This window comes from Variovorax sp. P1_G12 (assembly GCF_056405555.1).
In genome coordinates, this window is sequence record NZ_JBFUBW010000003.1 from 224,336 (window position 1) to 282,006 (window position 57,671).

Genomic DNA, 57,671 nt, shown 5'->3' on the forward strand with positions numbered 1-57,671 from the left:
GATCGCTCGTCCGGGTTCCGGCCCGAGCCATACGCCCCCGACACGAATATTCATCGTTGGATGCAAGAGGGCGGAAGAATCTGCCGCATGGATCCAAGAGCCATCTGGATTTGTCATCGCGAACTTCAGCGCTTCGGTGCCATTGCCGTCGATGCCATAGCTATAGCGCCCGAAAGGGCCTGCAACGGCAAGTTGGAGGTAGAGGCCGCGGGCCGCTCCTCGACCGGCGTTCGTAATCTGCACCTGTACTTGATACGCGTCCGCGTGAATCGCGGTGACTTCAAGCCTCGGGCGGGCACGTCTGCCGAACATGTCGGCGATCTGGAACGGCTCCATGCGCATGAAGCTGAGGCCGATGCGCTGGTAGTAGCGGTCCTCCCCGAAGCGCGCCATGTGCGGCCCCCCGTCGCTTGGAGGGACAAAGGTGACGACGAAACCATGCGCTTGGCCGCGAGCAGTGAGCGCGCGGTGCACTACGCCGGGAACGCCAGGCGCCACGGCCTGCGGGGTCAACTCATCCAGTCTGCTTGCAAGCTTGCGTGCTTCCGGAACGCCGGGAAAGTCGGTAACGCAATCGATCCCGCGTGCATTTTTCTTCGCGGTGACTCCCCAGAGACAGACGCCGCCTGCCCCATTGGCGAAGCCAGAGAGGACCGTCGCAAGGTTTCGTTTGATGTCGCCTTCGTCTCCGACGCGCTTGCAATCGAAGACCTGCGACTCCACGTCGCCGGCCATTTTGAGAATCTTCGCGTGCGTCAGCGATGCAAACCAAGCGTGGAGGTCCATTTCCGCCTAGGGAAGTTGCGCTGCGGAATGATAGGGCCGCGATGGGGATGGGCCCGGCGCGAGTGGCGGCAGCTGCTTTTGTAGCTTTTGTAGCCCCTATCCCGCCCCTTTTGCAGATCTGGCGATGGCGCGGTCCAGGTCGGAGCCGGTATCTCACTGCACCGCCCAACTTGAAGTAGGGCAGGGTCACACGGTTCGTGCAACGCCAGACTGCCAAGGTAGAAACGGGAATCTGCAGGTACGCGGAAGCCTGCTGTGCCGTCAGGATTTCACCGGTGCACTCTGGAGGGGGAGGTGAGGGAACTGGGCGCGGGCGGCGCGACGGAGGTGCCATTTCCCCGATATTTCGAGTTGACGGCGACAGGAGGAGGCTTAGACATCGCCCAATGCTCGTCCCGGGGTGTCTTGGGACGACGGGAAATGGCTGTGAACGAGCGGCCCCCGCGATCAGCGGCGGTCGGCAATCGAGAGCGAGTTTTCGAGCCACAGGTTACCCCCGCGTCACCCGAGGAGCCGAGACCCCACCCGGGATCTCGGCTAACTCCTTGATTTCATTGGTCGGGGCGAAAGGATTCGAACCTTCGACCCTCTGGTCCCAAACCAGACACGCGACCTTGTGTCATATCCGGTGCCTTTCGCCCGTGTCGTTTTTCGCCCCCGTCAAATTTTGATTTGGTCCGGCCGCGGTTTATCTGCGTCCATCATTCGAGCCACCGCGCTGACCTGAGCGGCCCCCGCCCTGAAGTACCCCGCCACAGTGTCCGTGCTCCGATGCCCCGTCATCGCCATCGTCTCCTGGAGCGGCATGTTCTGCCGTCCCGCCTCAGTCACGAACCCCGACCGCAGCGAGTGCGCCGAAAAATCCTCTCCCACCCCCGCCAGCGCACACCGCGCCTTCACGATGTCCCGCACCGCCGTCCCCGAGAGCCCGTCGGTGCCGAGCTTCCCGTTCTTGAGGATCCGCCGGAAGAGGGGCCCTGAGCTGATGCCGCTCGCCTCGAGCCAGGCCTCCAGCGCGACGGCGGCCGACCCGACCACCGGCTTCACGTCTTCCGCGCGGATCTTCCCGTTGTGGTTCGTCTTCGAACTCGCCAGCGTGTACAGGTAGGCGCCTTCATCCCCGCGGTGCAGGTTCTCGAACACAGCCTCTGAGACTTCAGAGCGCCGGCGCCCGCCCGAGGCCCAGGCGAACAGGAGGAGGGCGCGGTCGCGCTTTCCCTTGAGCGAGTCGTCGCAGGTTTCCAACACCGCCTCCAGCGGCTCCTTGGTCAGCGCACGCTGCTTGTGGGGCAGGGCGTTGCGCTTCGCATAGGCTTTTCTCGTCTTGCTGAGCAGCGCCTTGACCGCCGGATCCACACACGGATTGGGCTGCTTGGAAACGTGGTGCGCCATCGAGAGCACGGAGATCCGGTGCATCAGGGTGTTCAGCGCCGGCGCACCGAGCTTTCCCTTGAACCCGGCTTCCACCAGCGCCTGGTCGATCTCGGGCGGCAGCTGGTGATCGAGGCCCGCCTTGCTCGAGCGCTCGGCGTGGTCGACGACAAACTGGATCACCACCGGCACCGGGACCGGCAGCGACATCTGTCGCCCGTAGCGCGCGCCGAACCAGGCGGCCCAGTAGCGCATGGCGGCGCGGTACGCCAGGCGGGTGTTGTCCGACTCGCCCTCGGCCATCAGGTCGTGCGCGGCTTCTTCGGCCATATCGGAAAGCTGGCTGGGATCGAGCAGCGCGTGGTCGCTTTTCAGAGGCACGAGGGCCTTGGAGACCTTGGGCACCTCGGACGGCGGCACTTTTTCAGCAGATTTCATGGACGACCTCCAGCGGCATTGGCTTCACGGACGGCGACGGCCGCAGTCCAACCAAAGCCGTCTTTCTGTTATTTATCACACATGCCATGTATGATGTCTAACGTATATGCTACATAGTTTACGATAATCTATTATTATCGCAAGTAAAAGACAGTGAGGAAAGCCGGCATGAATCCCAAAAGTTCGAGCGACAACATTCCCGCGGGGACAACGAGTTTCAGACACTTTGAGCGAACAAGTAGCAGACATCCCCACGTTCGCACCCGGCATCGGATTTACTCTCACGCGCACTGATAGACCCAGACCCGAAACGAAGCATCTCGCGAACGTCCAGCGCACCTCCAGCCTCAACTTCAGCGCGTCGAATTTCGGGTCAGTCGTTCTGAAGTTCTTGGCATTAGGACATCACCATGGTCAACAATAACTTTCCTCGTGCCGGTGGCCGCGGTGTCCAGGAAGCCCAGGTGTGGCAGGCGGCCGACGCGCTGATCCACGAGGGCCTGCGCCCGACGATCGAGCGCGTGCGCCAGAAGATTGGCAGCGGGTCGCCGAACACCGTGAGCCCCATGCTGGAGCGCTGGTTCGCCACGCTTGGCAAACGTCTGGACGGCCATGGCGCCAACCTGGCCGACGGCGAAGCACACCAACTCCCCTTGGCTATCGTCCAGGCCGCCAAGCAGTTCTGGGACGTCGCTCGACGTGAGGCCGACCAGGTGCAGGTCCAGAAGACGGAGGCCGCGCGGCGCGAGTTCGAACTACAGCGCGTCGACCTGGTCCAGAAGGAAGCTAGCCTCCAGCAGCGCGAGATCTCGTTCGAACAGGCACGCATCGCGCTCGACGAGGCCTTGGCCTCCTCGCGCCAAGCGGTCGCGGCCATGGAGACGCAGATGCAATCGCAGCAACAAGAGTCCTCCAGGCTCCTGAGCGAGTCAGAAGCCGAAGTGCGGCGCCTGCGTAGCGCGCTGAACGAGGCCGTGACCAGCAAGGAGGCTCTGCGCGAAAAGGCGGAGATGGCCCTTGGAGCCAAGCAGCGCGCCGCAGAGGACGCCGAAGAGCGCTACCTTGCCCAGCAGCGGCGCCTCCTTTCGGAGGTTGATAGGGGGCGCGTGACCACCAAGCAGGTCGTGGCGGAACTTGCCAAGGAGCAAAAGGCACGCGCCGCCGCTCATGACGCGTCCCGTCGGGCTCAGGATGCGGCAAAGCAGGCACTTGAGGACGAGAAGACTTCGCACCGTGAAGAAGCGTTGGCTTGGTCCACTCAACGCCAGGAACTGCGATTCGAGCTCGCGACATTCCGAGAGCGCGCTGCGGGCGCAGAGCAGCGGGCAACCGACCTCGCCTCACAGCTGAGGCGCCAAGAGGAGCGATCGCAACGGGAGCTCGCCCACCTGCGAGAGAACCAAGAAACCACAGCCGCGGCGCTGCGCCAGCTCGAGGTCCGCAGCGAGGAGATCAAGAAGTCACGAACTCCGACGAAATCAAGACAATGATGACTTCCCATGCCCCGGGTGCCTGGCGCGAACGGCACAACGTCCGGGACCTCGCGGCGCAGGCGATCTGATAACTTTGCTCGCAGTATTCGCGTAGTTCCTGAGTATGAAAATGCTTCAGTCGTCGTAGTGGAAGTACTGCTTCAAGAACCAAACCATCGGCCGCTCCGCGGAATGCGAAAAGTCCTTTTGCGTCAGCCACTTTGTCAAGGCCAAGTTCAGATGTCGCATCCCCAGCCAAGTAGAGATGTCGCATTTCCCTCTTCTTGAGAGAGCCCGGCGATCTCGGCGACCGCCTTGCTTTCGAGCTCTGGCGGCCTGCCAGCCGTAGGCCGGCGCGGTCGATTCAACGATTCTGGCCTGTTCGGATTGGCTGCTTGGCTGGTCTGCACACCGCCATCACGGCAAGTTCGAGGTCCTCGGACGTGAACTGCCTCGAGTGCTTCGTTCCCGGAATTGCCTTTGTGGGGGAGGGCGGCTTGCCTTGGTTCGTGCGCGATGGCGCGCCGAATCGCCGGTTGTCGCGTTGCTCCTGCATCAGCAAAGCGGCCTGCAAGGCATGGCCCAAGCGCTTGTTCTCCACAATGGCGGCAGTGTCCACCTGCGGCAGGCGGTCGTAGCGCTCGTAGGCTAGGCTCAATCCATCAGCGCGCAGTTCGATGCGGCCGTCCGGGTACTCGTAGACGTCGATGTATCGGTGGATCAGCTTGCGGCTGGCCAGCGTGTCCTTGAGCAGGTAGATCACTCGCTCGTGCTGCAGGGTCAGCGACAACGACACCTTGCGCTGCAGCCGCCAGGTAAAGATCATGTCCAGGTCCTCATCCGCACGCACTGGCCGATGGGCGTCGAAGTCTCGCAGCGCTGGCTTGGCGAAGCGGGCGTTGAAGTCGGCGATGAAGTGGGGCGCAAAGGCGTTGGCTGCCTCCCGGGTGCTGATCTCGCGCAGGCGCAGTTCCTTGACCAGGCGATCCTGCAGGGTCAGGTTGGCACGCTCCACGCGGCCCTTGGCTTGGCTGGTGTTGGCGCACATGATGTCGATGTTCAGCTCGAACAGCACCCGCGCGTACTGCGTGGTGGCACGGCCGAAGTCGCTCGAGGCGCGCACGGACCGGAAGATGCTGGCCTTGTCGCTGTAGAACGCAACCGGCTTGCCGTGCTGCTCAAGGTAGGAGCGTGTCGCCTCAAAGTAGGCGAACGATGATTCGGTGGGCACGAAATGTAGCTGCATCAGTTGGCTGGTCGCATCGTCGATGAACACCAGCAGCGTGCACGCCGGCGCCCGGCCTTCGAACCAGGCGTGGTCGCTGCCATCGATCTGGATCAGCTCGCCCAGACACGAGCGGCGGTTGCGAGGCTGGTGGATCTTGGCGGCGCGCTGCTTGCGCGGCGTCCATAGGCCCTCGGTCATCATCAGCGTACGCACCGTCTCGACGCCGAGCGCCAGACCATGGCGTTCGGCGAGCTTCTCGCAGGCCAGCGTCGGACCAAAGTCCGAATACCGTTCTCGGATCAAGCTGATGGCTCGGTCCGCGACCCCTGGTGCCAACTGGTGATTGCTTGGGCGGCCTCGCTTGCGAGAGATCAAGCCGGTGGGTCCGCCGTCCAGATAGCGGCTCACAAGCCGCTCGATCTGCCTTCGGCTTATGCCAAGCCGCTGCGCGGCCTGCCCAACCCGAAGCATTCGGTCGACCACCGCTTGAATCGTCTTGAGCCGATCGACCTCACGCATCGACATGGTGATAGTTGCCGCCGGTGTTGCCATCGCTGTGCCTCGGATCCAGGAACTGGACCGGGGCGACCATGCGACATTTCTATTCGGGCCAAACGCGACATTACTATTCGGGGCCTACACACTTGGGTGATGCAATCTATCTTATGTTAAATAATGGCATCATCGAACGCCTCTCGGCCACGATGATGCGCGTCTATTTGCAGAAATCTGTTCGCCGCTTTTGCACGAATGTGCTCGCGCCTTCACGTTGGCTCCCCTCTTTCCTTAGGTTTGCGTCGCAAGTCCGTGTCGGCACTTCGTGCGGCGGGCCCCGCTGTCATTCATGGCGACGCCTGGGCTACGATGCGCTGGCAATCAAGAGCCTCAAGTTTGGACACCCGACCAGCCGCTGAATACGGCAGGAGCTCCCATGAACCATGTCCTGATTCTCGGAGGCACAGGCTTCGTTGGTCAAAGCCTGTGTGCGTTGCTCGCCGAGCACGGTTGTGACATGACAGTGCCCACGCGCAACAAGTCGCCGGCGCTGAAACTGGGCCTGCCGGCATCGGTCGATCTCGTGAGCGCCGATGTTCATGATCTTGCACAACTCACGAAGCTTGTGGAGGGCAAGGACGCCGTGGTCAATCTCATCGCCATCCTCCACGGCAGCGAAGCACAGTTCGATCGAACTCACGTCGAGTTGCCTCGTACGCTGGTCTCGGCCTGCCGCACGGCCGGCGTGCGGCGGATCGTGCATGTCAGCGCGCTCGGGGTGAACGGCCCGCGGCCAAGCCGGTACCTCCGGTCCAAGGCGGAAGGCGAGAGGGTGTTGAAGGATGCGGATCTCGATACGACGCTGCTTCGTCCATCGGTGATCTATGGTGAAAAGGATCGCTTCCTGAACCTGTTCGCGCGCCTGATGGCGTTCGCTCCAGTGTTCCCGCTGGCGTGTGCGGGAGCCCGCTTCCAGCCCGTGTGGGTCGAGGACGTCGCCCGCGCGATTCTCGTGTGCCTCGAGCGACCAGAGACGTCGGGGCAAACCTTCGAGTGCGCAGGGCCCGACATTTACACGCTGGCGGAGCTGGTCAAGCTTGCCGGCCGGTGGTCAGGCCACGAAAGACCCGTGCTTTCACTTCCGCAGCTTGTCGGAACACTTCAGGCGCTCGTGATGGAACACTTGCCAGGCGAACCGCTGATGTCGCGCGACAACCTTCAGTCGATGCGCACCCCTAACGTTGCCACCGGAATGCTGCCGTCCCTGGGAGATCTGGGTATCCGCCCTGCCGCCCTGTCCAGCATCGGACCCCGCTATCTAGGCGCCGCTCGCACGCCAGGTAGGAGGAATTGAGTCCACGTCGACGCATTCAGGCGCTCGGCAGCAGTGCCTTGTCGATGAGTGCTTGGTTTGGGAATTCCAAGCGCCGGAGTCGGCCGACAACAATGTGCAAAACAAAATGCTCTATTACTGGGCAATGCCGACATGGCCGTGCCAAGCCGCACCAGGAACTGCCAAACCGGCGCCGGTGCTACTCCGGTGCACGTGCGGCAGTGATGCGCAGACAGTCCATCAGCTGCTCCGTCGCAGGGGGGCGAAGGCGTCCCTTCAAGGTGATCATTCCCACTGGCGGCAGCTCGATCGGCACCTTGAGATTCAGCACCCTGATAAGACCCTCTGCCTCGAAATGTCGCGCCACGCCGCGAGCAAGGAACCCCACTGCGGGGCGTTCGCGGACAAACGTCAAGGTCGCAAGGAACGAGGCCGTCTCGACGATGTCGGCAGGTGGCGCAAGCCTGTGCTTGTAGAACATCTGCTCGAGCTTGACGCGCGATGACGCCCACGGTGGCGGAACGACCCAGGGAACATCGACGAGTTTTGTCCAATCGATTCTCGCGTCACGGGCAAGTGCGTGGTCGGGACGCACAACGATGCACATCGGCTCGGTGTAGAGCGTCTCGGTGTCCAGATCGGGCGACGCGTAGCCGGGCTCCAGTCGACCGACGAAAAGATCCAGTTCGCCGACGCGCAGCCTCGGAAGGAGTCGCGTCAGATCGCCCTCTTCCACCAGCACCGTGGTGCGCGCCGAACGTTGTTTGAGCAATTCGACGGCACGCACAAGCAGGGAGGGTATCGCCACCACCATTGCTCCGACGCTGGTGCGGCCGGCCGCGCCGCCGGCCACGGCGGCGATCTCATCGCGCGTGCGACTGAAATCTGCCAGCACCGAACGGGCGAAGCGCACGACGGCCTGACCATAGGCCGTGGGTTCGGTGCCGCGCGTGGACCGCACGAACAGGTCGAGCTCGAACATGCGTTCGATTTCGACCAGCGTCTTGGACACTGCCGGCTGGCTCACCGAAAGAAACTCGGCGGCGCGGCCGAGGTGCCGGAATTCATCCAGCGCCACCAGCAGTTGCAGGTGCCGCAGCTTCAGGTTGGATCGCAGTACCCGGTCGATCTCGGCCATGTGGACTCCATAACCGAAAAGGAATGAAGAGAGTCTGTTTTCTGATTGGATTGTAATGATCAAAGGACGAACAATCCGGTCTCCACGCCGAATAACAGGAGACAAAACGATGAGATCCGATCGCCGCCAGTTCATGCTCGGCAGCCTCGCTGCCGCCGTGCTTCCGCTTTCCACTACCCGCGCTTTCGCGGCCGCTTACCCGGATCGTCCGGTGACATTCATCTGTCCGTGGCCGGCGGGCGGCACTGCGGACGTCACGATGCGCGCGCTCTGCTCGGCCGCCGCCAAGGAACTCGGCCAGTCGGTCGTCGTGGACAACAAGGCCGGGGCGTCCGGCATGATCGGTCTGAAGGCGCTGGCCTCCGCGAAGCCCGATGGCTACACCATCGGACAGATCCCGATCTCGGTGACGCGCTTCTCGCAACTGGGCACGGTCCAGATCGATCCGATGAAGGACCTCACCTACATCGCCCGCGTCTCGGGCCAGACCTTCGGCATCGCCGTGCGTGCCGAGGCCCCGTGGAAGACGCTCAAGGATCTGGTGGCGGACGCCAAGGCGAACCAGGACAAGATCACCTACGGCACCGCGGGCCTGGGCGGCGCGACGCATGTCGGCATGGAAGAGTTCGCCATGGCCGCAGGCGTCAAGTTCAATGCGATTCCCTTCAAGGGCGGGGCCGAGGCGCTGCAGGCTCTGATGGGCGGCCATGTCGACGTGCTTGCCGATTCGAGTTCCTGGGCACCGCACGTGAAGGCCGGCAAGCTGCGCCTCCTGGTGACTTGGGGGGAGCAGCGCACCACCGAGTTCAAGGACGTGCCCACGCTCAAGGAGTCGGGCTACAACGTCGTCGTCGATGCGCCCAACGGCATCGGCGCTCCCAAGGGCATACCGGCCGAAGTGCTGGCCAGCCTGCGCGCTGCGTTCAAGGTCGCAGCGTCAAGCCCCGCGTTCACGGCGGCCTGCGCCCGGATCGATGCGCCCTTGCTCTACCTCGACGCGCCGGACTACGAGAAGTACGTGGCCGCGAGCTATGCCAAGGAGAAATCACTGATCGAACGGCTCAAGCTCAAGGAACTGATGAGCAAGAACTGAACGCCGGAGATCGTCATGACTGCAACTCTCGCCCCTGCGACGCCGACGGTCGCCACCGCATCCGCGCTGATTCGGCTGCACGCCAGCGACAACGTGTTGATCGCGCGCTCGCCGATCGGCCTCGGGCAGGAGCTGCCCGAGTTCGGCTTGCGCATGCGCGCCCAGGTGCCGGCCGGCCACAAGATCGCAGCGCGACGCATCGCGGCGGGCGAGCCGGTGAAGAAGTACGACACCGTGATCGGTGCGGCCATGCGCGACATCGAGGCCGGCGAACACGTGCACACGCACAACCTGGAGCTGATCGACTTCGACCGCGACCCGGGCTTCTGTGAAGACGTGCGGCCCGTCGACTACGTGCCGGAAGCCGAGCGCGCCACCTTCATGGGCATCGTTCGCCCCGATGGCCGCGTCGCGACGCGCAACTTCATCGGCCTGATCTCGTCGGTGAACTGCTCGGCCACCGCCATTCACCACATTGCGGCGCACTTCACGCCCGAGCGGCTCGCGGCCTTTCCGAACGTCGATGGCGTGGTCGCCTTCGCGCAGACCAGCGGCTGCGGCATGTCATCTCCCAGCGAGCACTTCGATGTGTTGCGCCGGACCATCGCCGGCTACGCGCGCCATCCCAACCTGGCCGGCGTGCTGATCGTCGGGCTGGGCTGCGAACGCAACCAGGTGGCCGACCTCGTCGCCTCGCAGGGCCTGACGCTCGGCAGCCACGTGAAGACCTTCGTGATGCAGGACACGGGAGGTACCCGTGCAACGATCGCTGCAGGCATCGCCGCCATCGAAGCCATGCTGCCGGCCGCCAACGACATCCGGCGCCAGCCCGTCAGTGCGGCGCACCTGAAGATCGGACTCGAATGCGGGGGCTCCGACGGCTTCTCGGGCATCACCGCCAATCCGGCCCTCGGGGCGGCGATGGACATCCTGGTGCGCCATGGCGGCACCGCGATCCTTTCGGAGACGCCCGAGATCCACGGCGTGGAGTTCATGCTGACCCGCCGCGCGGTCAGCCCGGAGGTCGGGCAGAAACTGCTCGATCGGCTCGCCTGGTGGGAGGAATACACGCGCGGCCACAACGGCCAGTTCAATGGCGTCGTGGGCCCCGGCAACCAGGCCGGCGGCCTGGCCAACATCTTCGAGAAGTCGCTGGGCTCGGCCATGAAAGGCGGCACCACGCCGCTGCAGGCGGTGTACGAGTACGCCGAACCGATCGACAAGGCCGGCTTCGTCTTCATGGATTCCCCCGGCTATGACCCGGTCGCGTCCACCGGACAGATCGCCAGCGGCGCCAACCTGATCTGCTTCACGACCGGGCGCGGCTCGATGTTCGGCAGCAAGCCGGCACCGACGATCAAGCTCGCGAGCAACACGCCGATGTTCACGCGGCTGGAAGAGGACATGGACATCAACTGCGGCGCGGTGCTCGACGGCGAAGTCGACGTGCAGCAGATGGGGCAGCGCATCTTCGACCAGATCCTTCGCGCCGCCTCCGGAGACAAGACGAAAAGCGAACTTCTGGGCCTCGGCGACCACGAGTTCGTGCCCTGGCACATGGGCATCGTCAGCTAGTGCCGCTGGCGAACCAACCCCGGGCGACGCGCCGATGCGCGGCCTCCGACACCCGTTTTTTTCCTCCTGATTCAAGATCGACGAAACACACATGTCGCTGACCATTCAACGCACCGAGCTCTTGCGCAGTGCCAACTACATCGCAGGCCAATGGTGTGAAGCCACCGGCGGCAAGCTCGACGTCACCGACCCGGCCACCGGCGCGCTGATCGCGCAGGTGCCCGATTCGGGCGCCGCAGAAGCGCGCGCGGCCGCCGACGCTGCACACCAGGCCTTTGCCACGTGGCGCAAGGTCCCGGCCAAGCAACGCGCCCAGATCATCAAGCGCTGGAACGATCTGGTCATGGCGAACCTGGACGACCTGGGCACGCTCATCTCGCTCGAGCAGGGCAAGCCGCTGGCCGAAGGCAAGGGCGAGGTCGCCTATGCGGCAAGCTACATCGAATGGTTCGCCGAGGAAGCCACCCGCATGAACGGCGAGATCATCCCCGCGCCGGTGCCGGGTCGGCGCATGTTTGCCATGAAGGAGCCGGTGGGCGTGGTCGCGGCGATCACGCCATGGAACTTCCCGGCCGCGATGATCGCACGCAAGATTGCCCCCGCGCTCGCCGCCGGTTGCACCGTCGTCTGCAAGCCGGCCGAAGACACGCCGCTCACGTCGCTCGCGCTCGTGAGGCTGGCAGAGGAAGCCGGCGTGCCCGCAGGTGTCGTCAACATCGTCACGGCCTCGCGCGAGAAGACGCCGGAAGTGGTCGACGCCTGGCTCGACGACGCGCGGGTGCGCAAGATCACCTTCACCGGCTCGACACCGGTGGGCAAGCACCTGGCGAGGCGCTCCGCCGATACGCTCAAGAAGCTCTCGCTCGAACTCGGCGGCAACGCGCCCTTCATCGTGTTCGAGGACGCGGATCTCGATGCCGCCGTGGAGGGTCTCATGGCCTCCAAGTTCCGCAACGGCGGCCAGACCTGCGTCTGCCCGAACCGGATTTTCGTGCAGGGCAAGGTGCATGACGCCTTCGCCGACAAACTGGCAGCGCGCGTCGGCGCCCTCCAGGTCGGGCCGGCCAGTGACCCGGCCTCGCAGATCGGGCCGATGATCAATGCACGCGCGGTCGAGAAGATCGAGCGCCATGTTCAGGATGCGGTGTCTCGCGGGGCGAAGGTGCTGGCCGGCGGCGAGCGTCTGCCGCGGCTTGGCATGCACTACTTCGCACCCACCGTCCTGGTGGGCGCCGACTCGACCATGGCCTGCGCGCGCGAAGAGACCTTCGGTCCGGTGGCGGCCCTGACCCGCTTCGAGACCGAGAACGAAGTGGTCGCCGCGGCCAACGACACGCCATTCGGGCTGGCCGCCTACTTCTACTCGACCGACGCGCGTCGCATCTGGCGCGTCGCGGACGCGTTGGAATCGGGCATCGTCGGCATCAACGAGGGCGCGCTGGCGGCGGAGGCCGCTCCCTTCGGCGGCGTCAAGGAATCCGGCTATGGCCGCGAAGGTTCGGTGCACGGGATCGACGACTACCTGCACACCAAGTACGTGTGCCAGGGCCAGCTCGACTGAGCGGAGCACGACGCGATGAACAACCCATTCAAGCAGGCACTCGCCGCCAGGCGAGCGCAGGTCGGTCTTTGGCTTTCTCTGGCGCAGCCCTACGCGGCGGAGGCCTGCGCCACGGCCGGATTCCAGTGGCTGCTGATCGACGGCGAACATGCGCCCAACGACGTGCGCAGCACGCTCGCCCAACTGCAGGCAGTGGCCGCCTACCCGGCGCAGCCAGTGGTGCGCGCCGTGACCGGCGACACGGCGCTCATCAAGCAACTGCTCGACATCGGCGCGCAGAACCTGCTCGTCCCGATGGTGGACACGCCGGAGCAGGCGAAGGCACTGGTGGCCGCGACGCGCTATCCGCCCGAGGGGATACGCGGCGTCGGTGCCGCCGTGGCGCGCGCTTCGCGCTGGGGAGCACGGCGCGACTACCTCGGCGCCGCCAACGACGAGGTCTGCCTGCTGGTGCAGGCGGAGACAAGGACGGCGCTGGCCAATCTGCCATCCATCTGCGCGGTCGATGGCGTCGACGGTGTGTTCATCGGGCCCGCCGACCTCGCCGCCTCGATGGGCCATCGCGGTGCGCCCGGCCACCCCGAGGTGCAGGCGGCAATCGACCACGCCATCCGAACCATCGTCGCCAGCGGCAAGGCCGCCGGCACCCTCACCGGCGACGCCAAGCTGGCCCGCCACTACCTGGAACTCGGCGCCACCTTCGTCGCCGTCGGCATCGACGTGACGCTGATGGTCCAGGGCGCGCGCCGCCTGGCAGGCGATTTTGGGCTGGGTACCGAAAGCGCGATGAGCGCGGCCGGCGGCGCGGCTTACTGAACTTCAACCAGAGAAAGCATCATGGGCACGAGCCACAAGAAGACACTGAAGATCGCCAGCATTCCTGGCGACGGCATCGGCAAGGAGGTCATGCCCGAGGGCCATCGGGTGCTGGAGAAGGCCGCGAGCCGATTCGGCTTCGACCTGCAGTTCACGAACATCGAGTGGGCAAGTTGCGACTACTACCGGCAGCATGGAGACATGATGCCCACGGACTGGAAGTCACAGCTCCAAGCGCAGGATGCCATCTATTTCGGCGCGGTCGGCTGGCCCGACACCGTCCCCGATCATGTGTCGCTGTGGGGCTCGTTGCTGAAGTTTCGCCGCGAGTTCGACCAATACATCAACCTGCGCCCCGCGCGCCTGTTCGAAGGCGTGCCGTGTCCCCTCGCCGGGCGCAAGGCCGGTGACATCGACTTCTACATCGTGCGCGAGAACACCGAAGGCGAGTACACCAACCTCGGCGGGATCATGTACGAGGGTACCGAGCGTGAGATCGTCGTGCAGGAGACGGTGATGAGCCGCTTCGGCACCGACCGCGTGCTCAGGTACGCCTATGAGCTCGCGCAGTCACGCCCCCGCAAGCACCTGACCGTGGCAACGAAGAGCAACGGGATCGCCATCAGCATGCCCTGGTGGGACGGTCGCGCCGACGCCGTGGGCCAGGGCTTTCCCGATGTGAAGGTGGACAAGCAGCACATCGACATCCTCACGGCGCGCTTCGTGCTGCAACCCCAGCGCTTCGATGTGGTGGTGGCGAGCAACCTGTTCGGGGACATCCTGTCCGACCTGGGGCCGGCCTGCACCGGCACGATCGGACTGGCGCCGTCAGCCAACCTGAACCCGGAGCGGAAATTCCCGTCGCTGTTCGAACCCGTCCACGGTTCGGCGCCCGACATCTACGGCAAGGGCATCGCCAATCCGATCGCGATGATCTGGTCGGGCGCACTGATGCTGGATTTCCTCGGTGAGCGCGAGGCGCACGACGCGATTCTCGCGGCCATCGAGAAGGTGCTCAGGGACGGGCCGCGCACCGGCGATCTCGGTGGCAAGGCCACCACGCTGGAAATGGGAAAAGCAATCGCCGAGCTCATATAGGAGGCACGTCCGCGAACTGGTGCCCGCGGGCCGCCGCCGACGAAAGCGCAGCCTGCGGGACCGTGATTCGTTGCCGCTTACTCGGTCGGCTTGAAGTCCGCGAGCTTGACCCGCTCTGCCCATGCGGCTCGTTCCGCCTGGATCCGCTGGGTGTAGTCCTCGGATTGCTTCTCCGGCACCGAGTACCCCAGTTCTTTCATGGCCTCCCGATAGCCGCCCTCCACCTTCGCGCGGTTGGTGCATACGACCGGTGTCAACAAGGCGCTGCTGCATCGTTCCGCCCGTGGGCTCAAGCTTTTGATGGCCCATCGTTTCCTTTGTCATCGAGCCCTTCGTGGGGCAAGAACGCAAGGTCGCTTCGCATCGACCTTGCAAAGATGCGGCGAAGGCCGCGCATCGCGCAGTCGAAAGTTTTAACTTCTTCATTCGTCCGTCATGTCCGCGAGTCTGGCTGGGATGTTCATCGTTCAGCGTCTTCTCACGCCACTAGTTCGTTTGATAGATGCGCGATTCAAGCTGTCGACGGATGATGGGCGCGCTTCGTTGGATTCGCGGTGAATCGTGTCGGTGGGTCTGGTGCTGGATTCGGGATTGCAGCGAACACGATGCTGCACGGGGCAGTCAGCGCCGACGTGGTTCGCGCCACCGTGTGGGGTCACGCGGCGTTGGCGGGTCCTTGCGCTACCGAGGCCCGGGACCTTGCGCACCGGTCCGCCATGGCCATGCGAGGGAACATAGGCGTGTGCTGTCCAAAGTCATGACATGTGGCCGACCACTCGATCCGGGAGGACGCGAACACACCACAGGCTTGTCTTGGCCCGCGAAGGATTCCGCCAATCTGTGAGCGACTCCGGGATTGGCCAGGGCAACAGATGGAGGAGGGAAACCGAATGCACACCAACAACTCTTCATGCCCGGAGACGGTAGCTTGTTCGGAAGACGAGGGCTGCAACGACGCTGGCGCGGCGCTGGCGCAGAATCTTGTCGGCCACAGCCCTCGCTTTCGCGAAGCCATGGAGCTGGTGAAGCTGTACGCTGCATGGAACGCGCCGCTGCTCATCGCCGGCGAAACCGGCACCGGCAAGGAGTTGGTCGCGCGCGCCGTTCACTACCAGAGCCAGCGCCGGCACCGCCCTTTCATCCCGGTCAACTGCGCAACGCTGCCCGACACGCTGGTCGAGAGTGAGTTGTTCGGCCACACCCGCGGCGCCTTCACCGACGCCAGTCATGCGCGCCAAGGACTGGTACACCTCGCCGAGGGCGGGACGCTGTTCCTGGATGAGATGGAAGCGCTGTCGCCACGCGGACAGGGCGTGCTGCTGCGCTTCCTGCAGGACTCCAGCTACCGCGCGCTGGGCGGCAGCCAGTTGCACCACGCAGACGTGCGCATCGTCGCGGCCTCCAACGTCGACCTGCATGAGAAGGCGGCGGCACGCAGCTTCCGCGACGACCTGCTGTACCGGCTGGACGCCTTTCGCGTCAATCTGCCGCCGCTGCGCGAGCGGCTTGACGACCTGGCCCTGCTGGTGCCGCATCTGCTGGCCAAGGCGGCGCGGCAGACCAGTGGTTTGGCACGTCGTATCAGCGATCAGGGACTGGCATTGCTGCGTGCCTACGAATGGCCGGGCAATGTGCGCCAGCTGGAACACGTGCTGCTCAAGGCCCACGTGGTCTGCCAAGGGCTCGAGGTCGGGCTGGCCGACCTGCAGCGATGCGCGCCCGAACTGGCCCAGGTCGACGTCGCCGCCGTGCACGCCGCCGGCACGCTCGGGCATTCGCTGCGCGCGGCCAAGCGCGCGGCAGCCGACCTGGTCGAGCGCGAATTCATCGAGGACTGGCTGTCACGCACCGACGGCAACATCAGCGAGGCCGCGCGGCTGACTGGCATCGAACGAGCTTCGCTGAGCCGTCTTGTCAAGAAATACGGCGTCAAGGCACAAGCGCACTCGATCGGCAGCGCTTAGGCCCGCTTCCCCTCCCCTCCCCGCTCCCGCATCCATCCACCCACCGGTGGAAGGAGACTGCGTACCGCTCGCGCGCACCATGTCAACGCTCGCACACCCGTGTCGGCTCCGACACACCCCGCGATCGCTGCGGACGACGCTCGGGGAACGGGGCGCGCAGTGGCCCGAGGCGCGACGAAGCCTGTGCTTTCGAATGCACAGCGACGTCAAAGCCCTCGCAACAAAGCCCAATCAAATCAAGTACTTGCACTCGCGATGCGGATGGCACGCTTGCTGCAAGTAGCAGCGCGTGGGGGGTGCTCTCGGATGGCCCGGCGCGACGACATCGATGCGGTGACGGAAGCGATCGCAGACCTGCGCCGCTACATGCGTGCGCATCCGCGGGCCTGCGACACGATCGCGGGCATCGCAGCCTGGTGGTTGCAGCCGCGGATGGTGTGGTCTTCGCCCGATGTCGTCGGTGCGGCACTGGTCGCACTGGTGGGCAATGGTGAGGTCGAGTGCGTCTGCGGTCCGGACGGCCAGACGGTGTACCGCGCCGCCCGCCCGGCGGGCGGGCAGCGAGGGATTGCAGGTGGAGCCGCCAGGCTCTTGATCGTCAATTGATGATGAATTGGGGGATGTATGCCCAGTGCCCTGAGTTACCCAGGCGTCTACGTGGAGGAAGTGCCCAGCGGCGTGCGCACCCTGACCGGTGTGGCCACGTCGATCACGGCCTTCGTCGGCCGGGCCGCCTCCGGCCCTACCGGCGAACCCGTGATGCTGACGAGCTTCGCAGACTACGAGCGCCGGTTCGGCGGCCTGGTCGCGGACTGTCCCATGTCCTATGCGGTGCGCGACTTCTACATGAACGGCGGCGCGCTGGCGCTGGTGGTGCGGGTCGTCGGCACGGCGGCTCCGCCTGCGCCACCCGGGCCACCCGGGCCACCGCCCCCGCCCGCGCCCCCACCGGCGCCAGCCCCAGCACCAGCTGCGGCTGCTGCGGCTGCAACCCTCACGCTGCCCACGGGCCTGACGCTCACGGCCGCCAGCGTGGGCGCCTGGGGAAAGCGACTCTCGGCCAAGGTGGACTACGACACCGACAGCCTGTCTGGAACCGACACCACGCGCTTCAACCTGATCCTGCGCTTCCAGCCGCGGCAGGACCGCGACGAATACGTGTTCGAGACCATCGGCTCGGTCTCCACGACGCTCGTCAACCCGCGCTACCTGCCGCTGGTGCTGGAGCGCGAATCCACGCTGGTGCGGGCGCTGGGCGCGGTGCCGGCAGCGCGCCCGAGCCCCACGCCCAACTGGGTGGTTGCCACCGGCGGCGAAGACGGGCCGCCACTGCGCGCCGACGACGTGCTGGGCAGCGCTGCGAGCCGCACCGGCATCCACGCGCTGGCCAATGTCGACCTGTTCAACCTGCTGGTGATCCCGCCACTGGCGCGTGACACCTCTGCCCTGCCGTCCACTTACACCCCGGTGCCGGCCAACGTCTGGCAGGGCGCGCTCGCGATGTGCGTGGAACGCCGCGCGATGCTGATCGTCGACCCGGATCCCGCCTGGGGCGCCTCCGCGGCCAGCGCTGTTTCCAACGCACAGGCCGGCCGCAACGCGCTCGGCTTCAGCGGCACGGCCCCACGCAACGCGGCGCTGTACTACCCGTGCCTGCGCATGGTGGACCCGCTGCGCGACAACCGCGTCGACACCTTCATGCCCAGCGGCGCGGTGGCCGGCATCATGGCGCGCACCGACGTCGCACGCGGCGTCTGGAAGGCACCGGCCGGGCTCGACGCCGGGCTCAACGGCGTGCAGGACCTGCAGGTCAACCTGAACGACCTGCAGAACGGCCAGCTCAACCCGCTGGGCATCAACTGCCTGCGCTCCATGGGCGTGAACGGCCGCGTGGTGTGGGGCGCGCGCACCCTGCGCGGTGCCGATGCCAGCGCGGACGAATACAAGTACGTGCCGGTCCGGCGGCTCGCGCTCTTCCTCGAAGAAAGCCTGTACCGCGGCACGCAGTGGGTGGTGTTCGAGCCCAACGACGAGCCGCTGTGGGCGCAGGTGCGCCTGAACCTGGGCGCCTTCATGCAGGGCCTGTTCCGCCAGGGCGCCTTCCAGGGCAACTCGCCGCGCGACGCCTACTTCGTCAAGTGCGACAGCCAGACCACCACGCAAGCCGACATCAACCTGGGCGTGCTGAACGTGATCGTCGGCTTCGCGCCGCTCAAGCCGGCCGAGTTCGTCGTCATCAAGATCCAGCAGATGGCCGGCCAGATTCCAACCTGATCGAGGAAGAACGACATGGCACAGTTCAGCGTCAACGCCACCCGCTTCGACCCCTACAAGAACTTCAAATTCCGCGTCAAGTGGGACGGCCGCTACGTGGCCGGCATCTCCAAGGTCGGCGCGCTCAAGCGCAGCACCGAGCCGGTGGAGCACCGCGAGGGCGGCGACCCGTCGTCCACGCGCAAGTCGCCGGGCCGCACCAAGTTCGAGGCCATCACGCTGGAGCGCGGCGTCACCCACGACGTCGAGTTCGAACGCTGGGCCAACAAGGTCTGGAACTTCGGCTCCGGGCTGGGTGCCGAGGTGTCGTTGGCCAACTTCCGCAAGGACCTGATCATCGAGGTCTACAACGAGGCCGGTCAGCTCGCCATCGCCTACAAGGTGTTCCGCTGCTGGGTGTCGGAATACCAGGCGCTGCCGGACCTGGATGCCAACGCCAACGCCGTCGCGATCCAGACCCTGAAGCTCGAGAACGAGGGCTGGGAGCGTGACTACGACGTGGTCGAACCCTCCGAGCCCACCTTCAACGAGCCCGCCTGAACGACCCCGCACGGAAGGCGACGATGCGCGCGCTGGCCGGCTCCGAACTGCTGTCGCTGTGGGAGCGCGGCGTCAGCCGCCATGCCCTGGACCGCAGCGCGCTGCTGGCAGCCGCTGCCCGGCCCGACTGGCCTGCCGATGGCATCGTCGACCTGCCGTTGGGCGAGGTCAACGCCAGTTTGCTGGCGCTGCGTGCGGCCTGCTTCGGCCCGCAGATCGACGGACATGCAGACTGCCCGCGTTGCGGCCAACGGCTGGCGTTTGCGCTGGACGCGCGCGAGTTGCTTGCATCCGTCCCTGACAGCGATTCGACCTCGTGCGACGTCGAGGTCGCCGGCTTGCGCCTGCGTGCGCCCAGCCTGCGCGACCTGGCGGCCGTGGCGGCCGAGGCGGATGCCGAACGCGCAGCGCGCCAGTTGCTGGCGCGCTGCACCTTGGCCGGCGATGCCGCGCAGGTGGACGATGCGATGTTGCAGGCCGTCGAAGAACGGCTGGATGCGTTGGACCCGCAGGCCGACTTGGCGCTGGCCCTGCAGTGCGTGGCCTGCGGCCATGCGGACCTGGTGCAGGTGGACGCCGGCCAGCTGCTGTGGGACGAGATCGAGGTGCGCGCGCAGGTGCTGCTGCACGAGGTGCATCAGTTGGCCAGCGCCTACGGTTGGAGCGAGGCGCAGATCCTGGCGCTGACGCCGGCGCGACGGGCCGGTTACCTGGCCATGGCGGGGGCTGCATGACAGGCCTGCTGCACCGCCTGGCCGCACGCGCCGCCGGCACGGGCTGGACAGTGCGATCGGACGTGCGCCTGCCGTTCGGTGCGGCCGGCTTGGAACAGGCGCAGGACCAGGCACCCCCGCTGGTGGATGCGGCTGCGCCCGAAAGCCGCGCGCCAGGTCGGCTTCGACCCGAATCGGCCGTTTCCGCCGCAGCCGTCCCACGACAAGCCGTGGCGCCACGCGCGCAAATCCCGGTCGTCGCAGCTGAACCCGGGCGGCCGCAGCCCGCGGCCGCAGCTGCGATGCCGCAGCCGCAGTTGCCTCAGGCCCATCAGTCCCCGTCGCCGCTCATGCCGGCGGCCACGGCACCGCCGAGGCATGCGCCCGACGCGTCCGCTGTTGCGGGCAAGGCCTCGGGCATCCCGTCTCTCGCGCTCCTCCACACGCCCGCGCGCACGCAGTCACCGCCGCCCCGGTCCCACCACGAAGACCCTGCGCCGCTGTTGCCGACCCGGCCGAGCACCGGAGGCCACGCTGCGCCCCTGGCCCAGACCGTGCGGAGCCCGGCAGCCTTCGCCCTCCGGCCGGCACCGCAGTCCGTCGCCAACCAAGAGACCGAAGTCCACATCCACATCGGCCGCATCGACGTGACGGCTCTGCACGAAGCGCCCCGCCCCAAGGCCCGGCCGCGCGAGCGCACCCAGCCGGTGTCGCTCGACGCCTACCTCGCCGCGAGGAGCAAGCCATGAGCACGGCCCTGGCCATCGCCGGCGTCAGCGCCGTGCTGCGCGACCTGCTCAACGACGGGCTGGTCAACCGCAACGTCACCGGCGTGCTGGGCTCCAGCGTCACCGTCAGCCTGCTGGCGCCCGACCGCGTGGTGCCCACCGGTGGCACCGAGGCCTCGCAGCTCAACCTGTTCCTGTATGGCGTGGCGCCCAACAGCGGGTGGCGCAACGAAGCCCTGCCCTCGCGCGATGGCGCCGGCCGCGCACGGCTCACGAACCCACCGCTGGCGCTGGATCTGCACTACCTGCTCTCGGCCTACAGCGCGGGCGAGCTGCATGCCGAGATCCTGCTGGGCTATGCCATGCAGCTGCTGCACGAGACGCCGGTGCTCACGCGCGAGGCCATCCGCACGGCGCTCAACCCTTCGCCCGCCACCGGCGCCACCTTGCCGCCGGCGCTGCGCGCGCTGTCCGACTCGGGCCTGGCCGAACAGGTGGAACTCATCAAGATCGCGCCGCAGCACCTGAACAACGAAGAGATGTCCAAGCTCTGGACCGCGACACAAAGCCATCTGCGCCCCAGCATGGCCTACAGCGCCTCGGTGGTGCTGATCCAGGCCCAGCGCCCGGCGCGCACGCCGCTGCCAGTGCTCACGCGCGGCCGCATCGACGCGGGCACCGGACGCGAGACCGGCATCGCCGTGCAGTCGAGCCTGCGGCCCGGCGTGCCGGTGCTCGTGAGTGCCGTGCCGCCATTGGGCCAGCCGGTGGCGGCCATCGGCGACACCGTGGCGCTTTCGGGCAGCCTGCTGGACGGCAGCCAGCGCGAAGCCTGGCTGCGCAACGACCGCTTCGACATCACACGGATGCTGCCGGTGTTGGCCGAGGCGCCCGACCGCCCCGCCGCGACCGTGGCCGCCTTCTCGCTGGCCGGCCAGCAGGCCGAGCTGCCGGCCGGCGTGTACCGCGTGAGCGTGCGCCTGACCAGGCCCGATGCGCAGAACGAGGACCGGCTGCACGAGACCCACCCGCTGCTGCTGACACTGGCGCCGCGCATCACCAACCTGCCGCAGACCGTGGCGCGCGCGGGCAACGGCTCGGCCAGCGTCACGATCCAGTTCACGCCGGACCTGCACGCAGGCCAGCGCGCTGTCCTGGTGCTGGGCGCGGCCGAAGTCCCGCCGCAAACGGCCGGTGCCACACCGAATTCGCTGGTCTTCGTGATCCCCAACGCGGCCGTCGGCGTGCACCTGGCGCGGCTGCGCATCGACGACATCGACAGTCCCATCATCGACATGGACTTCGAGCCGCCGGAGTTGCCACGCTTTCTGGACCGCACCGTGGAGATCACGTGAACGCACCCGACCGCCTGTTCGACTGGAGCGGCGCCAACCAGCGCGTGCTGGTGGCGGAGTTCGCGCGGCTGGCTGCCCTGCTGGGCGAAGGCACACAGGATGCGGTCGAGGCCGAAGCCGCCGCGCTGCGCGCTGCCATGCCGGTACCGGCCGCGATCGACACGCTGTGCTCGCTGTTCGGGCTCAGCGCGTTCGAGCGCGACCTGCTGCTGCTGGTGGCCGGCGTCGAGATGGACGCGCGCATCGCCGCGCTGTGCGCCGATGCCAACGGCCAGACGCATCGTCCCTGGGCCAGCTTCGGGTTGGCGCTGGCCGTGCTGCCGCAGCCCCACTGGAGCGCCATCGCGCCGCACGAAGCGCTGCGCCGCTGGCGCCTGCTGGAGATCGACGAAACCACCGGCATCAGCGGCGGACGGCTTCGCATGGACGAGCGCGTGCTGCACTTCATCGCCGGGCTGAACGCGCTGGACCATCGTCTTCATGCGCTGCTTCAGCCGCAGCCGCCTGCAGGCGTCATGGGGCGGGACCAAAGGTCCGCGGTCGCGCAATTGCTGGCTCGGTTGCGCGGCACCGCCGGCCGCCTGCCCGCCGTCGTGCTCGACGGCGACGATGCCGCCGGCCAGCTTGACGTGGCCGTCGCCGTCGCCGCCGGACTGGGCGCCGGCCTGTACCGGCTGCGCACGGTGGACCTGCCCGTGGCCGCCGCCGAGCAGGCGGCCTTCGCCACGCTGTGGTCGCGCGAAGCCGCGCTGCTGGGCTGCGGCCTGTTGATCCACTGCGAGGAGCACGAGGCACTGGGGGCCGTGACGCGCCTGCTGGAACGGATGGACGGCCTCGTCTTCGTCATCGGACACGAGTTGGCGCTGGACGGCACGCCGCAGTGGCGCCAGCACATCGCGCGACCCGAGGCCCCTGAACGCCTGCAGCTATGGCAGACCGCACTGGCCGGCAAGGCTGCGGCGCTGGGAACGGTGGTCGACACGCTGGCCACCCAGTACCGGCTCGGCGCGCGCCGCATCGAGCAAATTGCCGCGCAGGCACGCGGCGACGATCCGGCTGCCGACGCCGCCGCGCTGCACGAGGCCAGCCGAGGCCCCGCCCATGGCATGCCCGGCCTCGCCCAGCGCATCGATGCGCGGGCGCGCGGTTCTGACCTGGTGCTGCCCGAGGCCCAGCAGGCCGTGCTGCGCCAGATCGCCAGCCACGCGCGCCACCGGCTCACGGTGCATCACCAATGGGGCTTCGCCGCCCAGAGCGCGCGCGGGCTGGGCATCGCCACGCTGTTCTGGGGCGACAGTGGCACCGGCAAGACGCTGGCCGCCGAAGTCATCGCCTCCGAACTCGGCCTGGCGCTCTACCGCATCGACCTGTCGGCCGTGGTCAGCAAGTACATCGGCGAGACCGAGAAGAACCTGCGCAAGGTCTTCGACGCCGCCGAGGAAGCCGGTGCCATCCTTCTGTTCGACGAGGCCGACGCGCTGTTCGGCAAGCGCAGCGAGGTGAAGGACAGCCATGACCGCTACGCCAACATCGAGGTCGGCTACCTGCTTCAGCGCATGGAGGCCTATGGCGGCCTGGCGATCCTGACGACCAACCACAAGGCGGCGCTGGACAGCGCGTTCCAGCGCCGACTGCGCTTCGTCGTGCACTTCCCCTTCCCGGACCAGGCGCAGCGCGAGGGCATCTGGCGGGCCGTGTTCCCGGCCGGCGCACCGCTGGACGCGGACATCGACTTCACCAAGCTGGCGCGGCTGAACGTGGCCGGCGGCACCATCCGGAACATCGCGCTGGCGGCTGCCTTCCTGGCCGCCGAGGCCGGCACGCCCATCGGCATGGCCACGCTGCTGCAGGCCGCGCAACTGGATGCGGCCAAGCGCGACAAGCCGTATTCGGATGCGGAAACGCGGGGGTGGGCATGAGAGCGTTCCCCCACCTGGGCAGCAGTCGACCGTCGGGCGGCACGGCCTGCAACCCCTGGGCAGCGCCCGAGGTGTGGCCATGAGGCGCATCGTGCTGCACATCGACCGGCTGGTGCTGCGCGGGGTGGACCGCGGCGACGCCGCCGCCGTCTCCGCCGCGCTGCAGGCCGAACTGCAGAGCCTGCTGGGTCCGGGCGGCGCCGGCACGCTGGCCACGCAGCGCAGCATGCACGCGCTGCAGGCCGGCCGGGTGCACCTGCCGCAGGGCGCGGATGCCCCTGCCCTGGGCCGGGCGGTCGCCGCGCGCGTCGCGGGCGTGCCCGGTCCGGCCAAGCCGCCGGGCGGAGGCCCCTCATGAACACGGCCCTCGCACTCGCCGCACCGCAGGCCCAGCCGCGCCGGCGCGCTGTGCTCCAGCGCAAGTGCGCCTGCGGCCAGGCGGCCTCCAACCTGGGGCCGAAGTGCGAGGACTGCCAGCGTCGCCAGTTGTTCGGCATCGGGCCCGCGGCCCTTCCCGACGCGGGCGCACCGGGCGATTTCGGGCCCGGGCAGCCGCTGGACGGCACGACGCGCCGCTTCTTCGAAAGCCGCTTCGGCCACGGCTTCGGCGACGTGCGCATTCATGCCGGCGACAGCGCCGCGGCCACGGCCCGCGCGCAGAACGCCCACGCCTTCGCCAGCGGGGGCGACATCGTGTTCGCGCGCGGCCGCTACGACCCGGCTTCGCCAGCCGGCCAACGCCTGCTGGCGCACGAGCTGACCCATGTGGTGCAGCAGCGCACGGCGTTGGCCGCGGCCACGCCATCAGGCGACGCGGACCCGGCCGAGCAGGAGGCCGAATACAACGCCGCGCGGCTGCACACGGCCCAGCCCCTGTTCGCCGTGCAGCGCGCGCCGGCGCTGGCGCGGCAGGCGGCCGGTGCAACCACCGTCACGGTGGACGCACCGACGGGGCCGCCCGGCTGCACGCTGGACCAGCACCATGCCATCGAACCCGCGGTGCATGGCGCTCAGAGCCGGCTGCAGCGCACGCTGAACCGGCTGGATGCCTACATCGCCGCTCCGGCCGATGCCGCCAACCAGGCGGTGGCCGCCGCGCTGACGCGGCATTTCCGACGCGCAGACCCCGCACTGGCGGGCACGGTGCGCCAACGCATCGCCGGCATCCGCACCGACATGGTCACGCGCGATCCCTTCCCGGTCGAATGCCACGACGCCGGCGACGCCTCCTGCGCCAACAGCGGCGCCTACGTGCGCAACGACAGCGAACTGGTGTTCTGCCCCGCGTTCTTCACCGGCAGTCTGCCCTGGCGCATCGAGGCGCTGACACACGAGATGGCGCATGCGCTGGCCGGACTGGACATCAGCGACCGCGCCTACCGCAACGACCGCCTGCTGCCGCAGCTGAGCACGGCCGAGGCGCTGGACAATGCCGAGTCCTACACGATGTTCGTGAGCGAAGTCGATAGCGGGCGCCCGGTGCAGGGCGCGCCACCGCAAGACCGGACGCAGGACTGCTCGAGCCGCAATGCGCCGCTGGTGCGCCAGGCCATCGCGCGCGCGCAGCGCTGGAACCGCGACGCCGAGGTCATCGCCAACGACCCGGACCAGGCCATGCTGAACGCCAGCGCGCCGTTCTTCACCACGCACCTGGGCAATGCCACGCCGGCCACGCGCAACACGGCGCGGCGCGTGCTCGGCAGCATGGTGGTGCGCCTGCGCTCCAGCCTGGACGTGCGCTGCGACAACACACCCGCGGCCGAATGCGGTGCCAGCCGGCATGCCTACAAGGGCGCGACCACCAGTGCCGGCGAAGGCGCGCTCACGGGCATGGGCATCGGCGCGGGGGTCGGCCTGGCCGGCGGCTTGGGCGGCGCCATCGGCCTGTGGGCCACCGGCGCGGGAGCCCTGGCCGGCCTCGGCGTGCTGGCGCTGGGTGGCCTGATCGGCATGGCCCTGGGCGCGGCGATCGGCGCCATCGTCGGCGCGGCGACCGCGCGCGACCAGATCCGCCTGTGCCCCAGTTGGGCCGGACTGCCCAGCATCGAGGACCGCACCGAGGCGCTGCTGGCCGCGGCCTACGAGACCTATGGCGGTCTGGACGCTGCCCAGGCGGCCCGCCACGCGGCGTTCGCGCGGGCCGTGCACCAGAACTGGTGGCCGGCGCCGCCGGCCATCTGAGACCCGCCATGGACACGCGCCGCCAACTCCTGCCCGCCAGCCGCACCGACGTGGCGCATGTGGCCGTGCGTCCGCAGGCTGCCCGCCCGCCCGAAGAGGCCGGAGTGGCCCTGCCGGCACCGCTGCGCGAAGGCGCGCAACGGCGCTTCGGCGCGGACTTCAGCGCCGTGCGCATCCATGCTGGCCCCGGCGCGGCCGCCTCGGCCCGGGCGATGGGTGCGGCCGCCTACACGCTCGGTCGCGACATCGTCTTCGGCGCCGGCCGCTGGCAACCGCAACACGCGGCCGGCCAGCGCCTGCTGGCACACGAACTGGCGCATGTGCTGCAGCAGTCGCGCGGCGGCTCCGCCACGGGCGACGCCGAGGCCCGCGCCGATGGCGCGGCCGACCAGTTGCTGCAGGGGCGCTCCGTGGCGGCCCACGGCCTGGGCGGCGCGCCGCCGGCGCCGCAGGCCCAACCCGAGGCCGCGGCCGACGCCTTCTCGCCGGTCGAGAGCGCGCCCTTGCCGCTGTTCGGCGTGCTGCCGCAGACGCTGACCGCCGTGGCGCTCGAGCCCGGCGAGCCCCTCACCAAGGACAACCCCAAGCTCGCGCAGATCGCCGCCGCCAGCCGCGCCCAGCCCGAGGCGCGCGTGCGGCTTTCGGCCAGCCTGACCGAGGGCAGCCAGAGCAGCAGCGCGCGCCAGGACAGCGAGCGCGCGCAATTGAACAGCCGCATGCGCCAGGTGCGCGACGCACTGCGCCAGTTGGGCGTGGACGCGGCCAGCGTGGACCTGGAGTCGGCCACCGCGTTCTCGGCCTCGGCCCATGGCCAGGTCGAGGTGGCGGTGCGCAAGAGCGGCGCGCAGCCCTTGCCCTTGCGGCCGCCCAACCCCGGCATCGGGCCCGAGCTGCCGCCCGAACAGCCGGCCGCCGGCCCGTCGCTGAACCTCGATTTCGAATTCGGCCCAGTCAAGGTGTCGCTGCCCAAGGAGGTGCGCGCCAAGCTGCCGTTCGCGCTGCGCAAGGGCTACAAGCTCACGCTCGACCTGTCGTACGAGGTGCCGGCCAAGTTCGGCCTGCAGATCATGCTGGACGGTCTGCCCCACGTTCGCGTGGGACTCAAGGGCGGGGCCGAGGTCGAACCCAAGAGCGGCGCGGCCGTGGCCTCTGGCGGCCTCGTGATCGAGACCACATCCACCATCTGCAACGCCGCAGATCCCGGCGAGACGCGCGAGAAGATCAAGACGGCCGGCGAGAAGCTCAACAAGGCCGCGCGCGAGTTCGAGACCGCGGTGCCGGACGACAAGCTGGGCAAGGCGATCGACATTGCCAGCGCCATCGGCGAGATCTACGGCGCTGTGGAGGAGGCCAAGGCCAAGTGCAAGCAGGTGCCGCGCGTGAGCGTGGAGTTCGGCGCCAGGAAGGTGCTGGCCCCGGGCGACGAGACCGACCCCACCAAGCGGCCGTCGGACTACGTCGGCGGCACCTTCACCTGGCATTTCTGAGCGCATCACCATGAAAGCCGTCAATGCCAAGTTCCCGCAGCCCGACGTGTTCTTCGGCGTCTCGGACGACCTGGCCGAGTCGGCCGGGTCCAAAGCCGAGGCGCTCAAGGTCGTCTCCGCCCTCAAGCCCTGAAAGGCGCGCCATGCCACTGCACCGCCCTGCCTCCCGCAAGCCAGCGTCCCGGTCCCCAGGACCGGCCCTGCGCCTGCAGCGAAAGTGCGCCTGCGGCGCCGCGGCCGGACTGGCCGGCAGCTGTCCGGACTGCGCGCGCAAGAAGATCCTGGGGCTGCAGACCCAGCTGGCCGTCGGCGCTGCCGACGATGTCTACGAGCGCGAGGCGGACCGCGTGGCGCAGCAGGTGCGGGTCGGCCCGGCCTCGCCTGGCGTGGACGGCCGGGCGACGCCGCGAATCCAGCGCCTGAGCGCGGCGCCCGACGCCGGTGCCATGGAGACACCGGTCAGTGTGGACGAGACGCTGGCCGCGCCCGGCAGCGCGCTGGAACCCGGCCTGCGCCAGGACATGGAAGGGCGCCTCGGCCACGACTTCTCGCAAGTGCGCGTGCATGCGGACGCACGTGCCGACGCCTCGGCGCGCGAGGTGCAGGCCAATGCCTACACCGCAGGCCGGCACATCGCGTTCGCGGCCGGGCGCTACGCGCCACAGACCGCCGAGGGACGGGGCCTGCTGGCGCACGAGCTGACCCACGTGGTGCAGCAGGCGGGCGGGCAGGCCCAGGGGCTGCAGCGCGACACGAAGGACAAGACGCCGCCACCGGCCAAGGTCGTGCCGCCAGTGGAGCCGAACAAGACGCAGAAGAAGCTGATCGACGACGCCCGCCGTGCTGCCGCGATCCGCACGCAGCGCGCCCTGTTCCGCGCCAGCGGCGTCGAGGGCACCGAGGCGCTCATGGAAGCCAAGGCGCTGGCGCGCATCAAGTTCGACTGGGCCGACCCCAACATGGAGCAGATCAGCGACGTGCTGCGCGGCATGGGCGGTGGCGTCGGCACGGCCGACATCAAGGTGGCCGGCCCGGGCGATCCGGAATGCGGCACCCGCGCGGGCTATGTGCGCGGCTTTCGCCAGCCCATCGTGCTGTGCGCGGCCTTCTCCGCCAAGGGCACCACGGACGAGAGCCGCATCCGCACCCTGATCCACGAGATGGCGCACTTGCAGCGCGTCGGCAACGCCGACGGCACGGAAAGCTACTTCCCCATCTTTGACTGCGAGTCGCCCGGCGTCTTCGAATCGGCCGACGCGTGGGCCAACTACGTCCATTGCCTGTCGGGCGAAAAGCCCGATGCCAATGTCGTGCCGCGCTCCAAGCCCGGCGGCGCCAAGCCTGGGAAGAAGAAATGACCGGCTTCTCCAACTCCCCCCAACTCATCAAGGGCGGCCTGGTCCTGATCGACCCCGAGTCGGCCAAGGTGCAGCGCGTGATCTCGCTGCAATACAACGCCGATTCGCTGACCCGCAAGCTGCAGGCCCAGACCACCGGCGGCGACGCTGCCGACCGCGCCGAGCCCACGCGCTTCAAGGGTCCGCCGGTGGAGACCATCAGCTTCGAAGCCGACATCGACGCCACCGACCAGCTCGAGTTCCCGGACCAGAACGCCAGCACCATTGCCCATGGCATCGCGCCCCAGCTCGCGGTGCTGGAGTCGCTGCTGTCTCCGGGCTCGACCCAGTTGCAGCGGGTGGACAGCCAGGCCAACTCCGGCACGCTGGAGATTGCGCCCATGCTGGCGCCGCTGATCCTCTTCGTCTGGGGCAAGAGCCGCATCGTGCCGGTGAAGTTGGCCGACTTCTCGATCACCGAGGAAGCCTTCGACCCCGCACTCAACCCGATCCGCGCCAAGGTCTCGTTCAGCCTGCGCGTGCTGTCGGTGGACGACCTGGGCTTCTCGTCCAAGGGCGGGTCGCTGTTCATGACCTATCTGCAGGGCAAGGAGAAGCTGGCGGCCAAGGTGCAGCCAGTGTCGTTCTCCACGCTCGGCATTGGAGGAATCTCGTGATGGTCGATCCGATCCAGGCCTTCATGCAGGCCAACGGCCTGGCGCAACCGGCCTTCGCGCCCGACAGCCGCTACCACGGCCTGCCGCTCGCGCAGGCCACCTTGCCGGATGGCCGCCAGGTGGTGTTCGTCACGCGGCGCTTCCTGCCGCCGACGGAGAACTTCGCGCGGCTCGCCACGGCCACCATCGTGGCCGGCGACCGGCTCGACACCCTGGCCGCGCAGCACCTGGGCGCGGCCGAGCAGAACTGGCGCCTGGCCGACGCCAATGGCGCGATGCTGCCCGAAGCGCTGGTGGCCGAGGTCGGCCGCCCACTGGCCATCACGCTGCCAGAGGGCGTGCCCGCCCCGCCCGGAGCAGGAGATGTTCGCTAAGGGCATCCAGCTCACATTGATGATCGGCCCCATCGTGCCGATCCCGGTGCCGCGCGTGGTGACCGACGCGCTCGAGAGTGTGGAAGTGCGAACCGCCACCGGCAGCGCGAGCGGATTCCAGCTCAAGTTCTCGATCAGCGCGCGCTCGGAACTCAACACCATCTTCCTCCTGGCCGGCGTCAACTCGACGCCCGTCACGCCGGCACTTCGCGTGCTGCTGGTGATGACGCTCAACGGCCAGCCGCAGCCGCTGTTCGACGGCGTGATGACCAACGTGCAGGTGCAGCCCGGCGGCCAGGGCCAGCCCGGCAGCCTGGTCGTGACCGGCGAGGACGTGACCAAGGCGATGGACAAGCAGGACTGGAGCGGCCTGCCCTTCCCCGCCGTGCCGGTGGAAGGGCGCGTGGCGCTGCTGTGCGCCAAATACGCGCCCTTCGGCCTCATCCCCATGATCATCCCGGTGCTGTTCCCGGACGTGCAGATCCCAGTCGACAAGATTCCGGCGCAGCAGGGCACCGACCTGGCCTACATCCAGGAACTGGCGCGCCAGGTGGGCTATGTGTTCTATGTCGAGCCGGGTTCGACGCCGGGCACCAACATCGCCTACTTCGGGCCCGAGTTGAAGGTGGGTGTGCCGCAGCCGGCGCTCAACGTCGACATGGACGCGCTGACGAATGTCGAGTCGCTCAGCTTCAGCTTCGAACCCGAGAAGGGCGTGCTGCCCATCGTGTTCATCCAGAACCAGCTCACCCGCGTCCCGATCCCGATTCCGATCCCCAACCTGAACCCGTTGCAGCCGCCGCTGGGCGCGCTGCCCACCTCGCTTTCCAACATCAAGTTCATGAAGGACACGGCCAAGATGAGCCCGATGCGGGCGATCTCGGCCGGCCTCGCGGAAGCCGCCAAGTCGCAGGACTCGGTGAGCGGCAGCGGCACGCTGGACGTGCTGCGCTACGGCCGGCCACTCAAGGCGCGCGGCCTGGTCGGCGTGCGCGGCGTGGGCATCGCCTACGACGGGCTGTACTACGTCAACAGCGTCACCAGCACCTTGAAGCGCGGCGAGTTCAAGCAGCGCTTCGAGCTCACGCGCAACGGGCTGGTGTCGATCACGCCCAAGGTCCCCGTCTGAAGGAGCAGCGAAAGTGCCCGAGAAGTTCTACGGCAAGTACCGCGGCATGGTGCTCAACAACATCGACCCGATGCAGATGGGCCGGCTGATGGTGCAGGTGCCCGACGTCGGCGGCGTGATGCCGTCCACCTGGGCCATGCCCTGCGTGCCGGTGGCCGGCATCCAGAACGGCATGTTCGCGCTGCCGATGATCGGCTCGGGCGTGTGGATCGAGTACGAGCAGGGCGACATCGACCACCCGATCTGGGTCGGCTGCTTCTGGGGTAGCGCAGCCGAGGTGCCGGCGCTGGCGCGGCTGACGCCACCGGCCGTGCAGGCCATCACCATGCAGACGCCGCTGCAGAACGGCCTGACCATCAGCGACCTGCCCGGCCCCAGCGGCGGGATCATGCTCAAGAGCGCGACCGGTGCCACCTTGATCGTCAACGACACCGGCATCTACATCCAGAACGGCAAGGGCGCGTCCATCGTGATGACCGGTCCCACGGTCACGATCAACGCCGGCGCCCTCACCATCGTCTAGGAGCGCCAAGCATGTCCGGCCCCCTCCTCCACCTCGGCGCTACCGTCCTGTGCGCGCATGGCGGCCAGGCCACGCCCAGCGCGCCGGTGCCGCGCGTGCTGGTTTCGGGACAGCCGGTGACGACGCAGGCCGCGCCCTACCTGGTGGCCGGCTGCGCCTTCTCGCCGCCGCAGGGCAACGGGCCCTGCGTGACGGCGCAATGGATCGTGGCGGCCACCCGGGTCTTCGCCGCCGGCCAGCCGGTGCTGCTGATGAGCAGCCAGGCCATCTGCGCGCCCACCGGCACGCCCTTGATGCCGGTGGCGGCGCAGACCCGTGTCATAGGGATGTGAACACCATGGACACCGACATCGGCTTTCCCCTGCGCATCGACGGCCGCGGCCGCAGCGCGACCGTCTCGCGCGAGGCGCACCTGCGCGACCTGATCGAGCAGCTCCTTTTCACCGTGCCGGGTGAGCGCGTGAACCGGCCGGACTTCGGCTGCGGCCTCATGCAGCTCGTGTTCGCGCCCAACAGCCCCGAGCTCGCCGCGACGGTGCAGGCACTGGTGCACGGCGCGCTGCAGCAGTGGCTCGGCCACCTGATGCGCATCGACGAGGTCAGCGCCGAGAGCGAGGACGCGACCCTGTCGGTGACGGTGCGCTACACGGTGCTGGAGACGCAGCAGAGCGGTCAGGCGCAGTTCAGGCGGGAGGCCCCATGAACAGCCAGTACCTGTGCAGCAACCCCGGCCGCATCGCCGCCCTGCGCGAGGCCGCGCTGGCGAACCCGCCGCGCGCCTTCAACGGCATCGAGTACCTGGAAGTGGTGCACGGCGAACCGCGGCTGATGCTGCACTTCGTGCACGACCTGGCCTTCGCGCCGGCCGCGCCGCTCGCGGCCACCAACATCGAGATCCGCGGCGGCGTGCGGGTGCGCAACCCGCAGGCGATCGGCGTGTCGGCCAGCGGCGACGTGCTGACGGTGGAGCTGGACGACATCGGCGACTTCTCGCGCTACCAGTTGCGGCTGGTCGCCTCGGCCGGCTCCGACGCGCCGCCGGCCGGCATCGACCCTGCCCTGGCGCAGATCGCCTTCGGCTTCAAGGTCGACTGCCCCAGCGACTTCGACTGCCGCGTGGAAGACGACTGCGCGCCGGTCCAGCAACGCGCACCCGACATCGACTACCTGGCACGCGACTACCAGAGCTTCCGCCGCCTGGTGCTGGACCGGCTTTCGGCGCTGATGCCCCACTGGAAGGAACGCAGCCCGGCCGACTTGATGGTCACGCTGTCCGAGGCGCTGGCCTTCCGCGCCGACGAGATCGCCTACTTCCAGGACGCGGTCGCCACCGAGGCCTACCTGGGCACCGCGCGCCAGCGCGTCTCGGTGCGGCGGCACGCGCGCCTGCTGGACTACGCGGTGCACGAGGGCTGCAATGCGCGCGCCTGGGTGGCCTTCGAGGTCGACATCGCTGCTGCTGCCGACGGCCAGACGCTCGCGGCCTGCGACAGCACCACCGGCCTGGACGGCACCCTGCTGCTGACCCGCGCGCAGGGCGCGCCCCGGCGGCTGGGTTCTCCCGCCAGCGCGCAGGCGCTGGTCGCGGCCGGTGCGCAAGCCTTCGAGCTGCTGACACCGCTGAGGCTGTTCAGCGCCCACAACGACCTGCGCTTCTACACCTGGAGCGACGAGGCCTGCTGCCTGCCGCGCGGCGCCACGCGCGCCTTCCTCATCGACGACCCGGCGAACCGGCTGCGCCTGCGCGCGGGCGACCTGCTGCTGCTGGAGGCACGCGCCGGCACCACCAACGGCCTGCCGCAGGATGCCGACGCGCAGCAGCGCCACGTGGTCCGCATCACGCGGGTCGACCCCGAGGCGGACAAGGATCGCGCTCCCTCTGCGCAGCCGCGGCACGACCCGGTCACCGAACAGCCGCTGGTCGAGGTGCACTGGCACGCCGAGGACGCATTGCCCTTCGACCTGTGCCTGTCGAAGGTCATCGATGGCGTGCTGGTGCGCGACATGGCGGGCGCCTGCGCCAACATCGCGCTGGCCGACCACGGCTACAGCGCAACACGCCCCGAGCCCCTGGTGCCGGTGCCCGGCGGCCGCGTGCCGCGCTATCGGCTGGCGCAGCCGACGCTGCTGCCGTGGACGCGCCAGGGCCTGGTGCGCAACGCCAGCGGCGAGGCGATGCTGGTGGACCCATCCACCAGCGCCACCGCCGCCCTGCGGCGCGACCTGGCGGACACGCGCGAGGCAGTGCTCGTGGCCAGCGACGGCGACGACCGCCGTTGGAACGCACGCCGCGACCTGCTGCAAAGCGGCTCCCATGCCCCGGAGTTCGTGGCCGAGACCGAGGCCGACGGCCAGGTGCTGCTGCGCTTCGGCGACGGCGTGAACGGCCTGCGCCCCGGCGCGGCCGAGGCCCTGTCGGCGCGGGTGCGCACCGGCAACGGCAGCGCCGGCAACGTGGGCGCCGATGCGATCGCCCATGTGCTGTGCCCCTTCGACGGCATCGCGCGGGTGCGCAACCCGCTGCCGGCCAGCGGCGGCGTGGACCCGGTGGCGCTGGCGCGCGCGCGCATGGACGCGCCGCAGGCCTTCCGGCGCCAGGAGCGCGCAGTGACGGCCGAGGACTATGCCGAGGTCGCCATGCGCGACGGCCGCGTGCAGCGCGCCGTCGCCACGCGCCGCTGGACCGGGAGCTGGCACACCATGTTCATCACCGTCGACCGGCGCGGCGCCGAGGGCATGGACCCCGCCTTCGAGGACAGCCTGAGCGCCTTCATCGACCGCTACCGCCTGGCCGGCCACGACGTGGAGATCGACGCCCCGGCCTACGTGGCGCTGGACATCGCGCTGCATGTCTGCACCCGGCCCGGCTACTTCCCGGCCGATGTGCAGCGCCGCCTGCTGCACGTGTTCGCCACCACGCCCGGTGGCTTCTTCCACCCCGACCGCTTCAGCTTCGGCGAGCCGGTCTACCTGAGCGCCGTGATCGCCGCGGCGATGGCGGTGCAGGGCGTCTCGCACGTGGAGCCGCTGCGCTTCCAGCGCCTGGGCCGGCTGCCGGACGGCGAGATCGACGCCGGCCGCATCGCGACGGCACGGCTGGAGATCGCGCGCCTGGACAACGACCCCAACGCGCCCGAGCACGGCCGCATCCAGTTCGAGGTGCATGCGGCGGAGGAAACAAGATGAGCAGCGAAGACCTCCCCCTCGACGGCTGCCACTGCTGCGAAGGCCAGGCCGAGCCCGGCACCATCTACAACGCGCCGGGACTGCCCGCGCTGGCCTGGCGCATCGACAGCCAGCCCGGCTTCTACCAGCGCATGCTGGCCCGCCTGCCGCTTTGGGGGCTGCCCGGTCAGCTGGCGACCGCGCCGCGGCCCCTGGGCCAGCTTCGCACCCGCGAGCCCGACGACGCGGCCATCGCGCTGGTCGATGCCTCGGCCTGCGTGGCCGACGTGCTGACCTTCTACCAGGAGCGCATCGCCAACGAGGGGTTCCTCCGCACCGCCACTGAACGCCGCTCGGTGCTGGAGCTCGCGCGAGCCGTCGGCTACGAGCTGCGGCCCGGCGTCGCCGCCAGCGTGCACCTGGTCTTCACGGTGGAAGACGCGCCCGGCGCGCCGGGCGTGTGCACCATCGCGGCCGGCGCGCCGGTGCAGAGCGTGCCGCCGCAGGGCAAGCTGCCGCAGGTCTTCGAGACCGGCGAGCCGATCGTCGCGCGCGCCGAATGGAACGCATTGCGCCCGCGCCAGACCCGGCCGGCCGACCTCGCCGTGTTGGGCCCCGACGGCGCGCTGCGCCTGGCCCTGCTCTACCCCGCCGGCAGCCTGCCGGCCGACACCGTCGGCCTGCATCCGGATCTCTCCAGCGGCAACCTGTACCGGCTCGACCCGGACCTGCCCGTGGAGCCGCGGGTGGACGCCCAGGAAGTGGCCCGCATCTACCTGTCCGACCAGGCCAGCGGCGTGCAGGCCGGCGAACTGCTGCTCTTCGTCGGCAAGAAGGGGCTGGAGCTGAAGCACCTGGCGCTGCGCGCGCTGGAGGTCGAGGACGAACCGGCCCTGCGCCGCGTACGCGTGGCGCTGGAGCCGCTGCCCGACCCGAAGACGCCCGCGGCGCCGCCGATGCTCGTCTGGCTGGTGCCCACCGTGTCGATGTTCTACGGCGGCTACGCGCAGGCGCAGGTCGAAACCGTGCCTTTCACCACCACCGACCTGGGCCCCGCCATCACCAGCAAGAGCTGGAAGGAGAACGAGCTGCAGGCCATGATCGCGATCCAGGGCTGGAGCACCACGCAGCTCGTCCAGACCATCACGGCCAGCGTCCAGCCCCCGGCCAAGCCGAAGTCGCCCGAGGCCGGCGCCTTCAGCTTTGCGCAGCGGCTGGGCTTCTTCGGGCACAACGCGCCCAAGTGGGGCTCGCTGCCGAAGATCAATCTCCGCGATCCGGACATCTACAAGGATGGCTGGGACGACCAGGATCCGATCACCTCCCCCACCGGCACGCTGGACGCCAGCCGCAGCATCTGGACCGACTCGCAGGGCAACCCCAACATGGAGAGCCTGGTCCTGCCGCCCTGTCACGCGCTGCTGGAGCGCCCGGTGCCCAAGCTCGCGCCCGGCAGCTGGATGATCTTCGACGCCCCCAGCGAGAAGGCCACGGCCTATGCCTTGTTCGATGCGCGCGAAGTCTCGCGCGCCGACTACGGCCTGTCGGCCCGCGCCACCGCGCTGCGGCTGGCCGACAGCAGCGGCCAGCCGATGGCGGAGGCGCCGGAAGAGGCCTTCCTGTTCCGCGACACCACGGCCCACGTCGTCAGCCGGCGCCAGCCCCTGGCCGAGTTGCCGATCGAGACCCCGGTGGAGCGCGACAGCAAGCGCATCGAGCTGTCGACCATGGTGCTGGGTCTGACGCGCGGCCAGCCCCTGGCCTTCGTCGGCCCGCGGGCCGACCTGCCCGGCGTGGAGGCGGCCGAGATCGCGCTGCTGGACGAAGTGGAGCACAGCGCCGGCCGCAGCACGCTGGTGCTGCAGAAGGCGCTGGCATACAGCTATCAGCGCGAGAGGCTGCAGATCCACGCCAACGTGGTCCGCGCCACGCACGGCGAGAGCGTGCAGGAGGTGCTGGGCAACGGCGACGCGAAGGAGAGCTTCCAGCGCTTCATGCTGCGCAAGCCGCCGACCACGCACTTGACGGCCGCCTCGGCCAGCGGCGTGAAGAGCACGCTGGAACTGCGCGTGAACGGCCTGCTGTGGACCGAACGCCCCTCGCTGTACGGTGCCGCGCCCGACGAGCATGTGTTCACCACGCGCATCGACAACGAGGCGCGCATGAAGGTCCTGTTCGGCGACGGCCGCAGCGGCGCGCGCCTGCCCAGCGGCCAGATGAACGTGCAGGCGCGCTACCGCAGCGGCATCGGCCCCGACGGCGAGGTGGCGGCGGGCACGCTGACCATGCTGCGCGCCATGCCGCTGGGCCTGCGCGGCGTGAGCAACCCGCTGCCGGCCAGCGGCGCCCAGGGGCCCGAGAAGCTGGAGGACGCACGCCGCAATGCGCCGCTGACGCTGCTGGCCTTCGAGCGCGTGGTCTCGCTGTCGGACTACCAGGACTTTGCGCGTGCCTTCCCGGGCATCGGCAAGGCGCGCGCCGACCTGGTGTGGGTCAACGGCAGCTCGCGCGTGCTGCTCTCGGTGGCCGGCGCCACCGGCGGCGTGCCGGGCGAGGAGGTGATGGACAACCTGCAGAAGGCCATTGCCAGCCTGTCCGACCCCTCGCAGGCCTTCGTGCTGGGCGCCTCGGTGCTGCGCTACTTCCGCTGCACCGCGCGCGTGGCGATCGACCCACGCCACGAGGCCGACACGGTGCTCGCGGCCTGCAGGGCGAAGCTGCAAGCCGCATTCGGCTTCGACGCGCGAGACCTGGCGCAATCGGTCACCGCCGCCGAGTTGCTCGCACTGCTGCACCAGGTCCCCGGCGTGGTGGCAGTGGACCTGGAGGTGCTGCAGCCCTACGGTGAAGCCGCGGCCGCCGCCGGCAACGGGCAGTTCGTGCCGGCCTTCGGCGCGCGCTGGGACCCGGTGGACATGGCGATGCGGCCGGCCGAACTGATGTTGCTGAACCCCGCGGCACTCGAACTCGTGAAGGCCACGCTATGAGTCTCCTCACCCCCGAACGGCTCTACCAGCTGCTGCCGGTCATCCACCGCCTGCGCGACACCGAGCGCGGTGCGCCGCTGCGGGCGCTGCTGGCCGTGATCGAAAGCGAACTCGAGGCGGTGGAGGCCGACACCGCGCGCCTGTACGACAACTGGTTCATCGAGACCTGCGACGAATGGACCGTGCCCTACATCGGCGACCTGCTGGGCGCGCGGCCGATCCGCCCGGTGCCCTCGGCCGGCGTCAGCACGCGCGCCTGGGTCGCCAACACCATCGCCTACCGCCGCCGCAAGGGCACGGCGCTGGTGCTGGAGCAACTGGCGCGCGATGTCACCGGCTGGCCCGCAGCGGCGGTGGAGTTCTTCCAGCGCCTGGGCACCACCCAGCACATGAACCACGTGCGCCGCGCGCCCACCGCCACGGCCTGCGTGCGCGACGCCGCGGCGGCCGAGCTGGCGCAGGCCTCGGCCGGCGCCTTCGACCCCTTTGCCCACACGCTGGAGGTGCGCAACGCCGACACGCGTGGCGGCCGCTTCAACATCCCCAACGTGGGCCTGTACCTGTGGCGGCTGCGCCCGCAGCCGCTGGGCAGCGGCGCGCCGGGCCCCGTCGCCGAAATGGCGACGGCCGACTTCATCAGCGCACGCGAGGCGCAATCAGGTGGCTGGTGGCACATGCACCCGGCGGGCGTGGACGCACCGGTGTTCAACCGCCCGCCCACCGAGACCGGCAGCGGCGCCATCACCCAGGCTGCGCGCGAGGAACACACCCCGGCCCCGCTGCGCCCGCTGGCACTGCATGCCGAGCTCGTGCGGCTGCGCGCCGACCAGGCCGAGCCGGCGCCGCGCTTCATGACCGAGCGCGACCCGGTGCTGCGCTGCTTCGTGCGGCTCGCCGGCGAGACGCTGCCGGTGGAGGTGCCGCGCGAGGACATCTGCATCTGCGAGATCCCCGACACCGTGGAACTGGCCCAGCCCACGCCGCGCGTGCCGGCGCTGGACCTGCTGCGCGGACGCATCGCGTTCCCGGCCGCGCTGGACGTGAAGCAAGTGTGGCTGCATGCGACCCATGCCAGCGTGGCCGACATCGGCGGCGGTCCCTACGATCGCGGCGCCGCACTGCGCGCGGCCAGCCGCGCGGCCGACGAAAGCCGAAGCGGCTTCTTCGACCCGCAGGTCTGGCAGGTGGGCGTGTCGCACCTGCTGCCCGCGGGCGGCATGCTGTTCCCCACCCTGCGTGCCGCCGTCCAGGCCTGGAATGACGAGCCGGCGGGGCGCACCGGCGTCATCGTGGTGATGGACAGCCTGACGGAGATCGACGACGACCCGCTGGAAATCCGGATCCCCGAAGCCTCGCAACTGCTGGTGGTCGCCGGCCAATGGCCGCTGCAGCCCATCCCCGACGCGCCGCCCGGCAGCATGGAGCGCGTGGCCGGCCGCTTCGAGGCCCGGCAGGTGCGCGCGCATTGGCAGGGCCTGCTGAAGGTGAGCGGTACCGCCGACGCCGACGCGTCCGACCCGGGCGCGCTGTTCCTGCACGGGCTGCTGCTGCAGGGGCCCCTGCAGGTGTCCGGCCGCCTGGGCCAGCTGGAGCTGGCGCACTGCACGCTGCTGCCCGACACGGTGCAGGGCACGCAGCACCTGCAGGTGGGCGTCGACAGCCCGCGCCTGCAATTGCGGCTGCTGCAAAGCCTTTGCGCACCGGTCACCGTGGCCGGCCCGGTGCGCGGGGTGGAGGTGGCCGACAGCATCGTCGGCCTGGGCCTCGCCGACGGCGCTTCGGCGCCGGCGCTGGACGCGCCCGAGGCCGCGCTGGACCTGCAACGCACCAGCTTCTTCGGCGGCGTCAACGCGCTGTCGCTCAATGCCAGCGACTGCATCTTCGACGCACCGGTGCTCGCCGAGCGTCGCCAGGTGGGCTGCGTGCGCTTTTGCTACGTGCCCCCTTCCTCGCAGGTGCCGCGGCGCTACCGCTGCCAGCCGCAGCTCGAGAGCGAGACGCGCATCGCCGACCTGCCAGCCAACGCCACGACCGCCGAAAAGGACGCGGTTCGCGCCGAGGTCGAGGCCACGGTGCGGCCGCTCTTCGTCTCGCGCCGCTACGGCGACCCGGCGCTGGGCCAACTGGAACTGCGCTGCGCGGCGCAGATTCGCACCGGCGCGGCCAGCGGCGCAGAGATGGGCGCCTACGAACACCTGCAGCAGCCGCAGCGCGAGGCCAACCTGCGCGATGCACTGACCGAGTACCTGCGCCTGGGCCTGGCCGCCAGCGTGCATTTCGCCAATTGAGGAGGACACCATGAAAGCCGATCTCTCCCGCGAGACCTTCGAGCCCGGCGCGCACTACACCGCCGTGCGCATGCAGCAAGGCCGCGTGATCATCGATGCGGATTTCAACGAGGAAGGCGACATCACCCGCCGCCGTGCCGAGGCTCTGGCCGAGGACGTCATCGGCCAGAGCGGCGCGCCGGCCGAGAACGCCGGCTTCGCGCTGTCGGCCGGCATGGTCGCGCTGGCGGTGCATGCAGCCGATGCCAACAGCGTGTGGATCGCCGGCGAAGACGGCGTGCTGCTGGTCAGCACCAATGGCGGCGCGGCCTGGACCGTGGCCGCCACCGGCAGCACGCGGCACCTGCGTGCCATTGCGCGCGCCGCCAACACCGGCTGGGCCGTGGGCGACGGCGGCACCGTGCTGCGCACCAGCAACGCGGGCAGCACCTGGACCGTGCAGAACGCCGGCAGCCTGCAGCATTTGCGCGGCGTCGCGGTCTTCGATGCCCAGCACGCCTGGGCCGTGGGCGACGGCGGCCTGGTGCTGCGCACCGTCGACGGCGGCGCCAACTGGACGCGCCACGCCAGCGGCGTTCAGCGCCTCTACGCCGCGGCCTTCGCCAACGCGCAGGAAGGCCTGGCCGTGGGGCCCGGCGGCGCGATCGTGCGCAGCAGCAACGGCGGCGCGGGATGGACCCGCGTGCAAAGCGGCAGCAGCGCCACCTTGCGCGCGGTGTCGCTCGCCGGTGGCCAGGCCTGGGCGGTGGGCGACGGCGGCACCGTGCTGCGCAGCGCCGACGGCGGCGCGACCTGGACGACCGCCACCAGCGGCAGCACCTCGCGGCTGCGCGCGGTGCGCTTTCGCGACGCCAACAATGGCTGGATCGCTGGCGAGGACGGCGCGCTGCTGGTCACCACCAATGGCGGCACCACCTGGACCGCGCAGACCGTGGCCGGCGGTCCGGCACTGGCGGGCCTGTCGGTGGCCGGCACGGAGCAGCCCTGGCTGGTCGGCGGTGGCCAGGCCTGGCGCGTGCAAGCCACCGGCGCCGGTGCGCCTGCGGCGCTGCCGGCGGCGAGCCTGCGCATCGGCGCGGGCCGCTACTACGTGCAGGGCCAGCTCTGCGAATGGGAGCAGGCCGCCTCGCTGGCCAACCAGCCCGACGGCGGCGTGCCGGCACGGCTGCCGGCCGGCACGCACCTGGTCTACCTGCGCGCCTGGCAACGCCATGTGAGTGCGCTGGAGGACCCGGGCATCCGCGAAGTGGCACTGGGCGGCCCCGACACCGCCACCCGCGCGCAGCAGGTGGCGCAAGTGCGCACGCTCGCCCTGCCGGCCGCGCCCGACAACACCGCCTGGCACTGCGGCGCCGACGTGGCCGCCTGGAACACCCTGACCGCCCCGCCGGGCGCCCGCATGGCCGCGCGCGCCGAGCCCGAACTGGCGTCCACCGGCGTCTGCGAGATCGCCGCCACGGCAGGCTACCGCCGGCTGGAGAACCAGCTCTACCGCGTGGAAATCCACTCGGTGGACGCGGCGGGCGCCGCCACATTCAAGTGGTCGCGCGAGAACGGCTCGGTCAGCTATGCGGTGCAGGAGATCAGCATCGACGCCAACCGCACCACGATTCGCCTGGCGGCACGCGGCCGCGATGCGAACCTGGACCTCACCCTGCACGACCGCGTGGAACTGGTCGACGACGAGGCCGAATTGCAGGGCCGCGCGGGCCAGCTCTTCGACTACCTGCAAGACGGCGACGATGCGCTGGAACTGGTGCTGGATGGCGTGCCCACCGGCACGCTGGGCCAGGACCCGGCGCGCCACCCCGTGCTGCGCCGCTGGGACCACACGCCCGCCGTGGCCGGCGAGCACGCGCTGGCGGTGGAGGAAGGCGACTGGATCACGCTGGAGGATGGCGTGCAGATCCGCTTCGCACCCGGCGGCAGCTACCGGCCGGGCGACTACTGGCAGATCCCGGCGCGCACCGTGACGGCCGACGTGGAATGGCCGCGCGACTGCGACGGCGAGCCCGTCGCCGAGCCGCCGGCCGGCGTGCGTGACGGCTGGGCGCGGCTCGGCCTGGTGACGGTGGACGCCAGCGGCCTGGTCACGGACATCACCGACTGCCGCGACCTGTTCCCGCCGCTCACGAAAATGACGCAACTGCTCTACGTAGGCGGCGACGGCCAGAACACCACGCCCGGCGGCGCGCTGCCCGAGCCGCTGCGTGTGCGCGTGATGCGCGGCGCGCTGCCCGTGCCCGGCGCGCGCGTGCGCTTCACGGTGGAGGCCGGGGCCGGCAGCGTGGGCAACCCGCCGGCCAGCGTCTTCGACGCCACCTGCAACGCCCAGGGCCTGGCCGAATGCCCCTGGCGGCTGGGCACGCCGCAGAACCAGCGCGTCCGTGCGCATCTGCTGACCAGCGGCGGCAGCCCGGTGGCCGAGCAGGTGCTGGTGTTCGCGGCCACCGCCACGACGCCGGCCACCGGCGGGGGCGGCGGCTGCGAGGTCACGATCGGCAAGGGGGGCGACTTCCCCGAACTCAGCAGCGAACTGCTGGAGAAGTTGCTGGCGGCGCGGCCCTCGCTGTGCATCTGCTTCCTGCCAGGCACGCACCGACTCGAGGCCGGCCTGACGCTGGATGCGCCCTCCACGCAGCCGGTGCGGCGCCTGTCGTTGCACGGCTGCGGCCCCACCGCGGTGATCGTGGTCGCCGCCCCGATCGCCCTGGCCGGCCTGGCCGCGCTGGAACTGCGCGATCTGCATTTGCAGCTCAGCGAGCGCGGCGTGATCGCGCTGACCAATAACACCCAGGTCGAGCTGGACGGCGTGAACGTGGCCGGCAGGAGCGACAGCCAACTGCCCTGGCTGGCCGTCGGCAGCACGCGCGTGCTGCGCATGCGCGGCTGCACATTACCGGCGGCGGTACGGGCGGCCGCAGTTTTCCAGGACATCACCGACCTGTGTGAGATCACGCACTGCCAGTTCGCGGGCGACGTGGCGTTCTACGGCATCCCCGACCCCGAGGTGCCGCGCGACGCGCTGCTGCGCGCGCTGCAGCCCGGTGATTTCGAGGTCCAGCCCGGCGTCGGCCAACTGGTGTTCGCGAGCAACCTGCTGACGCGGCTGACGATGGGCATCGAAACCATCAAGCTGCTCACCGCGAAGCGGGCCCGCGGCCTGTTCCAGACGGTGGTGCTGCAGGGCAACACCTTCACGGCCGACATGGTGCTGTGCGCCGGGAACTTCATGAGCGTCAGCGGCAACCACTTCACCGCCACCCAACCGCGCTCCAGCACCTACGGCATGCTGATCGCGCGCCGCGCCGCCGCAAGCAGCAACGTCGGCGAGCTGTTCGGCGACAACGCGACACTGTGGTTCCTGGTGACCAAGGGCGAGTTCCGCGGCGCGGCGAACATGGTGTTCACGATTCCGCAGTCGCTGTCTTAGGGGTCGGCAAGTCTTTGATCTTCTTGGGACTGCCGTTCGCTTTCACCCCTGCCAGGGCTCCTGCGTAATGCGCCAGGATTCGAGCGGATCTGGCATCAGCGGTGCACGCCGGCCGTGTCGTCGTTCGGGATGCCCCCGATCGGCGCCTCCGCGGTGCCGACGGTGCTGCGGGTAAAGGATTCGACCATCTCGCGCGTGCCCTGTGGATCGGCGATCCACTTGGCATAGAAGTCGTAGGGGCAGTCGGCCACGCCCTTGTCGCCTTCGCGGGAGTTGATCAAGCCGGTGTAGCCGCGGTGAACCAGCTTGAAGAGGTGGTTCTCCGACTGGCCGTGCTTGCGGAAGTCGCGGATCAGGCTCTTGCTGAGCGCCGCGTACTGGATGCCCATTTCCTCCTCGCCGCATTCGCCGAGCGTGCGGCCGTCGAAGCCGATGATCGCCGAGTGGCCGAAATACGAATAGACGCCGTCGAAGCCCGCCGCGTTGGCGACCGCCACATAGGTGTTGTTGGCGAAGGCCATTGCCTTGCTGATGAGGATCTGCTGCTCCTTCGCCGGGTACATGTAGCCCTGGCAGCGCACGATCAGCTCGGCGCCCTTCATCGCGCAGTCGCGCCAGATCTCGGGATAGTTGCCGTCGTCGCAGATGATGAGGCTGACCTTGAGCCCCTTCGGCCCGTCGCTCACATAGGTGCAGTTGCCCGGATACCAGCCCTCGATCGGCACCCAGGGCATGATCTTGCGGTACTTCTGCACGATCTCGCCCTGGTCGTTCATGAGGATGAGCGTGTTGTAGGGCGCCTTGTTCGGATGCTCCTCGTGGCGCTCGCCGGTGAGGGAGAACACGCCCCACACCTTCGCCTTGCGACAGGCCTCGGCGAAGATCTCGGTCTCGGCGCCGGGCACGGTGGCGGCGTTCTCGTACATCTCGGCGCTGTCGTACATGATGCCGTGGGTGCTGTACTCGGGAAAGATCACGAGGTCGAGGCCGGGAAGTCCGGACTTCATGCCGACCACCATCTTCGCGATCGCACGCGCGTTGTCGAGCACCTCGGCACGCGAGTGCAGGCGCGGCATCTTGTAGTTGACGACCGCGACACCTACGGTGTCCTTGCTGCTCGAGATATCTCCATGAATCATGGTGCTGCTCCTAGTGGCTGATCATCCAGGGCCGTTTGGTCGGAAAGGTCTTGGCACCGTTGGGCGCGGTCACCGTCGCGCCACGCTTGGCGCCACTGCAGCAGCCGCAGCCCGAGGGATGCCTGAGCCGCGCGTAGTCGCCCGAGCGCTTCGGCTCGTGCGCCGCACGCTCGTTGACCGCGATGGCGCGGCGCGTGCCGTCGGCCATGAGCGCCAGGCGTGGTGCGCCCGACATCACGCGCGGCGAGGCGCCGCCGCAATCCGGGCAGTCCGCCGGCAGGTCGCGTTGGCTCACGCTGCGCAGTGCATCGAAGCCGCCGCAGTCGTCGCACCGGTAGTCGTAGGTCGGCATGCTGCTCGCGCTCCGGTCAGGCAAGGTCGGGCGACAGCGGCATGTCGATCTTGCCGTCGATGAACCTGGTCGGCCCGTTGGCGTTCGGATTGATGTCGAAGTCGAAGATCTGCGTCGGCAGCCAGAGCGTGGCGCAGGCATTCGGGATGTCGACCACGCCACTGATGTGGCCCTGCACCGGTGCGGTGCCGAGGATCGAATAGGCCTGTGCGCCGGAATAGCCGAACTTCTTCAGGTACTCGATCGCGTTCAGGCATGCCTGGCGGTAGGCCACGTGCACGTCAAGGTAGTACTGCTTGCCCGCCTCATCCACCGAGATGCCCTCGAAGATGATGTAGTCGTTGTAGTGCGGCGTGATCGGGCTCGGCTTGAAGATCGGGTTCTTGATGCCGTACTTGGCCATGCCGCCCTTGATGAGCGTGACTTTCATGTGCACCCAGCCCGCCATCTCGATGGCGCCGCAGAAGGTGATCTCGCCATCGCCCTGGCTGAAGTGCAGGTCGCCCACCGACAGGCCGGCGCCGTCGACGTAGACCGGGAAGAAAACCTTGGAGCCGCGCGAGAGATCCTTGATGTCGCAGTTGCCGCCGTGCTCGCGCGGCGGCACGGTGCGTGCGCCCTCGGCGGCTGCCTTGGCCCTGGCCTCGCCGGTCATCTTTCCCATGTGGGCGGTGCCGGCCGAAGGCGGATTCGCCAGGCCGGGCACGCGATCCGGGTCGGTCGCGATGAAGTCGATCTCGCGCTTGTTCCACATGTCGAGCATCGCCCTGTCGGGCAGGCAGCCGATCAGGCCGGGATGGATCAGTCCCGCGAAGTTGACGCCCGGGATGTGGCGCGAACTGGTGAACATGCCCTTGAAGTCCCAGATCGATTTCTGCGCCTCCGGAAAATGATCGGTGAGGAAGCCGCCGCCGTTCTTCTTCGAGAAGAAGCCATTGAAGCCCCACAGGCTGTCCTGCTTGGCGCCGATGTCCAGCAGGTCGACCACCAGCAGGTCGCCGGGCTCGGCCCCCTTCACGCCGACCGGGCCCGACAGGTAGTGCACCGTGGTCAGGTCGATGTCGCGCACGTCGTCGGCGCTGTCGTTGTTCTTGATGAAGCCGCCGGTCCAGTCGAAGGTTTCGAGGATGAAGTCGTCGCCCGGGTTCACCCAGCAGGCCATCGGGATGTCCGGGTGCCAGCGGTTGTGGATCATCTCGTTCTCGGTCGGCGATTTGGTCAGGTCGACCTTGATCAGCGTGTCGGTCATTTGCAATGGCTCCTGGGGTGGTTGTCGAAAGGGGAGTTCAAACGGAGAGATAGGCCTTGATGTGGTTCACGTCGGTCTTGTCGCGCGCGGTCTCGTGCACGAAGATCCCGCCCTCGATCACGAACAGGCGGTCGGCAACGTCCAGCGCGAAGCTCAGCACCTGCTCCGACACCACGATCGTGATCTCGCGCAGCTTGCGGATCTCGTTCAGCGCCTTCGCGATGTCCTTGATGATCGAAGGCTGGATGCCCTCGGTAGGCTCGTCGAGCAGCAGCACCTTGGGGTCGGTCACGAGCGCACGCGCGATCGCCAACTGCTGCTGCTGGCCGCCCGACAGGTTGCCGCCCTTGCGGCGCTTCATGTCGAACAGCACCGGGAAGAGCGCGTAGATTTCCTCGGGAATGCGGCGCGTCTTCGAGTTCTCTAGGCCGGTCTGGATGTTCTCCTCCACCGTCAGGGTCGGGAAGATCATGCGGCCCTGCGGCACGTAGGCAATGCCCTTGGCGACCCGTACGAAGCTCTCGTCGCGCGAGACGTCGCGCCCGGCAACGCTGATGCTGCCGCTCTTGATCGGCAGCACACCCATCAGGCTCTTGAACAGCGTGGTCTTGCCCATGCCGTTGCGGCCCATGATGGCGATGGTCTCGTTCCTGCGCGCCTGGAACGAAATGCCGTGCAGCGCCTCGCTCTGGCCGTATGAGGTGTAGAGGTCCTTGACCTCCAGCATGGCTGTGCTCATGTCGTTTGCTCCTAGTGGCCGAGGTAGACGTCGATCACGCGCTCGTCGGCCTGCACCTGATCCATCGGCCCTTCGGCCAGGATCTTTCCCTGGTGCATGACCGTGACCTTGTGCGCGATGCGCTTGACGAATTCCATGTCGTGCTCGATCACGATCACCGACCGGCCCTGGCAGATGCGCTGCAGCAGGTCAGCGGTGAGCTCGCGTTCGCGCGCGCTCATGCCGGCGATCGGTTCGTCGAGCATCAGCAACTCAGGTTCCTGCATCAGGAGCATGCCGATTTCCAGCCACTGCTTCTGGCCGTGGCTGAGCAGGCCGGCCTCGGTGTCGAGCTTGTCGGACAGGTGAATGTCGGCCGCGACCGCGTCGACCCTGGACCTCACCTCATCCGTGCACTTGAAGCCGAGCGCGCCCATGACCGATCGCCCGGCCGGAAACGACACCTCCAGGTTCTGGAACACGCTGAGGTTTTCGTAGATGGAGGGCGTCTGGAACTTGCGGCCGATCCCCAGTCGCACGCGGCGGTATTCGGCCATCCTCGTGAGCTCGGTGTTCTTGAACTTGATGCTGCCGGCACTCGCGCGGGTCTTGCCGCAGATCAGGTCGAGCAGCGTGGTCTTGCCGGCGCCGTTCGGGCCGATGATCACGCGCAGCTCGTTCTTGTCGATGTACAGCGTCAGCGCATCGATCGCCTTGAAGCCGTCGAACGAGACGGTCAAGTCCTCGACCGCGAGTGCGAAGTCGGTGTTGCTCATGGGTGCTTTCCGGTCAGGCGCGCTGGCTGCTCACGCCATCGGGCAGGGATGGCTCCTCGGCGGCCTGGGGCATCGCCTTGACGACGGGGAGCTCCGCCTCGGGTGTCGCGGCCGGCGCCTGGCTCTTGCGGGCGGCCATGTGCCGCTTCCACCGGGGCACCACATGCTCTTCCCAGACGCCGGCCAACCCCATCGGAAAGGCCATCGTCACGCCGATGAAGAGCGCGGCCATCAGGAACAGCCACAGGTCGGGAAAGCTCTCCGAGAAATAGGTCTTCCCGGCGTTCACCAGCAGCGTGCCGTACACCGCGCCGACCAGGCTCATGCGTCCCCCGACCGCCGCGAAGATGACCATCTCGACCGAGGGCACGATGCCCACGAAGCTCGGCGACATGAAGCCCACCTGCAACGAGAAGAGCGCGCCGCCGATGCCGGAGAGCGCAGCCGCGAGGCAGAAGACGAAGACCTTGAAGTTGGCCACGTCGTAGCCCGAGAAGCGCACCCGGTCTTCCTTGTCGCGCATGGCGAGCAGGAGCGTCCCGGCCTTGCCGATCTGGATCCAGCGGCAGAGGAAGATGCTGCCGATCAGCAACGCCACGCAGATGTAATAGAGGAGGTACTTGGCGCTGTCGGTGCGGGTGTCCCAGCCAGCCAGCGTCTTCAGGTCGGTCATGCCGTTGACGCCGCCGGTGTACCCCTGCTGGCCGATGATCAGCACCGTGAGGATCAGCGCCACCGCCTGCGTGATGATCGCGAAATAGACGCCGCCCACGCGGCGCTTGAACATCGCGAAGCTGATGATCCAGGCCAGCAGCGTCGGCACCGCCACCACCGCGAAGAGAGCGAACGGCAGGTACTTGAAAGGCACCCACAGCCACGGCAGCTCGGTCAGCTGGTTCCAGTCCATGAAGTCCGGAATCCCGGGCGTCGACTGGATCTTGGTCGTGACCGGATCGGAGGCTTCCAGCTTGAGGAACATCGCCATCGCATAGCCGCCGAGTCCGAAGAAGATGCCCTGCCCCAGGCTCAGCACGCCGCCGTAGCCCCAGACCATCACCAGGCCGACAGCGACGAAGGCATAGGTCAGGTACTTGCCGATCAGGTTGAGGCGGAAGATGTCGAGCGTCAGCGGCAGCACGACCGCGAGCAGCACCGTGAGAAGCAGCACGCTGGCGAGCTGGTAGCGCTTGATCCAGGCTTGCAGGGCAATCATTGGAAACTCCGTGGCAGGTTGTTTCGTGGCTTCTTCAGCGAAATGCATCAACGGCGCACCTTGCTGGCGAACAGGCCCTGCGGCCGCATCATCAGGATCAGCACGATCAGCGACAGGGTGAGCACCTTGGCCATCGAGCCGGCCATGAAGAACTCGGTCACCGACTGCGTCTGCGCGATGCCGAAGGCCGACACCACAGTGCCGAGCAGGCTGGCCGCGCCGCCGAAGGTGACGACCAGGAAGGAGTCGACGATGTAGAGCTGGCCGGAGGTCGGACCGGTCGAGCCGATGGTCGTGAAGGCAGCGCCGGCCACGCCGGCCACGCCGCAGCCGATCGCGAAAGTGAGCCGGTCGGTGCGCTTGGTGTCGATGCCGGTGGCATTCGCCATCACGCGATTCGCCACCGTGGCGCGCACTCGCAGTCCCCAGCGGCTCTTGTTGAGGGCGATCAGCATGCCGACGGTGACCACCGTGGTCAGGACCAGCACGAACATGCCGTTGATCGGTATGTCCAGCCCCGGCGCCGGCGCCCAGGAGCCCAGCAGCCACTCGGGCAGAACCGGGCTTACCTCTTTCGGACCGATGAAGGTGCGGAACATCTGCTGCATCGCCAGGCTCACGCCCCAGGTCGCGAGCAGCGTGTCGAGCGGGCGCTTGTAGAGGTGCCGGATGAGCCCCCACTCCACCAGCCAGCCGGCGACGAAGGCGAAGAAGAAGGCCAGCAGCACCGCGACCGGAAAGTAGTACGGCAGCAGCGTCGGCGCGTTCTTCTCCACGATCGTCGAGCCGAGGTAGATCGTGTAGGCGCCGATGGTCATGAACTCGCCATGGGCCATGTTGATGACGCCCATCTGGCCGAAGATGAGCRCCAGGCCCAGGCCCATCAGCAGCAGCACCGCGAACAGGCTCAGTCCCGCGAAGCCCTGCATCAGGCCGATGTTCATCAGGTCGGTGAAACTCATGGACGATCTCCGGTGGCGAACGACGCTGCTGCTGGCCTGCTTACTGGTAGCCCTTGGGGAACGGGTCCGGCCTGATCAACTCGGGCGACTCCGATACGACCTTGAAGCTGCCGTCGAGCTGGCCCTGGGCGATGCGCGACTTGCTCCACAGGTGATGGTTCTCGTCGAGCTTCACGTAGCCCTCGGGCGCCATCTTGAGTTCGATGCCGGGCGACGCCGCGACCACCTTGTCGACGTCGAAATTCTTGGCCTTCTCGACCGCTGCCTTCCACAGCCACGGGCCCAGGTAGCCGGCCTGCGTGACGTCGCCGATCACCGCGTCCTTGCCATACTTGGCCTTGAAGGCGGCGACGAACTTCTTGTTGTTCTCGTTGTCCAGGCTCTGGAAGTACTTCATCGACGAATAGAAGCCGGCGAAGTTCTCGCCGCCGACGCCTGTCATCTCGTCCTCGGTCACCGCCAGCGTCACCAGCAGCTGCTTGTCGCCGGTGATGCCGGCCGCCTTCAGAGCCTTGTAGAAGGCCACGTTGGAGCCGCCTACCACCGCGGCGAAGATGCAGTCGGGCTTCTGCAGCTTGATCTTGTTCATCAGCGAGCCGAAGTTGGTGCTGCCCAGCGGGTAATACTCCTCGCCGACGACCTTGCCCTTCTGGAAGTTCTCGATGTGCTTGCGCGCGATCTTCATCGAGGTGCGCGGCCAGATGTAGTCGGACCCGATCAGGAAGTAGGTCTTGGCCTTCTTCTCGTTCTTGGCCCAGTCCAGGCTGTAGATGATCTGCTGGGTGGCTTCCTGTCCGGTGTAGAACACGTTGTGCGACTGCTCCAGGCCTTCGTAGAAGGTCGGGTAGTACAGCAGGCCGTTCTCCTTCTCGAATACCGGCAGCACCGCCTTGCGCGAGGCCGAGGTCCAGCAGCCGAAGACCGCCGCGCAATGGTCGTTGATGAGCAGCTTCTTGGCCTTCTCGGCGAAGGTCGGCCAGTCGGAGGCGCCGTCTTCCTTGATGACCTTGATCTTGCGTCCGAGGATGCCGCCCATCGCGTTGATCTGGTCGATCGCGAGCTGCTCGGCCTGGATCGAGCCGGTCTCGCTGATCGCCATCGTGCCGGTGGACGAGTGCAACTGGCCGACGGTCACCTCGGTGTCGGTCACCGCGAGCTTGGTCGTGTTCACCGAGGCGGTCGGCTGGCCGAAGCTCAGGCCGCTCAGGCCCAGCGCCGGCAGCGCGGCGGCGCCCTGCAGCAGTCGGCGGCGGCGCATTGCGATGCGCTCGGGCGAATCGAGCGAAGGTTCTTGGTCGCGGGACATGGCGGAATCTCCAGGCTGGGTTGAAAAAACGAGACAAATCGGTGATGCCATGCACCATCTCTGTGCGGCGCATCGCTTCACCATGGACTGGACTCTAGGAAGCGCGGGCCCCGAACCGAATACGTCAATCAACGTAGCTGCCCGCGGCGCGTGGCCTGCGAGACTGGGCGGCCGTTTCCTTCATCCGCGGAACGGACAAGGAGCGCTTCTTGCAGAGACATCGGCAAACACCCTTCCTGAAAGAATGGAACATGCCGCCCGTCACCGGTCAGAAGATCTTTCGCATCCGCCGCGACTACAACACCTGGGTCGCCAACGAGACGCTCGAGGACTACGCGCTGCGCTATACGCCGCGCAGCTTTCGCAAGTGGTCGGAATTCCGGGTCGCCAACACCGCCTTCGGTGCCACCTCCTTCCTGGCGCTGGAAGCGATCGGCGGCGCCATCGCGCTGAGCTACGGTTTCTCGAATGCGTTGTGGGCGATCCTGGTGGTCGGGCTGGTCACGTTCCTGACCGGCCTGCCGATCTGCTACTACGCGGCCAAGTACGGCGTCGACATGGACCTGCTCACGCGCGGCGCGGGCTTTGGCTACCTGGGCTCAACGCTCACCTCGCTCATCTACGCCAGCTTCACCTTCATCTTCTTCGCGCTGGAGGCCGCCATCCTCGCATTGGCGCTGCAGATGTACTTCGACTGGCCGCTGGCAGCCTGCTACCTGGTGTCGTCGATCGTCATCATCCCGCTGGTGATGCGCGGCATCACGATGATCTCGACGCTGCAACTGTGGACGCAGCCGATCTGGCTGATGCTCTTCGTGCTGCCGTATGCGGCGGTGCTGCTGCGCAATCCGCAGGCCTTCTCCGACTTCACCGGGCTGGTCGGCCGCATCTCCGGAAACAACAGCTTCGATCCGTTGATGTTCGGCGCCGGCGCCACCGTCGCCTTCTCCCTGGTGGTGCAGATCGGCGAGCAGGTGGACTACCTGCGCTTCCTGCCGGAGAAGACGCCGGCCAACAGCCGCCGCTGGTGGACCGCGGTGCTGGTTGCCGGGCCGGGCTGGATCGTGCCCGGCATGCTGAAGATGATGGGCGGTGCCTTCCTGGCTTTCCTGGCGTTGCAGCACGAGATCCGGCCCGAGCACGCGATCGAGCCCACCCACATGTACCTCGCCGGTTTCGGCTACGTCTTCTCGGACCCGGCCTGGGTGCTGGCCATCACGACGCTGTTCGTCGTCGTCTCGCAGCTCAAGATCAACCTGACCAATGCCTATGCCGGGTCGCTGGCCTGGTCGAACTTCTTCGCCCGCCTCACACACAGCCATCCGGGCCGCGTGGTCTGGCTGGTGTTCAACGTGCTGATCGCGATCCTGCTGATGACGCTGGGGGTTTTCACCGCGCTGGAAAAGGTGCTGGGCCTCTACAGCAACATCGCGATCGCCTGGGTCGGCGCGCTGGTGGCCGACCTGGTCATCAACAAACCGCTCGGCTGGAGTCCGCGCTCGATCGAGTTCAAGCGGGCGCATCTCTACGACATCAATCCGGTCGGGCTGGTGTCGATGGTGGTCGCGGCTGCGATCGCGATCGTCGCCTACGCCGGGATGCTCGGACCCTGGGCCGAAGCCTTCTCGCCCTTTGTCGCGCTCCTGACCGCGATGGTGGTGTCGCCGCTGCTCGCCTGGCGCACCAAGGGCCGCTACTATCTGGCGCGCAAGGACCTGACCCACTGGACGCCGGGGCAACTGGTGCGCTGCGCGGTCTGCGACAACACCTTCGAGTCGGAGGACATGGCGCACTGCCCGGCCTACAGCGCGCCGATCTGCTCGCTGTGCTGCACGCTGGAATCGCGTTGCCACGATGCCTGCAAGACCGGCTCCCGGGCCTCGGAGCAGATCAGCGGCTGGCTGAAGGCGCTGCTTCCGCCGGCGCTGGCGTTGCGCATCAACTTCCGCGTCGCCCACTACCTGCTGATCGCGACCTCCCTGGTGGCGCTGCTCGCCACGGTGATGGGCATCGTCTACGCGCAGGAAGGCCTGCTCGATCCGAATGCGGCGGACCGCTTCCTGCAGGCGCCCTTCCTCAAGGTGTTCGCGCTGCTGTCGCTGGTGACCGCGGTCGCCGCGTGGTGGATCGTGCTGGGCAGCGAGAGCCGCAAGATGGCGCAGGAGGAGTCCAATCGCCACAATCACCTGCTGACGCTGGAGATCGAGGCCCATCGCCGCACCGATGCAGCCCTGCAAAGCGCCAAGGAAGCCGCCGAAGCCGCCAACCAGGCGAAGACGCGCTACGTCGCCGGCATGGCGCACGAACTGCGCACGCCGCTCAACAGCATCATGGGCTACTCGCAGATCCTGCTGAAGAACGAAGCACCGCCGCGGCCGCCGCGCGAGGCGCTGCAGACCATCCACAAGAGCGGCGAGCACATGCTCGGCCTGATCGACGGCCTCCTTGACCTGGCGCGCATCGAGGCCGGGCGGCTGCAACTCGAGCCGATGCCGCTCGCACTGCCGGAGTTCCTTGACGAGGTGGTGCGAATGGTTCGGCCGCAGGCCGAGAGCAAGGGACTGGCCTTCGTGTACTCGGAGAGTGGACGCGTTCCGGCCTGGGTGCAGGCCGATGGCAAGCGGCTGCGGCAGATCCTCATCAACCTGCTGAGCAACGGCGTGCGCTTCACCGACGCCGGCACGGTCACGTTGCATGTCGATGCGCGGCGCGAGGTGCTGCGCTTCGATGTCGTCGACACCGGCATCGGCGTCGCGCCGCAGGACCACCAGCGCATCTTCCTTCCCTTCGAGCGCGGCGCCGCCGGCCGGCGCCATGGGGGCGACCCGGGCACCGGCCTGGGCCTGACCATCACCGGCCTGCTCACTTCGTTGATGGGAGGCGAGCTGCGGCTGGCCGAGACGTCCGCCAAGGGAAGCACCTTCAGCGTGCGGCTCTATCTGAACGAGGTCGCCGACCCGGGCCCGCAGGCCGAGCCGCTGCGCGCGATCTCCGGCTACTTCGGCCCGCGGCGCACCCTGCTGGTGGTCGACGACCAACCCGTGCAGCGCCAGATGCTGGCCGGCATGCTGATGCCGCTGGGCTTCGACGTGCGCGAGGCGGCCAGCGGCACCGAGTGCCTCGACAGCCTGCGCGAGCATGTGCCCTCGGCCATCCTGCTCGATCTCAGCATGGACGACATGGACGGCTGGGAGACGGCACTGCGGGTGCGCTCGGCCGGCTTCGCGCTGCCGATCATCATCGTCTCGGCCAATGTCTTCGAGAACCAGGCCGAGCGGCTGCGCCTCACTGAATGCCAGGCCTTCATCGGCAAGCCGGTGATCGAGTCGGAGCTGATCACCACGCTCGAGCGCCACCTGGGCCTCGAATGGCTGCAGCAGGGCCAGGCGCCGAGCCGTGCCCGGGCCGCGCAGTCCGGACCGCTCGAACTGCTCGCCCTGCCGGAGGACGACCGGCTCGAACTCATGCGCCTGGTGCAGATGGGCCACGTGCGCGGTCTACAGCAGGCGCTCGACCGCATCGCGGCAAGGCGCCCCGACCTGGCCGCCACCTGCAGCCATCTGCGCGGCATGCTGGCGCGCTTCGAGCTCGACAACTTCAAGCACGCACTTTCAGAGGAGAACGATGTCTCCATCCCTTGAGTCCGAACGGCCGGTGGTGCTGGTCGTCGACGACGCGCCGAGCAGCCTCGGCATGTTGTGCGACACGCTGGAAGCCAGCGGCTACACGGTGCTCGTCGCCGCCGACGGTGAATCGGCGCTGCAACGGCTCGAATTCGTGGTGCCGGACGCGATCCTGCTGGACGGAATGATGCCTGGTCTGTCGGGCTTCGAGACCTGTCGACGCATCAAGGCCGACCCGGCGCTCGCGCACATTCCGGTGCTGTTCATGACCGGCCTGTCCGAGACGCAGGACGTGGTCGAGGGCTTTGCCAGTGGCGGCGTCGACTACGTGGTGAAGCCGATCCGGGCTCAGGAAGTCCTGGCGCGGCTGCACACCCATGCACGCAATGCGCGCATCAGCCGCATGGCGCGCGATGCGGTCGACGTGGCCGGCATGGGCGTGATCTTCGTCGATGCGCATGGGCGCCTCGCCTGGCGCTCGCCGCAGGCCGAGGCGTGGCTGCGCGCGATCGGCGAGCCGGCTGAGCCTGGCCACCTGCCGCCGGCGCTTGAAGCGGTACCGACCGATGGCGGCACGATGGTCGTGGGCCTCGCGGACGGCCGGCAGCTGTCGATTCGCAACCTCGGCGCTGCGGCCCTGGGCGAGACCATGCTGCTGATGGCGCTGCATCGCGAGGGACCCTCTGCGCCGTCGCGCCTGACCGAGGCCGCACTGACGCCGCGAGAGACCGAGGTGCTGTCATGGCTGGCCAAGGGGAAGACCAACCGCGACATCGGTGAGATCCTCGGCACCAGTCCCCGTACCGTGAACAAGCACCTCGAACACATCTTCGAGAAGCTCGGCGTGGAGACGCGCTCTGCCGCCGCAGCGCTGGCGAGCGGGCATCTGGTCTAGATAGCGCAACGCCCTCCTGACCTGGCGCCACCTCGGTGACGGAACCTGTCAGGTCGCCGGGTTGCGGCGCCGCCTGGCCTGCGCGCGTCACCCGGACTTCGATCGTCAGCGAGGAAAAGCGCGACATCGGCCGCTCGGGCGACATGGCCAGGCTGTCATCGCGCACGAAGCTGGTGTCAATCTTGCACGGCGCGCGGTGAACAGGGCCATCGATGCGATCGATCTATTCGCTCGGCGTGCGGATGTTGGGGAACGCATCCGCGAGTTCGTTGCGGCCCACGTCGGCGTCGTACCAGCACAGCGTCCCCTCGGGCTCGTCGCGCGTCTTCTTGTGCGTGCCGTCGCAGAAGGGCTGCGTCGCCGACAGGCCGCAGCCGCAGATGTACTTCGTCTCGTCGCCGAAAGTCACCGGATAGGGTTTGCTGCGCGTACGCATGACCAGTCTCGCCATGATGGGCCTCCATCAGATTCGAAGCAGCCGCGCGGTCAACTCGGGTGACCGCACCAGTCAGGATCCTGCCACCACCGGGGCACGGTTGCGCTGCCTCGCGGGAACAACCCCGCCCCCAACGTAGACGGGAGACAACTGCGGCCGGCTAACCCAGGGCCCGCAATTCCCGCAGCGCAACCGACAGCATCGCCGCGTCGGGCACGGCCACGGCGCGCAGTTCCCCCATCAGTTTCGCGGCACGCTCGAGCGCCCGGCCATTCTCGGCCTGCCACGACTCGACCCGCGCGGCCGGCGATTCGCCCTCGCCGCCCCCCGCAAGCACCGCGGCGGTGATCGAGCCTTGCAGGCCCGACAGGTCGTCGAGCATCGCGCCCTTGGCGAGCATCTGCCAATGCTGGTCGGCCGGCAATGCGGCGATCCGATCGCGCAGCCAGGGCATGCCGAGCCGGTTGGCAAGGTCGAAGTAGATCGCCGCGACCAGGGCGACCGGCCACCTGGCACTGCCGGCGATTTCGGCGATGTCGAGTGTGGCGTACAGCGAATCGAAGGTGACGACGCGCTCGGCCAGTTCGCGCGGCACGCCGCCGGCCACGTAGTGAGCGACCGCCGCATCGACGCGGGCGCGCTCATCGGCATCCAGCAGTTCGGTCAGCCGCGCCGACAGCGCGTCGACATTCGGCATGAAGTGCTCGATGGTCGCCGCCATGTCTTCCTTCAGGCGCCGTGAGCGCAGGAACCACTTGGTGCCGCGTTCCAGTTGCCGGCTGGTGTCGATGAGCAGGTTCGACTGCACCGCGTCGTCGACGCGGTTGTCGAGCGCCTCGATGGACAGCCACAGCGGCACCATGCCGAAGATCTCGCGGCTCATCAGGTAGGCGCGCACGACCTCGAACGCGCGGGCGCCGGTGGTCTCGACCAGGCGATGCACGAAGGTGCTGCCCACGCGGTTGATCATGCTGTTGGTCACGTGGGTGGCGATGATCTCGCGCCGCAGCGGATGCTTGGGCATGTAGGCCGAGAACCGGTCTTTCAGCAGGGTCGGGAAGTAGCGCTCGAGCGCAGTCGCGACCCAGGCGTCGTCCGGCAGCGGCGAGGCCAGCAGGTCGTCGTAGAGCCAGATCTTGCTGTAGGCGAGCACGACGGCGCGCTCGGGACTGGTCAGTCCCTGGCCCTGGGCGCGCCGCTCGGCCAGCTCTTCGTCGGACGGCAGGTACTCGATGGCGCGGTTCAGGCGCCCGGCTTTCTCGAGGAACTGCATGAAGCGGGTTTGCGCATCGAGCAACTGCGGCGCGATGCGCCCGGTGACGGACAGCACCTGCGTCTGGAAGATGTTGTCGCGCAGCACCAGCGCGGCCACGTCGTCGGTCATCTCCGGCAACAGCGCGTTGCGCTGCTTCTCGGTGAGCTCGCCTTCGGCGATGGGCAGGCCGACCAGGATCTTGATGTTGACCTCGTGATCGGAGGTGTCCACCCCGGCCGAGTTGTCGATCGCGTCGGTGTTGATGCGGC

47 protein-coding genes and 1 pseudogene (2 of these 48 running past the window's edge) are annotated in these 57,671 nt (G+C 68.3%); 32 read left to right on the forward strand and 16 right to left on the reverse strand.

Going from position 1 to position 57,671, the window contains the following annotated elements:
• Positions 1-786 carry the 5' portion of an AlbA family DNA-binding domain-containing protein gene (locus AC1D2O_RS05190; protein WP_478156403.1) on the reverse strand. 99 nt of this gene lie to the left of the window's left edge, so the window shows 786 of its 885 coding nt (coding positions 1-786); the start codon lies at positions 784-786; its stop codon lies off the left edge, out of view.
• 660 nt (positions 787-1,446) lie between these two features.
• Positions 1,447-2,595: a site-specific integrase gene (locus AC1D2O_RS05195; protein WP_477650158.1), complete on the reverse strand. Its 1,149-nt coding sequence runs from the start codon at positions 2,593-2,595 to the stop codon at positions 1,447-1,449.
• A 410-nt stretch (positions 2,596-3,005) separates the two neighbouring features.
• Between AC1D2O_RS05195 and AC1D2O_RS05200 the strand changes: the two genes are divergently transcribed.
• Positions 3,006-4,085: a DNA-binding protein gene (locus tag AC1D2O_RS05200; RefSeq protein ID WP_478156405.1), complete on the forward strand. Its 1,080-nt coding sequence runs from the start codon at positions 3,006-3,008 to the stop codon at positions 4,083-4,085.
• A gap of 346 nt (positions 4,086-4,431) precedes the next feature.
• Here the strand turns inward: AC1D2O_RS05200 and AC1D2O_RS05205 are convergent, their stop codons facing one another.
• Positions 4,432-5,820 carry an ISNCY family transposase gene (locus tag AC1D2O_RS05205; RefSeq protein WP_478156443.1) on the reverse strand — a complete coding sequence of 463 codons (1,389 nt, stop codon included), beginning with the start codon at positions 5,818-5,820 and terminating at the stop codon, positions 4,432-4,434.
• 406 nt (positions 5,821-6,226) lie between these two features.
• Here AC1D2O_RS05205 and AC1D2O_RS05210 point away from each other — a divergent pair, with 406 nt between their 5' ends.
• The gene (locus AC1D2O_RS05210) at positions 6,227-7,144 is read left to right on the forward strand and encodes a complex I NDUFA9 subunit family protein (protein ID WP_478156407.1); all 918 of its coding nucleotides are present in this window, start codon (positions 6,227-6,229) and stop codon (positions 7,142-7,144) included.
• 178 nt (positions 7,145-7,322) lie between these two features.
• Here AC1D2O_RS05210 and AC1D2O_RS05215 read toward each other — a convergent pair whose 3' ends face one another.
• Positions 7,323-8,261 (reverse strand): LysR substrate-binding domain-containing protein, encoded by a 939-nt coding sequence (locus AC1D2O_RS05215; RefSeq protein ID WP_478156409.1) that lies wholly within the window; start codon positions 8,259-8,261, stop codon positions 7,323-7,325.
• 109 nt (positions 8,262-8,370) lie between these two features.
• Here AC1D2O_RS05215 and AC1D2O_RS05220 point away from each other — a divergent pair, with 109 nt between their 5' ends.
• The 5 genes from AC1D2O_RS05220 to AC1D2O_RS05240 all read left to right on the forward strand — a co-directional run bounded on the left by AC1D2O_RS05220 (position 8,371) and on the right by AC1D2O_RS05240 (position 14,404).
• Positions 8,371-9,354 carry a Bug family tripartite tricarboxylate transporter substrate binding protein gene (locus AC1D2O_RS05220; protein WP_478093914.1) on the forward strand — a complete coding sequence of 328 codons (984 nt, stop codon included), beginning with the start codon at positions 8,371-8,373 and terminating at the stop codon, positions 9,352-9,354.
• Between the two features lie 15 nt (positions 9,355-9,369).
• Positions 9,370-10,929 carry a UxaA family hydrolase gene (locus tag AC1D2O_RS05225; protein WP_478093912.1) on the forward strand — a complete coding sequence of 520 codons (1,560 nt, stop codon included), beginning with the start codon at positions 9,370-9,372 and terminating at the stop codon, positions 10,927-10,929.
• Between the two features lie 91 nt (positions 10,930-11,020).
• A complete protein-coding gene (locus tag AC1D2O_RS05230; RefSeq protein ID WP_478156410.1) occupies positions 11,021-12,490 on the forward strand; it encodes an NAD-dependent succinate-semialdehyde dehydrogenase in 1,470 nt (489 codons plus the stop codon).
• Positions 12,491-12,505: 15 nt separating this feature from the next.
• On the forward strand, positions 12,506-13,306 hold the full coding sequence (hpaI, locus tag AC1D2O_RS05235) for a 4-hydroxy-2-oxoheptanedioate aldolase (RefSeq protein ID WP_478086218.1): 801 nt from the start codon (positions 12,506-12,508) through the stop codon (positions 13,304-13,306).
• Between the two features lie 21 nt (positions 13,307-13,327).
• Positions 13,328-14,404 (forward strand): tartrate dehydrogenase, encoded by a 1,077-nt coding sequence (locus tag AC1D2O_RS05240; RefSeq protein WP_478086219.1) that lies wholly within the window; start codon positions 13,328-13,330, stop codon positions 14,402-14,404.
• Positions 14,405-14,481: 77 nt separating this feature from the next.
• Here the strand turns inward: AC1D2O_RS05240 and AC1D2O_RS05245 are convergent, their stop codons facing one another.
• Positions 14,482-14,661 carry a hypothetical protein gene (locus AC1D2O_RS05245; protein WP_478086221.1) on the reverse strand — a complete coding sequence of 60 codons (180 nt, stop codon included), beginning with the start codon at positions 14,659-14,661 and terminating at the stop codon, positions 14,482-14,484.
• A gap of 633 nt (positions 14,662-15,294) precedes the next feature.
• Between AC1D2O_RS05245 and AC1D2O_RS05250 the strand changes: the two genes are divergently transcribed.
• The 23 genes from AC1D2O_RS05250 to AC1D2O_RS05360 all read left to right on the forward strand — a co-directional run bounded on the left by AC1D2O_RS05250 (position 15,295) and on the right by AC1D2O_RS05360 (position 43,478).
• Entirely contained in the window at positions 15,295-16,368 is a 1,074-nt protein-coding gene (locus AC1D2O_RS05250; protein WP_478086222.1) for a sigma 54-interacting transcriptional regulator, read from the forward strand.
• Positions 16,369-16,674: 306 nt separating this feature from the next.
• Positions 16,675-16,974 carry a hypothetical protein gene (locus AC1D2O_RS05255; protein ID WP_478086223.1) on the forward strand — a complete coding sequence of 100 codons (300 nt, stop codon included), beginning with the start codon at positions 16,675-16,677 and terminating at the stop codon, positions 16,972-16,974.
• 18 nt (positions 16,975-16,992) lie between these two features.
• Positions 16,993-18,642 carry a phage tail sheath family protein gene (locus tag AC1D2O_RS05260; protein WP_478086225.1) on the forward strand — a complete coding sequence of 550 codons (1,650 nt, stop codon included), beginning with the start codon at positions 16,993-16,995 and terminating at the stop codon, positions 18,640-18,642.
• A 15-nt stretch (positions 18,643-18,657) separates the two neighbouring features.
• Positions 18,658-19,182 (forward strand): phage tail protein, encoded by a 525-nt coding sequence (locus AC1D2O_RS05265; RefSeq protein WP_478086227.1) that lies wholly within the window; start codon positions 18,658-18,660, stop codon positions 19,180-19,182.
• A 23-nt stretch (positions 19,183-19,205) separates the two neighbouring features.
• Entirely contained in the window at positions 19,206-19,916 is a 711-nt protein-coding gene (locus AC1D2O_RS05270; protein WP_478086228.1) for a hypothetical protein, read from the forward strand.
• The gene (locus AC1D2O_RS05275; RefSeq protein ID WP_478086229.1) at positions 19,913-20,644 is read left to right on the forward strand and encodes a hypothetical protein; all 732 of its coding nucleotides are present in this window, start codon (positions 19,913-19,915) and stop codon (positions 20,642-20,644) included. Before AC1D2O_RS05270 ends, AC1D2O_RS05275 begins: the two co-directional genes overlap by 4 nt.
• Positions 20,641-21,978 carry a Pvc16 family protein gene (locus AC1D2O_RS05280; RefSeq protein ID WP_478086231.1) on the forward strand — a complete coding sequence of 446 codons (1,338 nt, stop codon included), beginning with the start codon at positions 20,641-20,643 and terminating at the stop codon, positions 21,976-21,978. Before AC1D2O_RS05275 ends, AC1D2O_RS05280 begins: the two co-directional genes overlap by 4 nt.
• Complete coding sequence (locus tag AC1D2O_RS05285) at positions 21,975-23,897, forward strand: ATP-binding protein (RefSeq protein ID WP_478086232.1); 1,923 nt, start codon at positions 21,975-21,977, stop codon at positions 23,895-23,897. The genes AC1D2O_RS05280 and AC1D2O_RS05285 overlap by 4 nt, the downstream gene beginning before the upstream one ends.
• Positions 23,898-23,976: 79 nt before the next feature.
• Positions 23,977-24,255, forward strand: coding sequence for a hypothetical protein (locus tag AC1D2O_RS05290; RefSeq protein WP_478086233.1), 279 nt, complete (start codon positions 23,977-23,979; stop codon positions 24,253-24,255).
• Complete coding sequence (locus tag AC1D2O_RS05295; protein ID WP_478086234.1) at positions 24,252-26,078, forward strand: eCIS core domain-containing protein; 1,827 nt, start codon at positions 24,252-24,254, stop codon at positions 26,076-26,078. The genes AC1D2O_RS05290 and AC1D2O_RS05295 overlap by 4 nt, the downstream gene beginning before the upstream one ends.
• 8 nt (positions 26,079-26,086) lie before the next feature.
• A complete protein-coding gene (locus AC1D2O_RS05300) occupies positions 26,087-27,565 on the forward strand; it encodes an eCIS core domain-containing protein (RefSeq protein ID WP_478086236.1) in 1,479 nt (492 codons plus the stop codon).
• A 10-nt stretch (positions 27,566-27,575) separates the two neighbouring features.
• A complete protein-coding gene (locus AC1D2O_RS05305) occupies positions 27,576-27,698 on the forward strand; it encodes a hypothetical protein (RefSeq protein ID WP_478086237.1) in 123 nt (40 codons plus the stop codon).
• Between the two features lie 10 nt (positions 27,699-27,708).
• Positions 27,709-28,923 (forward strand): eCIS core domain-containing M35 family metalloendopeptidase, encoded by a 1,215-nt coding sequence (locus AC1D2O_RS05310; RefSeq protein WP_478086238.1) that lies wholly within the window; start codon positions 27,709-27,711, stop codon positions 28,921-28,923.
• Positions 28,920-29,579, forward strand: coding sequence for a CIS tube protein (locus AC1D2O_RS05315; RefSeq protein WP_478086239.1), 660 nt, complete (start codon positions 28,920-28,922; stop codon positions 29,577-29,579). The genes AC1D2O_RS05310 and AC1D2O_RS05315 overlap by 4 nt, the downstream gene beginning before the upstream one ends.
• Positions 29,579-29,953: a LysM domain-containing protein gene (locus AC1D2O_RS05320; RefSeq protein WP_478156412.1), complete on the forward strand. Its 375-nt coding sequence runs from the start codon at positions 29,579-29,581 to the stop codon at positions 29,951-29,953. Before AC1D2O_RS05315 ends, AC1D2O_RS05320 begins: the two co-directional genes overlap by 1 nt.
• Positions 29,943-31,082, forward strand: a complete 1,140-nt coding sequence (locus AC1D2O_RS05325) for a hypothetical protein (RefSeq protein ID WP_478086243.1) — start codon at positions 29,943-29,945, stop codon at positions 31,080-31,082. The genes AC1D2O_RS05320 and AC1D2O_RS05325 overlap by 11 nt, the downstream gene beginning before the upstream one ends.
• A 13-nt stretch (positions 31,083-31,095) precedes the next feature.
• A complete protein-coding gene (locus AC1D2O_RS05330) occupies positions 31,096-31,605 on the forward strand; it encodes a phage baseplate assembly protein V (protein ID WP_214701682.1) in 510 nt (169 codons plus the stop codon).
• A gap of 11 nt (positions 31,606-31,616) precedes the next feature.
• Positions 31,617-31,937: a hypothetical protein gene (locus AC1D2O_RS05335; RefSeq protein WP_478086246.1), complete on the forward strand. Its 321-nt coding sequence runs from the start codon at positions 31,617-31,619 to the stop codon at positions 31,935-31,937.
• A gap of 5 nt (positions 31,938-31,942) precedes the next feature.
• Positions 31,943-32,308, forward strand: a complete 366-nt coding sequence (locus tag AC1D2O_RS05340) for a GPW/gp25 family protein (RefSeq protein WP_478086248.1) — start codon at positions 31,943-31,945, stop codon at positions 32,306-32,308.
• On the forward strand, positions 32,305-34,791 hold the full coding sequence (locus AC1D2O_RS05345) for a putative baseplate assembly protein (RefSeq protein WP_478086250.1): 2,487 nt from the start codon (positions 32,305-32,307) through the stop codon (positions 34,789-34,791). The genes AC1D2O_RS05340 and AC1D2O_RS05345 overlap by 4 nt, the downstream gene beginning before the upstream one ends.
• Positions 34,788-37,757, forward strand: a complete 2,970-nt coding sequence (locus AC1D2O_RS05350) for a putative baseplate assembly protein (protein ID WP_478156414.1) — start codon at positions 34,788-34,790, stop codon at positions 37,755-37,757. Before AC1D2O_RS05345 ends, AC1D2O_RS05350 begins: the two co-directional genes overlap by 4 nt.
• Positions 37,754-40,045, forward strand: a complete 2,292-nt coding sequence (locus AC1D2O_RS05355; protein WP_478156416.1) for a hypothetical protein — start codon at positions 37,754-37,756, stop codon at positions 40,043-40,045. The genes AC1D2O_RS05350 and AC1D2O_RS05355 overlap by 4 nt, the downstream gene beginning before the upstream one ends.
• Before the next feature lie 10 nt (positions 40,046-40,055).
• The gene (locus AC1D2O_RS05360; RefSeq protein ID WP_478156418.1) at positions 40,056-43,478 is read left to right on the forward strand and encodes a DUF6519 domain-containing protein; all 3,423 of its coding nucleotides are present in this window, start codon (positions 40,056-40,058) and stop codon (positions 43,476-43,478) included.
• A gap of 95 nt (positions 43,479-43,573) precedes the next feature.
• Here AC1D2O_RS05360 and AC1D2O_RS05365 read toward each other — a convergent pair whose 3' ends face one another.
• From AC1D2O_RS05365 to urtA, 8 genes are read right to left on the reverse strand one after another with little or no spacing between them, the layout of a single operon-like run.
• Complete coding sequence (locus tag AC1D2O_RS05365; RefSeq protein WP_478086256.1) at positions 43,574-44,617, reverse strand: aliphatic amidase; 1,044 nt, start codon at positions 44,615-44,617, stop codon at positions 43,574-43,576.
• Between the two features lie 10 nt (positions 44,618-44,627).
• Positions 44,628-44,969: an FmdB family zinc ribbon protein gene (locus AC1D2O_RS05370; RefSeq protein WP_478086258.1), complete on the reverse strand. Its 342-nt coding sequence runs from the start codon at positions 44,967-44,969 to the stop codon at positions 44,628-44,630.
• Between the two features lie 16 nt (positions 44,970-44,985).
• Positions 44,986-46,218 carry a formamidase gene (gene fmdA / locus AC1D2O_RS05375; RefSeq protein WP_478156419.1) on the reverse strand — a complete coding sequence of 411 codons (1,233 nt, stop codon included), beginning with the start codon at positions 46,216-46,218 and terminating at the stop codon, positions 44,986-44,988.
• A 37-nt stretch (positions 46,219-46,255) separates the two neighbouring features.
• The gene (gene urtE / locus AC1D2O_RS05380) at positions 46,256-46,945 is read right to left on the reverse strand and encodes an urea ABC transporter ATP-binding subunit UrtE (protein ID WP_478086262.1); all 690 of its coding nucleotides are present in this window, start codon (positions 46,943-46,945) and stop codon (positions 46,256-46,258) included.
• Between the two features lie 23 nt (positions 46,946-46,968).
• Complete coding sequence (urtD, locus tag AC1D2O_RS05385; RefSeq protein WP_478156420.1) at positions 46,969-47,712, reverse strand: urea ABC transporter ATP-binding protein UrtD; 744 nt, start codon at positions 47,710-47,712, stop codon at positions 46,969-46,971.
• A gap of 13 nt (positions 47,713-47,725) precedes the next feature.
• The gene (urtC, locus tag AC1D2O_RS05390; protein WP_478085938.1) at positions 47,726-48,925 is read right to left on the reverse strand and encodes an urea ABC transporter permease subunit UrtC; all 1,200 of its coding nucleotides are present in this window, start codon (positions 48,923-48,925) and stop codon (positions 47,726-47,728) included.
• Positions 48,926-48,972: 47 nt separating this feature from the next.
• Positions 48,973-49,887, reverse strand: a complete 915-nt coding sequence (urtB, locus tag AC1D2O_RS05395; RefSeq protein ID WP_478156422.1) for an urea ABC transporter permease subunit UrtB — start codon at positions 49,885-49,887, stop codon at positions 48,973-48,975.
• A gap of 40 nt (positions 49,888-49,927) precedes the next feature.
• Positions 49,928-51,193 carry an urea ABC transporter substrate-binding protein gene (gene urtA, locus AC1D2O_RS05400; protein WP_478156424.1) on the reverse strand — a complete coding sequence of 422 codons (1,266 nt, stop codon included), beginning with the start codon at positions 51,191-51,193 and terminating at the stop codon, positions 49,928-49,930.
• A 251-nt stretch (positions 51,194-51,444) separates the two neighbouring features.
• On the opposite strand from urtA, the gene AC1D2O_RS05405 reads away from it, so the two are divergent.
• Positions 51,445-54,834, forward strand: a complete 3,390-nt coding sequence (locus AC1D2O_RS05405) for a hybrid sensor histidine kinase/response regulator (RefSeq protein WP_478085944.1) — start codon at positions 51,445-51,447, stop codon at positions 54,832-54,834.
• Positions 54,818-55,711 (forward strand): response regulator, encoded by an 894-nt coding sequence (locus AC1D2O_RS05410; RefSeq protein ID WP_478085946.1) that lies wholly within the window; start codon positions 54,818-54,820, stop codon positions 55,709-55,711. The genes AC1D2O_RS05405 and AC1D2O_RS05410 overlap by 17 nt, the downstream gene beginning before the upstream one ends.
• Before the next feature lie 25 nt (positions 55,712-55,736).
• Here AC1D2O_RS05410 and AC1D2O_RS05415 read toward each other — a convergent pair.
• From AC1D2O_RS05415 to AC1D2O_RS05425, 3 genes and pseudogenes are all read right to left on the reverse strand, one after another.
• Positions 55,737-55,877, reverse strand: a pseudogene (locus AC1D2O_RS05415) (c-type cytochrome biogenesis protein CcmI/CycH); the annotation flags it as partial.
• A gap of 57 nt (positions 55,878-55,934) precedes the next feature.
• A complete protein-coding gene (locus AC1D2O_RS05420; RefSeq protein WP_478085948.1) occupies positions 55,935-56,162 on the reverse strand; it encodes a CDGSH iron-sulfur domain-containing protein in 228 nt (75 codons plus the stop codon).
• Positions 56,163-56,307: 145 nt separating this feature from the next.
• Positions 56,308-57,671: the final stretch of an NAD-glutamate dehydrogenase gene (locus AC1D2O_RS05425; RefSeq protein WP_478085950.1), read on the reverse strand. It continues 3,472 nt past the right edge of the window; the window shows 1,364 of its 4,836 coding nt (coding positions 3,473-4,836); its start codon lies off the right edge, out of view; the stop codon is at positions 56,308-56,310.

Coding starts and splice junctions, on each gene's coding strand:
- AC1D2O_RS05200 (WP_478156405.1), top strand. CDS start 3,006: ATGGTCAACAATAACTTTCCTCGTGCCGGTGGCCGCGGTGTCCAGGAA.
- AC1D2O_RS05295 (WP_478086234.1), top strand. CDS start 24,252: ATGAACACGGCCCTCGCACTCGCCGCACCGCAGGCCCAGCCGCGCCGG.
- AC1D2O_RS05325 (WP_478086243.1), top strand. CDS start 29,943: ATGTTCGCTAAGGGCATCCAGCTCACATTGATGATCGGCCCCATCGTG.
- AC1D2O_RS05355 (WP_478156416.1), top strand. CDS start 37,754: ATGAGTCTCCTCACCCCCGAACGGCTCTACCAGCTGCTGCCGGTCATC.
- AC1D2O_RS05215 (WP_478156409.1), bottom strand. CDS start 8,261: ATGGCCGAGATCGACCGGGTACTGCGATCCAACCTGAAGCTGCGGCAC.
- AC1D2O_RS05350 (WP_478156414.1), top strand. CDS start 34,788: ATGAGCAGCGAAGACCTCCCCCTCGACGGCTGCCACTGCTGCGAAGGC.
- AC1D2O_RS05410 (WP_478085946.1), top strand. CDS start 54,818: ATGTCTCCATCCCTTGAGTCCGAACGGCCGGTGGTGCTGGTCGTCGAC.
- AC1D2O_RS05205 (WP_478156443.1), bottom strand. CDS start 5,820: ATGTCGATGCGTGAGGTCGATCGGCTCAAGACGATTCAAGCGGTGGTC.
- AC1D2O_RS05275 (WP_478086229.1), top strand. CDS start 19,913: ATGACAGGCCTGCTGCACCGCCTGGCCGCACGCGCCGCCGGCACGGGC.
- AC1D2O_RS05300 (WP_478086236.1), top strand. CDS start 26,087: ATGGACACGCGCCGCCAACTCCTGCCCGCCAGCCGCACCGACGTGGCG.
- AC1D2O_RS05210 (WP_478156407.1), top strand. CDS start 6,227: ATGAACCATGTCCTGATTCTCGGAGGCACAGGCTTCGTTGGTCAAAGC.
- fmdA (WP_478156419.1), bottom strand. CDS start 46,218: ATGACCGACACGCTGATCAAGGTCGACCTGACCAAATCGCCGACCGAG.
- urtA (WP_478156424.1), bottom strand. CDS start 51,193: ATGTCCCGCGACCAAGAACCTTCGCTCGATTCGCCCGAGCGCATCGCA.
- AC1D2O_RS05260 (WP_478086225.1), top strand. CDS start 16,993: ATGCCCAGTGCCCTGAGTTACCCAGGCGTCTACGTGGAGGAAGTGCCC.
- AC1D2O_RS05315 (WP_478086239.1), top strand. CDS start 28,920: ATGACCGGCTTCTCCAACTCCCCCCAACTCATCAAGGGCGGCCTGGTC.
- urtC (WP_478085938.1), bottom strand. CDS start 48,925: ATGATTGCCCTGCAAGCCTGGATCAAGCGCTACCAGCTCGCCAGCGTG.
- AC1D2O_RS05405 (WP_478085944.1), top strand. CDS start 51,445: ATGCCGCCCGTCACCGGTCAGAAGATCTTTCGCATCCGCCGCGACTAC.
- AC1D2O_RS05280 (WP_478086231.1), top strand. CDS start 20,641: ATGAGCACGGCCCTGGCCATCGCCGGCGTCAGCGCCGTGCTGCGCGAC.
- AC1D2O_RS05230 (WP_478156410.1), top strand. CDS start 11,021: ATGTCGCTGACCATTCAACGCACCGAGCTCTTGCGCAGTGCCAACTAC.
- AC1D2O_RS05195 (WP_477650158.1), bottom strand. CDS start 2,595: ATGAAATCTGCTGAAAAAGTGCCGCCGTCCGAGGTGCCCAAGGTCTCC.
- AC1D2O_RS05240 (WP_478086219.1), top strand. CDS start 13,328: ATGGGCACGAGCCACAAGAAGACACTGAAGATCGCCAGCATTCCTGGC.
- AC1D2O_RS05225 (WP_478093912.1), top strand. CDS start 9,370: ATGACTGCAACTCTCGCCCCTGCGACGCCGACGGTCGCCACCGCATCC.
- hpaI (WP_478086218.1), top strand. CDS start 12,506: ATGAACAACCCATTCAAGCAGGCACTCGCCGCCAGGCGAGCGCAGGTC.
- urtD (WP_478156420.1), bottom strand. CDS start 47,712: ATGAGCAACACCGACTTCGCACTCGCGGTCGAGGACTTGACCGTCTCG.
- AC1D2O_RS05370 (WP_478086258.1), bottom strand. CDS start 44,969: ATGCCGACCTACGACTACCGGTGCGACGACTGCGGCGGCTTCGATGCA.
- AC1D2O_RS05345 (WP_478086250.1), top strand. CDS start 32,305: ATGAACAGCCAGTACCTGTGCAGCAACCCCGGCCGCATCGCCGCCCTG.
- AC1D2O_RS05335 (WP_478086246.1), top strand. CDS start 31,617: ATGTCCGGCCCCCTCCTCCACCTCGGCGCTACCGTCCTGTGCGCGCAT.
- AC1D2O_RS05265 (WP_478086227.1), top strand. CDS start 18,658: ATGGCACAGTTCAGCGTCAACGCCACCCGCTTCGACCCCTACAAGAAC.
- AC1D2O_RS05320 (WP_478156412.1), top strand. CDS start 29,579: ATGGTCGATCCGATCCAGGCCTTCATGCAGGCCAACGGCCTGGCGCAA.
- AC1D2O_RS05365 (WP_478086256.1), bottom strand. CDS start 44,617: ATGATTCATGGAGATATCTCGAGCAGCAAGGACACCGTAGGTGTCGCG.
- AC1D2O_RS05340 (WP_478086248.1), top strand. CDS start 31,943: ATGGACACCGACATCGGCTTTCCCCTGCGCATCGACGGCCGCGGCCGC.
- AC1D2O_RS05360 (WP_478156418.1), top strand. CDS start 40,056: ATGAAAGCCGATCTCTCCCGCGAGACCTTCGAGCCCGGCGCGCACTAC.
- AC1D2O_RS05310 (WP_478086238.1), top strand. CDS start 27,709: ATGCCACTGCACCGCCCTGCCTCCCGCAAGCCAGCGTCCCGGTCCCCA.
- AC1D2O_RS05220 (WP_478093914.1), top strand. CDS start 8,371: ATGAGATCCGATCGCCGCCAGTTCATGCTCGGCAGCCTCGCTGCCGCC.
- AC1D2O_RS05270 (WP_478086228.1), top strand. CDS start 19,206: ATGCGCGCGCTGGCCGGCTCCGAACTGCTGTCGCTGTGGGAGCGCGGC.
- AC1D2O_RS05305 (WP_478086237.1), top strand. CDS start 27,576: ATGAAAGCCGTCAATGCCAAGTTCCCGCAGCCCGACGTGTTCTTCGGC.
- AC1D2O_RS05255 (WP_478086223.1), top strand. CDS start 16,675: ATGGCCCGGCGCGACGACATCGATGCGGTGACGGAAGCGATCGCAGAC.
- AC1D2O_RS05420 (WP_478085948.1), bottom strand. CDS start 56,162: ATGGCGAGACTGGTCATGCGTACGCGCAGCAAACCCTATCCGGTGACT.
- AC1D2O_RS05250 (WP_478086222.1), top strand. CDS start 15,295: ATGCACACCAACAACTCTTCATGCCCGGAGACGGTAGCTTGTTCGGAA.
- urtE (WP_478086262.1), bottom strand. CDS start 46,945: ATGCTGGAGGTCAAGGACCTCTACACCTCATACGGCCAGAGCGAGGCG.
- AC1D2O_RS05290 (WP_478086233.1), top strand. CDS start 23,977: ATGAGGCGCATCGTGCTGCACATCGACCGGCTGGTGCTGCGCGGGGTG.